General features: G+C 69.9%; 32 protein-coding genes and 1 pseudogene (2 of these 33 only partly in view). 20 read left to right on the top strand and 13 right to left on the bottom strand.

Annotated elements, in window-relative coordinates; all coding sequences use genetic code 11:
* The 3 genes from G4H71_RS07465 to G4H71_RS07455 form a co-directional block, all read left to right on the top strand.
* A protein-coding gene (locus tag G4H71_RS07465; RefSeq protein ID WP_072736291.1) for a non-ribosomal peptide synthetase crosses the window boundary here: on the top strand, nucleotides 1-19,379 show its 3' portion. Its footprint begins 7,282 nt before the window's first position; the window shows 19,379 of its 26,661 coding nt (coding positions 7,283-26,661); its start codon lies off the left edge, out of view; its stop codon occupies nucleotides 19,377-19,379.
* On the top strand, nucleotides 19,363-20,076 hold the full coding sequence (locus G4H71_RS07460) for a GNAT family N-acetyltransferase (protein ID WP_083342826.1): 714 nt from the start codon (nucleotides 19,363-19,365) through the stop codon (nucleotides 20,074-20,076). Before G4H71_RS07465 ends, G4H71_RS07460 begins: the two co-directional genes overlap by 17 nt.
* A gap of 110 nt (nucleotides 20,077-20,186) precedes the next feature.
* A complete protein-coding gene (locus G4H71_RS07455) occupies nucleotides 20,187-21,311 on the top strand; it encodes an alpha/beta fold hydrolase (RefSeq protein WP_072736290.1) in 1,125 nt (374 codons plus the stop codon).
* Here G4H71_RS07455 and G4H71_RS07450 read toward each other — a convergent pair.
* The 4 genes from G4H71_RS07450 to kstD all read right to left on the bottom strand — a co-directional run bounded on the left by G4H71_RS07450 (nucleotide 21,290) and on the right by kstD (nucleotide 25,579).
* Nucleotides 21,290-21,742, bottom strand: a complete 453-nt coding sequence (locus G4H71_RS07450) for an NlpC/P60 family protein (protein WP_246442768.1) — start codon at nucleotides 21,740-21,742, stop codon at nucleotides 21,290-21,292. The genes G4H71_RS07455 and G4H71_RS07450 overlap by 22 nt on opposite strands.
* A gap of 192 nt (nucleotides 21,743-21,934) precedes the next feature.
* Nucleotides 21,935-22,906, bottom strand: coding sequence for a DNA-3-methyladenine glycosylase 2 (locus G4H71_RS07445; protein WP_072736289.1), 972 nt, complete (start codon nucleotides 22,904-22,906; stop codon nucleotides 21,935-21,937).
* 67 nt (nucleotides 22,907-22,973) lie between these two features.
* Nucleotides 22,974-23,840 carry an enoyl-CoA hydratase ChsH3 gene (gene chsH3 / locus G4H71_RS07440; RefSeq protein WP_072736288.1) on the bottom strand — a complete coding sequence of 289 codons (867 nt, stop codon included), beginning with the start codon at nucleotides 23,838-23,840 and terminating at the stop codon, nucleotides 22,974-22,976.
* Entirely contained in the window at nucleotides 23,840-25,579 is a 1,740-nt protein-coding gene (kstD, locus tag G4H71_RS07435) for a 3-oxosteroid 1-dehydrogenase (protein ID WP_083342855.1), read from the bottom strand. The genes chsH3 and kstD overlap by 1 nt, the downstream gene beginning before the upstream one ends.
* Nucleotides 25,580-25,694: 115 nt before the next feature.
* Here kstD and G4H71_RS07430 point away from each other — a divergent pair, with 115 nt between their 5' ends.
* From G4H71_RS07430 to dmpG, 4 genes are read left to right on the top strand one after another with little or no spacing between them, the layout of a single operon-like run.
* On the top strand, nucleotides 25,695-27,311 hold the full coding sequence (locus G4H71_RS07430; RefSeq protein ID WP_072736286.1) for an FAD-binding protein: 1,617 nt from the start codon (nucleotides 25,695-25,697) through the stop codon (nucleotides 27,309-27,311).
* 2 nt (nucleotides 27,312-27,313) lie between these two features.
* On the top strand, nucleotides 27,314-28,099 hold the full coding sequence (locus G4H71_RS07425; RefSeq protein WP_072736285.1) for a 2-keto-4-pentenoate hydratase: 786 nt from the start codon (nucleotides 27,314-27,316) through the stop codon (nucleotides 28,097-28,099).
* A 60-nt stretch (nucleotides 28,100-28,159) separates the two neighbouring features.
* Nucleotides 28,160-29,062 (top strand): acetaldehyde dehydrogenase (acetylating), encoded by a 903-nt coding sequence (locus G4H71_RS07420; RefSeq protein WP_072736284.1) that lies wholly within the window; start codon nucleotides 28,160-28,162, stop codon nucleotides 29,060-29,062.
* Between the two features lie 5 nt (nucleotides 29,063-29,067).
* The gene (dmpG, locus tag G4H71_RS07415; protein WP_072736379.1) at nucleotides 29,068-30,126 is read left to right on the top strand and encodes a 4-hydroxy-2-oxovalerate aldolase; all 1,059 of its coding nucleotides are present in this window, start codon (nucleotides 29,068-29,070) and stop codon (nucleotides 30,124-30,126) included.
* Nucleotides 30,127-30,247: 121 nt separating this feature from the next.
* Here the strand turns inward: dmpG and G4H71_RS07410 are convergent, their stop codons facing one another.
* The 3 genes from G4H71_RS07410 to G4H71_RS07400 all read right to left on the bottom strand — a co-directional run bounded on the left by G4H71_RS07410 (nucleotide 30,248) and on the right by G4H71_RS07400 (nucleotide 32,224).
* The gene (locus G4H71_RS07410; protein WP_072736283.1) at nucleotides 30,248-30,634 is read right to left on the bottom strand and encodes a VOC family protein; all 387 of its coding nucleotides are present in this window, start codon (nucleotides 30,632-30,634) and stop codon (nucleotides 30,248-30,250) included.
* An 85-nt stretch (nucleotides 30,635-30,719) separates the two neighbouring features.
* Entirely contained in the window at nucleotides 30,720-31,052 is a 333-nt protein-coding gene (locus tag G4H71_RS07405; protein WP_371842127.1) for a hypothetical protein, read from the bottom strand.
* Nucleotides 31,053-31,054: 2 nt separating this feature from the next.
* Nucleotides 31,055-32,224, bottom strand: a complete 1,170-nt coding sequence (locus G4H71_RS07400) for a 3-ketosteroid-9-alpha-monooxygenase, oxygenase component (protein WP_072736281.1) — start codon at nucleotides 32,222-32,224, stop codon at nucleotides 31,055-31,057.
* A gap of 189 nt (nucleotides 32,225-32,413) precedes the next feature.
* Between G4H71_RS07400 and hsaA the strand changes: the two genes are divergently transcribed.
* Genes hsaA through hsaB form a run of 4 tightly spaced genes read left to right on the top strand, consistent with a single transcriptional unit; the run spans nucleotide 32,414 to nucleotide 35,956 of the window.
* The gene (gene hsaA / locus G4H71_RS07395) at nucleotides 32,414-33,589 is read left to right on the top strand and encodes a 3-hydroxy-9,10-secoandrosta-1,3,5(10)-triene-9,17-dione monooxygenase oxygenase subunit (protein ID WP_072736280.1); all 1,176 of its coding nucleotides are present in this window, start codon (nucleotides 32,414-32,416) and stop codon (nucleotides 33,587-33,589) included.
* A gap of 11 nt (nucleotides 33,590-33,600) precedes the next feature.
* Entirely contained in the window at nucleotides 33,601-34,497 is an 897-nt protein-coding gene (gene hsaD / locus G4H71_RS07390) for a 4,5:9,10-diseco-3-hydroxy-5,9,17-trioxoandrosta-1(10),2-diene-4-oate hydrolase (protein WP_072736279.1), read from the top strand.
* A complete protein-coding gene (gene hsaC / locus G4H71_RS07385) occupies nucleotides 34,497-35,399 on the top strand; it encodes an iron-dependent extradiol dioxygenase HsaC (protein ID WP_072736278.1) in 903 nt (300 codons plus the stop codon). Before hsaD ends, hsaC begins: the two co-directional genes overlap by 1 nt.
* Nucleotides 35,396-35,956, top strand: a complete 561-nt coding sequence (gene hsaB, locus G4H71_RS07380; RefSeq protein ID WP_072736277.1) for a 3-hydroxy-9,10-secoandrosta-1,3,5(10)-triene-9,17-dione monooxygenase reductase subunit — start codon at nucleotides 35,396-35,398, stop codon at nucleotides 35,954-35,956. The genes hsaC and hsaB overlap by 4 nt, the downstream gene beginning before the upstream one ends.
* Nucleotides 35,957-36,060: 104 nt before the next feature.
* On the opposite strand, the gene G4H71_RS07375 is transcribed toward hsaB, so the two are convergent.
* Together G4H71_RS07375 and G4H71_RS07370 are read right to left on the bottom strand one after the other, a co-directional pair.
* Nucleotides 36,061-38,118 carry a neutral/alkaline ceramidase gene (locus tag G4H71_RS07375; RefSeq protein ID WP_072736276.1) on the bottom strand — a complete coding sequence of 686 codons (2,058 nt, stop codon included), beginning with the start codon at nucleotides 38,116-38,118 and terminating at the stop codon, nucleotides 36,061-36,063.
* Between the two features lie 131 nt (nucleotides 38,119-38,249).
* Complete coding sequence (locus tag G4H71_RS07370; protein ID WP_072736378.1) at nucleotides 38,250-38,969, bottom strand: acetoacetate decarboxylase family protein; 720 nt, start codon at nucleotides 38,967-38,969, stop codon at nucleotides 38,250-38,252.
* A gap of 289 nt (nucleotides 38,970-39,258) precedes the next feature.
* On the opposite strand from G4H71_RS07370, the gene recC reads away from it, so the two are divergent.
* The 3 genes from recC to recD are packed head-to-tail and all read left to right on the top strand — an operon-like array spanning nucleotide 39,259 to nucleotide 47,728.
* Nucleotides 39,259-42,555 carry an exodeoxyribonuclease V subunit gamma gene (recC, locus tag G4H71_RS07365; protein ID WP_072736275.1) on the top strand — a complete coding sequence of 1,099 codons (3,297 nt, stop codon included), beginning with the start codon at nucleotides 39,259-39,261 and terminating at the stop codon, nucleotides 42,553-42,555.
* A complete protein-coding gene (locus G4H71_RS07360) occupies nucleotides 42,552-45,857 on the top strand; it encodes a UvrD-helicase domain-containing protein (protein WP_246442485.1) in 3,306 nt (1,101 codons plus the stop codon). The genes recC and G4H71_RS07360 overlap by 4 nt, the downstream gene beginning before the upstream one ends.
* Nucleotides 45,854-47,728 carry an exodeoxyribonuclease V subunit alpha gene (gene recD / locus G4H71_RS07355; protein WP_072736273.1) on the top strand — a complete coding sequence of 625 codons (1,875 nt, stop codon included), beginning with the start codon at nucleotides 45,854-45,856 and terminating at the stop codon, nucleotides 47,726-47,728. The genes G4H71_RS07360 and recD overlap by 4 nt, the downstream gene beginning before the upstream one ends.
* A gap of 7 nt (nucleotides 47,729-47,735) precedes the next feature.
* Here recD and G4H71_RS07350 read toward each other — a convergent pair whose 3' ends face one another.
* Nucleotides 47,736-48,611, bottom strand: coding sequence for an aldo/keto reductase (locus tag G4H71_RS07350; protein WP_072736272.1), 876 nt, complete (start codon nucleotides 48,609-48,611; stop codon nucleotides 47,736-47,738).
* Nucleotides 48,612-48,794: 183 nt separating this feature from the next.
* On the opposite strand from G4H71_RS07350, the gene G4H71_RS07345 reads away from it, so the two are divergent.
* On the top strand, nucleotides 48,795-49,613 hold the full coding sequence (locus G4H71_RS07345) for an HAD family hydrolase (RefSeq protein WP_072736377.1): 819 nt from the start codon (nucleotides 48,795-48,797) through the stop codon (nucleotides 49,611-49,613).
* Between the two features lie 98 nt (nucleotides 49,614-49,711).
* Nucleotides 49,712-50,008 carry a PH domain-containing protein gene (locus G4H71_RS07340; protein WP_083342824.1) on the top strand — a complete coding sequence of 99 codons (297 nt, stop codon included), beginning with the start codon at nucleotides 49,712-49,714 and terminating at the stop codon, nucleotides 50,006-50,008.
* Nucleotides 50,009-50,028: 20 nt separating this feature from the next.
* Here G4H71_RS07340 and G4H71_RS07335 read toward each other — a convergent pair whose 3' ends face one another.
* A complete protein-coding gene (locus G4H71_RS07335; RefSeq protein WP_072736271.1) occupies nucleotides 50,029-53,151 on the bottom strand; it encodes an AfsR/SARP family transcriptional regulator in 3,123 nt (1,040 codons plus the stop codon).
* 98 nt (nucleotides 53,152-53,249) lie between these two features.
* Between G4H71_RS07335 and G4H71_RS22860 the strand changes: the two are divergent.
* The 4 genes and pseudogenes from G4H71_RS22860 to G4H71_RS07320 all read left to right on the top strand — a co-directional run.
* Nucleotides 53,250-53,717: pseudogene (locus G4H71_RS22860) on the top strand (NAD(P)-binding domain-containing protein); the annotation flags it as partial.
* Nucleotides 53,694-54,143: an imine reductase family protein gene (locus G4H71_RS22855; protein WP_367890088.1), complete on the top strand. Its 450-nt coding sequence runs from the start codon at nucleotides 53,694-53,696 to the stop codon at nucleotides 54,141-54,143. The pseudogene G4H71_RS22860 and the gene G4H71_RS22855, both read left to right, overlap by 24 nt.
* A 306-nt stretch (nucleotides 54,144-54,449) precedes the next feature.
* The gene (locus G4H71_RS07325) at nucleotides 54,450-54,860 is read left to right on the top strand and encodes a YciI family protein (RefSeq protein WP_217631297.1); all 411 of its coding nucleotides are present in this window, start codon (nucleotides 54,450-54,452) and stop codon (nucleotides 54,858-54,860) included.
* Entirely contained in the window at nucleotides 54,857-55,996 is a 1,140-nt protein-coding gene (locus G4H71_RS07320) for an RNA polymerase sigma factor (RefSeq protein WP_072736269.1), read from the top strand. Before G4H71_RS07325 ends, G4H71_RS07320 begins: the two co-directional genes overlap by 4 nt.
* 110 nt (nucleotides 55,997-56,106) lie before the next feature.
* Here G4H71_RS07320 and G4H71_RS07315 read toward each other — a convergent pair whose 3' ends face one another.
* On the bottom strand, nucleotides 56,107-57,171 hold the full coding sequence (locus tag G4H71_RS07315; protein WP_072736375.1) for an acyl-CoA dehydrogenase family protein: 1,065 nt from the start codon (nucleotides 57,169-57,171) through the stop codon (nucleotides 56,107-56,109).
* A protein-coding gene (locus G4H71_RS07310; protein ID WP_072736268.1) for an acyl-CoA dehydrogenase family protein crosses the window boundary here: on the bottom strand, nucleotides 57,168-57,671 show its 3' portion. It continues 462 nt past the right edge of the window; only the last 504 of its 966 coding nucleotides appear in the window; its start codon lies beyond the right edge, outside the window; its stop codon occupies nucleotides 57,168-57,170. Before G4H71_RS07310 ends, G4H71_RS07315 begins: the two co-directional genes overlap by 4 nt.

Below are 57,671 nucleotides of genomic sequence, written 5' to 3'. Positions count from 1 at the left end.
CGGTGCATGCGGCCCTCGCGGTGCTCCTCGGCCGGCTCGGCGCGACCGACGACGTGGTGATCGGCACTCCGACGGCCGGTCGCGGCGCCGCCGCGCTCGACGACCTGGTCGGCATGTTCGTCGGCACCCTCGCGCTGCGGACCCGCGTCGAGCCGGACACGACGTTCCGGGATCTGCTGACTCGCGTCCGTGAGGGTGACCTCGACGCGTTCGCCCACGCCGACGTTCCTTTCGAGCACCTGGTCGAGGCGCTCGACGTGCCGCGGTCGACGTCGCACAGCCCGGTGTTCCAGGTGATGCTCTCCTTCCAGAACCTCGCACCGGTGCGGCTCGAGCTCCCCTCACTGGTGGTCGAACAGGTCGATGTCGAGCTGGACACGGCGCAGTTCGACCTGACGCTCACCCTGGCCGAACGACACGACGCCGACGGTCACCCCGCGGGGCTCGAAGGCACGCTCAACTACGCGAGTGACCTGTTCACCAGGGACGGGGCGCAGGCCCTCGCGGACCGGTTCATCCGGCTCGTGCACGGGGTGGTCGCGAACCCGAACGTCCTCGTCGGTGAGGTCGATCTCCTCACCGCGGACGAACGCCGCACCCCTCCTGCGGTGCCGGAGCGCGTCGATCTCCCGCCGACCACGGTCCCCGAGCTGTTGCGTCAGCAGGTGGATCGGACCCCGGACGCGGTCGCCCTCGTCTTCGGTGACCAGGCCTTCGGTGACCACGCGTCCGGCGAGCGGCTGACCTATCGGGAGTTCGACCGGCGAGTCAACCGGCTGGCCCGACACCTCGTCGCACACGGCGTGGGCCCGGAGACCGTGGTCGCGATCGCGATGGAGCGCTCGCTCGACATGGTCGTGTCGATGTACGCGACCCTCGCGGCCGGCGGCGGCTACGTGCCGGTCGAGCCGTCCGACCCGCAGGAGCGTCGCGCGTACGTGCTCGACACCGCGGCACCGGTATGTGTGCTCACCACCCGCGAGCACGCGGACCTCTTCGGCGGTGACGGGAACGGTGCCACCGTGAGCAGCAGCGGCGCTGCGGTGATCGCCGTCGACGAACTCGACACCTCCGCACGATCCGACGAGCCCCTCACCGACGACGACCGGCACGCCCCGCTGCGGCCCTCGAACACCGCCTACATCATCTTCACCTCCGGTTCCACCGGCCGTCCCAAGGGCGTGCAGATCCCGCATCGGGGACTCGTCAACCAGATGCGGTGGATGAGCCGGGCCTACGAGATGGGGCCGGACGACGTCGTCCTGCACAAGACACCCTTCACGTTCGACGTGTCGGTGTGGGAGCTCTTCGTGCCGGTGTACGTCGGAGCGCGCATCGTCGTCGCCCGGCCGGGCGGACACCGGGATCCCGCCTACCTCACCGAGGTGATGCACCGCGAGTCCGTCACGCTGACCGGGTTCGTGCCGTCGATGCTCGCCGCGATGCTCGGCGACCCCGACCTGGCGCTGCCCGACACGGTGCGCCACGTGTTCTCCGGTGGAGAGGCCCTCGGGCCGGACGTCGCCGCCCGGTTCCGCGGCGCGAACTCCGCGGTGCTGCACAACATGTACGGCCCCACCGAGGTCACGATCACGTCCACCGGACACCGCTGCGGTGACGACGATCCCGCCGCGAACATCCCGATCGGCGAGCCGGTGTGGAACACCCCGGCGTACGTCCTGGATTCGCGTCTGCAGCCGGTGCCCCCCGGAGTCGCGGGCGAGTTGTACCTGGCCGGTGTCCAACTCGCGCGGGGCTACGTCGCGAAGCCGGATCTCACCGCCGGACGATTCGTCCCCGATCCGTTCGGGGAGGCCGGCGATCGGATGTACCGCACGGGTGACGTCGTCCGCTGGCGGCGCACGCGGACCGGGCGCCATGAGCTCGAGTACCTGGGCCGCAGCGACTTCCAGGTCAAGATCCGCGGCCTGCGAATCGAGATCGGGGAGATCGAGGCCGTGTTGTCCGCGGTGGCGGGCGTGGACCGCGTGGCGGTCCTGGCGCGCTCCGACGGGCCGGCGGCGCCGGGTGGTGGCAAGTATCTCGCCGCCTACGTGGTGCCTCGGCCGGACGCGGCAATCGACGGTGTCGTGCCGGGCGCGGCAATCGACGTTGCCGAACTGCGGGCAGCGGCCGAGCGCGCACTCCCCGAGTACATGGTGCCCGCGGCATTCGTCGTGCTCGACAAGCTCCCACTGACGTCGATCGGCAAGCTCGACCGGGCGGCGCTGCCCGTGCCCGAGCACGCCGAACCGGCTGTGCGGGCGCCGTCTCGTGCCCCGTCCACCGACACCGAGCGTCTCGTCGCCGAACTCTTCGCCGAGGTGCTGGGACTGGAGGAGGCCGACCTCGGGGCCGACGATTCCTTCTTCGCGCTCGGCGGCGACAGCATCGTCTCGATCCAGTTGGTCTCGCGGGCGCGAGCGCGCGGACTGAGCTTCAGTCCGCGGGACGTGTTCGAGGCCAAGACGGTCGCGGGCATCGCCCGGGTGGCCACGGCACACGGCGCGGGCGATGCGCCCGTCGTCGTGCCGGAACTGCCCGGAGGCCCGGTCGGCGACGTCGATCTCACCCCCATCGTCCACGAGATGCTGGACCGCGGGCGCTACCGCAGGTTCACCCAGGCACTGGTGCTGCACCTGCCGGACGGCGTGGAGACCGAGCATCTCGTCGCGGCGGCCGGGGCGCTCGTGGACACCCACGACGTGCTGCGGTCCCGCCTCGTCGCCGCGGACGGACCGGAAGGTGCGACGTGGGAGGTTCTCCCGGGCGGGGTGGGTGGTGACGGCGGGGCCGTTGATGCCGCCGCGATGGTGCGAGTGGTGGACTGGGATGCCGCGACCGCGCCGGACACCGAGCGCCGCGAGTCCGTCCAGCGGGAACTCGATGCCGCGGCAGACCGAATCGATCCGGCGGCGGGTGTGCTCCTGCACATGGTGTATCTGCGTGCAACCGCTGGTTCCGGCACAACAGGTTCCGACACGACAGGCACGACAGGTTCCGGTACGGCGGGTGCCGACCGGCTCCTCGTCGTCATCCACCACCTGGCCGTCGACGGTGTCTCGTGGCGAATCCTCGTTCCGGACCTGGGAGCGGCCTGGGCCGCGGCTGCCGCCGGGGCCGCACCGACTCTCGAACCCGAGGGAACCTCGTTCCGCCGTTGGGCACGGGGGCTCTCCGAGGGCGCCCGCACCCCGCAGCGACGCGGCGAAGTCGAGCTGTGGCAGGGCATGCTCGACGGGCCCGACCCGGTGCTCGGCGAACGTCGGCTCGATCCGGCCGTCGACACCGCGTCCTCGACGGCGCACCTGCGTGTCGAGGTGCCCGCGGACGTGAGTGCGGCCGTGCTCACCACCCTTCCCGGCGCCTATCGGGGCGGGGCCAACGACGGGCTGCTCACCGCGCTCGCGTTGGCTGTAGCCCGGTGGCGCCGCGCCCGCGGCAACGACCACGACAGCACGCTCGTCACCCTCGAGGGCCACGGACGCGAGGAAGACGCTCTGCCGGGTGCCGACCTGTCCCGCACCGTCGGATGGTTCACGACCGTGTTCCCGATGCGGCTGGACCTCACCGGAATCGACATCGACGATGCGTTCGCGGGCGGGCCGAGTGCGGGCGCCGCGGTCAAGAGGGTCAAGGAGCAGCTCGCCGCGGTGCCCGATCACGGAATCGGCTACGGACTGCTGCGGCATCTGGACTCCGGGTCCGGTGCGGTGCTCACGGACTACGCTCGGCCGCAGATCGGCTTCAACTATCTCGGGCGCGTGCTGGTGCCGGGTGGAAGCTCGGCCGGTGGACCCGGCTCTGTCGGAAATACTGCTGCTGCGGGGCCTTTCACTCCCGACGGGACCCTGGACGTCGGCGGAACCAGCGACGACTCCCTGGCCGCCGCCTCCGTCCTCGACATCAATGCGGTCGCCACCGAGCGTGGCGGTGACGGACCGGTGGTGTCGGCCACCTTCTCCTACGTCCGCGACGTCCTCGGCGCCGACGATGCCCGGCAACTGGCCGATCTGTGGACCGAGGCTCTGGCCGCACTCGCCGAGCACGCCTCGCGACCCGATGCCGGTGGGCTGACTCCCTCGGACCTGGATCTGGTACACCTCGCGCAGGCGGACATCGACCGGCTCGAGGCTGCCTACCCGGCTCTCACCGACGTCTGGCCGCTCTCGCCTCTGCAGCAGGGGCTGCTGTTCCACGCCCAGATCGCCGATCCGCAGACCGACGTCTACACCGTGCAGCTGTCCGTGGATCTCGAAGGGCACGTCGACGCCGACCGACTCCGCAGGTGCGGTCAGGCATTGCTGGACCGGCACCCGCATCTGTCGGCCGCGTTCACTGTCACCGATTCCGGCGAGACCGTTCAGGTCGTCGGCGATTCCGTGGAACTGCCTTGGCGGGTCGTGGATTTCGTGGACGCCGACTACCCGGAACGCGTCCGTGGACCGCAGCGGGAGATCGACGCCGACCGCGCTGCCGGCTTCGACATGTCCACGCCGCCGTTGCTGCGATTCCTGTTGCTGCGGCTCGAACCCGACGTGTACCGCCTGGTGATCACGAACCACCACATCCTCCTCGACGGCTGGTCGACACCGCTGTTCGTCAAGGAACTCCTGGTGCTCTACGCGACCGGTGCCGACACCACGATGCTCCCGGCGACGCGGTCGTTCCGGGACTACCTGGCGTGGCTGCACGAACAGGACCCGCAGCAGTCGCTCGACGCCTGGAGACAACTGCTCGACGGGGTCGACGAGCCGACCACCGTCGCCTCTCCAGGGGCGGACGCACACGCGGACGTCGCCGATCCGACCGCACCGATCGACGTACGGTTCGATGCGGACGTCACGGCCCGCCTCGAGAGCATCGCCCGCGAATACGGCGTCACGATCAACACGATGGTGCAGACGTCGTGGGCGGTGGCGCTGGCGACGGTCACCGGCCGCGACGACGTCGTCTTCGGAGCCACCGTGTCGGGTCGGCCACCCCAGATCGACGGTGTCGAGTCGATGCTCGGCCTGTTCATCAACACCCTGCCCGTCCGGGTACGACTGCGCGCGTCGGAGACGCTGGTGGAGTTGCTCGAGCGAGTGCAGGCCGAGCAGAGCGCGATGCTCGATCACCACCACGTCGGATTGGCCGAGATCCAGGACACCGCGGGTGTCGGCGCGCTCTTCGACACGCTGACGGTCTTCGAGTCGTATCCGGTCGATCGCGGCGGGTTCAGTGAGGCCACCGACATCGCCGGGATGCGGGTGACCGGTATCCACGGCGAGGACGCCACCCACTACCCGCTGACACTCACCGCCTCGATGGAACCGAACCTCGCGTTCACGGTGCGGGCGCGTGCAGGTGCGGTGGAGCCGATGGCGGCCATCGGCGCGGCCTCGATCGCGTCCCGGATGCTGCGGACGATCGCTGCCGACCCGCGGCTCCCACTTGCCCGGGTCGACCTCCTGGACGAGTCCGAGCACGAGACCCATCGTGCGTGGAACGCGACCGCCCACGATCTCGTCCTCCCGATCGGCCCCGTCGAGGACGCAACCGATCTCGTGACGTTGTTGCGCGCACAAGCCGATCGCACTCCGGACGCCCCGGCCGTCGGTGACGAGAACGCCGAACTCACCTATCGGGAGTTCGACGCCCGGGTGGAGCGCCTGGCGGCGGAACTGGCCGCGTCCGGTGTGGTGCCCGGCAGCGTGGTCGGCGTCGCGATGGAACGCTCGAACGATCTGGTGTCGGCGATCCATGCCGTCCTGCGTGCCGGGGCCGCGTACCTGCCGATCGATCCCGACCATCCTGCCGATCGCATCGCCTACGTTCTCGAGACCGCTCGCCCGGTGCTCGTTCTCACCGGTGGATCGCCGATCGAGCTACCGGACACGGTGCGGCGGATCGACGCCGCGACCGTGCTTCGGACCGATCCGGCGAACCGTACCGATGCCCGCCTCGGACGGGAGACCGCGGTGTCCGTCCGTCCGGACGACAGGGCATACGTGATCTTCACGTCGGGGTCGACGGGTCGGCCGAAGGGTGTGGCGGTCTCGCATCGGGCGATCGTGAACCGGCTGGCGTGGATGCAGTCGGAGTACCCGCTGGACGGGTCGGACGTGGTGTTGCAGAAGACACCGGTGACTTTCGACGTGTCGGTGTGGGAGTTGTTCTGGCCCTTGATCGTCGGCGCCCGGCTGGCAGTCGCCGCACCGGGAGGACACCGGGACCCGGCCTATCTCGCCGAGGAGATCCGGCGTCGCGGTGTCACCACGGCACACTTCGTGCCGTCGATGCTCGAGGCGTTCGTCGCCGAACCTTCGGTGTCCGAGTGCTCGTCGCTGCGGCAGGTGTTCGCCTCCGGTGAAGCGCTGCCCGCCCGGGTCGCGCAGCGCCTGCGCGCCTCGACCGGTGCACGGATGCACAACCTGTACGGTCCGACCGAGGCCGCGGTGGACGTGACGTACCACGAGGTCGGCGACGACGACGCGACCGTGGTACCGATCGGCGTACCGGTCTGGAACACCCGGGTGCACGTGCTCGACCGGCGGCTCCGCGCCGTGCCGGTGGGCATCGTGGGAGAGCTGTACCTGTCCGGCGTGCAGTTGGCACGCGGGTACGTCGCACGGCCGGAACTGACGGCCGATCGGTTCGTGGCGAATCCGTTCGCCGAGGGTGAGCGGATGTATCGGACGGGTGATCTGGTGCGTCGGCGTGGGGACGGTGCGCTCGAGTATCTGGGGCGCAGTGACTTCCAGGTGAAGTTGCGTGGTCAGCGGATCGAGTTGGGTGAGATCGAGGCGGCGTTGGCGGCGCATCCCGAGGTCGAGCAGTCGGTGGTGACGGTTCACACCGACGCGCTCGGTGAGCAGTCCCTCGTGGCGTATCTGCGCCGTGCGGCCGGGGCCACCGAGCCGGTGGACTTCCCCGAGCACCTGCGGAGCAGGATTCCTGCCTACATGGTGCCCGGCTACTTCATCGAGCTCGACGAGTTCCCGGTGACCGCGAACGGCAAGCTCGACCGGAAGGCGCTTCCCGCACCCGAGGTGGTCGGCCGGGAGTACCGTGCTCCCCGGACGGCGGCCGAACGACTCGTGGCCGACACCGTCGCCGACATCCTGGGTCTCGCCCGAGTCGGCCTCGACGACGACTTCTTCGCGCTCGGTGGCAACTCGCTGACCGCGACCCGACTCGCCGCCCGGCTCGCCGCAGCGCAGGGCCGCCGGGTGAGTGTCCGCGAGGTGTTCGACGCGGGCGTCGTCGCCTCCCTGGCGGCCGTCATGGGGTCGGCCGAGGATCAGGACGTGTCCGCGGCGGACGCGGCCACGACCGGAGCCCCCGGTTCCGAGGCGACCGCCGTGCTCGGGGCTCTGCCACGACCGGAGCGGATCCCGCTGTCCCCGGCGCAGTCCCGTATGTGGTTCGTGAACCAGTACGACACGGCCTCGGCGGCCTACAACCTGCCGGTGGCGTTCCGGCTGACCGGGAATCTCGATGTCGCCGCGCTGCGTGCCGCGATCGTCGATGTCGTCGACCGTCACGAGAGCCTGCGGACCGTGTACCCCAACTCGGTGGACGGACCCTGGCAGCGCATTCTCGGCGTGGGCTCCGAGGAGGTCGTCGCGGCCCTGGATCTGTCGCCGCGGGTGGTGTCGGCGGGGTCTGTGGTGGGTGAGATCGCTGGTGTGGCGTCGTCGGGTTTCGATGTGACGGTGGATGTTCCGGTTCGGGTGCGGTTGTTCGAGTCGGGTGTGGGGGAGTACGTGCTGGTGTTGGTGGCGCACCATATTTCGGCGGATGGTGCGTCGATGGCGCCGTTGGCTCGGGATGTGATGGTGGCGTACGAGGCGCGGGCTCGTGGTGGTGTTCCCGGGTGGGTGCCGTTGCCGGTGCAGTATGCGGATTATGCGTTGTGGCAGCGGGAGTTGTTGGGGGAGGAGTCTGATCCGGGTTCGCTTGCTGCGGAGCAGGTGGCGTTCTGGGAGCGGGCGTTGGCGGGTGTGCCGGATCGGTTGGATCTGCCGTTCGACCGGCCGCGTCCGACCGTCCGCTCGCTGCGCGGTGCCCGGACCTCGTTCGTGGTGGATTCCGAGTTGCGCACGCGCATCGCGGATATCGCTCGCGAACACGGCGGCACCGAGTTCATGGTCCTGCACGCGGCCGTCGCCGTCCTGCTGTCCCGGCTCGGCGGCTCGGGGGACGTCACGGTCGGTACTCCGGTGGCCGGTCGCGGTGGGCCGGAGCTCGACGAGTTGGTCGGCATGTTCGTCAACACCCTCGTGCTGCGGACCGAGGTCGACGGTGGTGCGAGCTTCGCCGCCCTGCTCGATCAGGTACGTCGCCGGGACCTCGACGCGTTCTCGCACGCCGACGTGCCGTTCGAGCGGCTCGTCGAGGTTCTCGATCCGGTGCGGTCGACGGCGCACTCACCGCTGTTCCAGGTGATGCTCGCCTTCCAGAACTTCACGCCCGCCACGGAGGTGGCGCTCCCGGGCCTCACGCTCACCGAATGGGAGACCGACACTGCCGCAGCGCAGTACGACCTGCACCTGACCGTCAGCCCACAGGGCCCGGCAGCGAAGGATGCGGGGGGATACCTGGCGACGTTCACCTACGCGACCGACCTGTTCGACGAGTCGACCGTGCAGGGCTTCGGCCGGCGTCTGCTGCGATTGCTGGACGCGGCCACCGAGCGACCGAACCGCCCCGTCGGCGATCTGCCGCTGCTGGGGCCGGGCGAGGACGCTGCGGAGCGGTCCGCCGTTCTCGGCGCGCGGGTGGCGGTCCCGGCCGCGACGCTCGTGGACACACTCGAGGCCCAGCTGGCTCGAACCCCGAACGCGACGGCGCTGGTCTTCGAGGATCAGCAGCTGACGTACGCGGAGTTCGCCAGGCGAGTCGACGAACTGGCCCGTGTCCTGGTCTCGCTCGGGGTCGGGCCGGAAATCCGGGTGGCGATCGCCCTGCCACGGTCGGTGGACCTCCTCGTCGCCGTCCACGCGGTGGTGGCTGCGGGCGGTGCCTACGTGCCGCTGGACGTGGAGCACCCGGCGGACCGGCTCGCGTACATCGTCGAGACGGCTCGGCCGCTCTGCGTGCTGACCGAGTCGACGGTCGACGCCGCGCTGCCCGACGCCGTACGGCGGATCGACCTCGACCGGCTCGACGTTCCTCCCGCGGACCGGCTGCCCAGGCCCCGGATCCGCCCGGACGACACGGCGTACGTGATCTTCACGTCGGGGTCGACGGGCCGGCCGAAGGGTGTGGCGGTCTCGCATCGGGCGATCGTGAACCGGTTGGCGTGGATGCAGGCCGAATACCCGCTGGACGGGTCGGACGTGGTGTTGCAGAAGACGCCGGTGACTTTCGACGTGTCGGTGTGGGAGTTGTTCTGGCCCCTGCAGGTCGGTGCGCAGCTCGTGATCGCCGCCCCGGACGGTCACCGGGACCCGGCCTATCTCGCCGGGGAGATCCGGCGTCGCGGTGTGACCACCGTGCACTTCGTGCCGTCGATGCTGTCCGTGTTCACCGCCGAACCCACGTCGGGTGAGTGTGTGTCGCTGGCGCACGTGTTCTGCTCCGGTGAGGCCCTCACCGTGGATCAGACCCGCCGATTCGCCGCCCGCTCGCAGGCCCGGGTCCACAACCTCTACGGTCCGACCGAGGCCGCGGTGGACGTGACCTACTGGGACGTCACGGGAGACGAGCAGACGTCCGTTCCGATCGGACGACCCGTCTGGAACACCGGCGTGCACGTGCTCGACAACAGATTGCACCCCGTCCCGACGGGCGTCGTGGGTGAGCTCTACCTCGCGGGCACTCAGCTCGCCGAATGCTATGTGGGTCGCCCCGATCTGACGGCCGATCGGTTCGTGGCGAATCCGTTCGCCGACGGTGAGCGGATGTATCGGACGGGTGATCTGGTGCGTCGGCGTGGGGACGGTGCGCTCGAGTATCTGGGGCGCAGTGACTTCCAGGTGAAGTTGCGTGGTCAGCGGATCGAGTTGGGTGAGATCGAGGCGGCGTTGGCGGCGCATCCCGAGGTCGAGCAGTCGGTGGTGACGGTTCACACCGACGCCCGCGGTGAGCAGGCGCTCGTCGGGTACGTGAGCATCGGCTCCGCCGAGACGGCGCCGGATCCGCGAGAACTCGCCGAACACCTCTCCTCTCGCGTCCCCGCGTACATGGTGCCGCCGCACCTCGTGGTGGTCGACCGGTTCCCCGTCACCGCGAACGGCAAGCTCGACCGCAAGGCTCTTCCCGAGCCGCAGACGGAATCCGAAGCGGCCCGGTACGTGGCGCCGGCCACCGTGACCGAGGAACTGATCGCCGCGGTCTTCGCGGACGTCACCGGCACGGCACGGGTGGGCGCCGAGGACGACTTCTTCGCGCTCGGCGGCAACTCGCTCTCGGCGACCCGGGTGGTCGCCCGGATCGGTGAGGCACAGGGAGTCACCATCGGGGTGCGGGAGTTGTTCGACGCGCCGACCGTTCACGGTCTCGCCCACGTCGTCGAGCAGGCGGCGCACACGTCCCCGGACCGGCCCGTCCTGGCTCCCCGGCCCCGTCCGGCGCGGGTGCCGCTGTCCCCGGCGCAGCAGCGTATGTGGTTCGTGAACCAGTACGACACGGCCTCGGCCGCGTACAACATCCCGCTCGCCTTCCGGTTGACCGGAACCCTGGACGTGCCCGCCCTGCAGGCGGCGGTGGTCGACGTCGTGGAACGCCACGAGAGTCTGCGCACGATCTACCCGTCCTCGCCCGACGGTCCGTATCAGCATGTGGTCGCGACCGCCGAGGTCGCCCTGGATCTGTCGCCGCGGGTGGTGTCGGCGGGGTCTGTGGTGGGTGAGATCGCTGGTGTGGCGTCGTCGGGTTTCGATGTGACGGTGGATGTTCCGGTTCGGGTGCGGTTGTTCGAGTCGGGTGTGGGGGAGTACGTGCTGGTGTTGGTCGCGCACCATATTTCGGCGGATGGTGCGTCGATGGCGCCGTTGGCTCGGGATGTGATGGTGGCGTACGAGGCGCGGGCTCGTGGTGGTGTTCCCGGGTGGGTGCCGTTGCCGGTGCAGTATGCGGATTATGCGTTGTGGCAGCGGGAGTTGTTGGGGGAGGAGTCTGATCCGGGTTCGCTTGCTGCGGAGCAGGTGGCGTTCTGGGAGCGGGCGTTGGCGGGTGTGCCGGATCGGTTGGATCTGCCGTTCGACCGGCCGCGTCCGACCGTCCGCTCGCTGCGCGGAGCATCCCACGGCTTCACGGTCCCCGCGTCCGTGCACCGCGAGGTCGTCGCCCTCGCCCGTCGCCGCGGCGTCACGCCGTTCATGGTGCTGCACGCCGCTCTCGCCACGACCCTGGCGCGGCTGAGCGGTACCGACGACATTGCGATCGGCACCCCGGTCGCCGGCCGCGGCGCCAGCCACCTCGACGAGCTGGTCGGCATGTTCGTCAACACGCTGGTGCTGCGGACACAGTTCGACCCCGGCATGACCTTCGAGGAGCTGCTCGCCCAGGTCCGGGCCGGCGACCTCGCGGCGTTCGCACACGCCGACGTGCCGTTCGAGCGGCTCGTCGACGTCCTCGAACCGGTGCGCTCGACGGCGCACACCCCGCTCTTCCAGGTTCTGCTGGCGTTGCAGAACGTGGATCGCACCGACTTCGAGCTGCCCGGTCTGACGGTGTCCGGAGTCGAAGCGGATTCGGGCGCTTCGCAGTTCGACCTCCAGTTCATCCTGTCCGACGGATACGGTCCGGACGGGGACCCCGAGGAGATCGTCGGCACCCTCACCTATGCCACCGATCTCTTCGACGCCTCGACCGCCCACGTCGTCGCGGCCAGGTTCGTGCGTGTCCTCGACACGCTGGTGGCCCGCCCGGACGCCCCGGTGGAGGCCGCCGACCTCCTCACCTCCGACGAGCGCGCCGCCCTGGTCTCCATCCGCGGCGGCGAGGCCGCCCGGCCGCAGCTGCTGCACGAGATATTCGCCGCGGCGGTGGCCGCGTCCGGTGGTGACCGGACGGCCGTGGTCGCCGACGGAGTCGCGACCACCTACCGCGAGCTCGACGCCGCGTCGAACCGTCTGGCGCGGACTCTCGTCCGCGGTGGGGTCCGGCCGGGCACGTTCGTGCCGGTCGCGCTTCCTCGGTCCCTCGAATCGATCATCGCCATCTGGGCGGTGGCGAAGGCGGGTGGCGCCTTCCTCCCGGTCGACCCGGAATACCCGCAGAACCGGATCACCCACATGGTCCGGGACAGTGGCGCGGCACTCGGCCTCACGACGCCGGACCGGCGTTCGGCGCTTCCCGACGACGTCGACTGGTGGTACGTCGACAGCGCTCTCCTCCTCTCGGAGGGGAACAGCGCCGACGACCCCGAGGACCACACTGCCGCACCGCTGACGGATGCGGACCGGTGGGCGCCGGTCCGCGCCGACGACATCGCCTACGCGATCTACACTTCCGGATCCACCGGGGTCCCGAAGGGCGTTGCCGTCTCGCATCGGGGAATCGCGAGCCTCGTGCACGAGCAGCTGGAGACGCTACGTCTCGGGCCGCAGGCGCGGGTGCTGCACGTGGCGTCGCCGAGCTTCGACGCCTCGGTCTACGAATGGTTGATGGCGTTCGGGGCCGCCGCCACGCTCGTCGTGTCGCCGCCGTCGGTCTACGCCGGCGACGATCTCGCCGCGCTGCTGCGCCGCGAGGAGATCACGCACGCCGTGATCACACCCGCCGTCCTCCGGTCGGTCGACCCGAACGGCCTCGACGCGCTGAAGGTGCTCGTCACCGCGGGCGACGCCTGCCCGCCCGACCTCGTCCCGCGGTGGGTGCCGGACGACGGACACCGGGCCATGTTCAACGCCTACGGCCCCTCCGAGGCCACGGTCATGTCCACCATCAGCGCGCCGCTGGTGCCGGGCGAGCCGATCGACATCGGTGGGCCCACCCGGGGATTCCGGGTCCTCGTGCTCGACACCCGGCTGCGGCCGGTGCCGGTCGGGGTGCCCGGGGAGCTGTACCTGTCCGGTCCCGGGCTCGCCCGCGGCTACCACGGCCGTGCGCAGCTCACCTCCTCGTCGTTCGTCGCGGATCCCTTCGGCAGCGGTGAACGGATGTACCGGACAGGCGATCTCGTGCGGTGGCAGCGCGGACACACCCTCGAGTTCGTCGGCCGCGTCGACCACCAGGTGAAGATTCGCGGCCTGCGGATCGAGATCGGAGAGGTCGAGTCCGTCCTCGCGTCCCACCCCGACGTGGCGTCGGCGACTGTCCTGGCCCGGGACGACCGTCCCGCCGGGCGCTACCTCGCCGGCTACCTCGTGCCACGGCCGGGCGCCACGGTCGACGTGGACGACGTCCGGCAGCAGGCCGCGGAGACGCTGCCCGAGTACATGGTTCCCGCCGGGTTCGTGGTCCTGGAGACGCTACCGCTGACCCCCGCGGGCAAGCTCGACCGACGGGCTCTGCCCGCGCCGGACCAGGGCGCCGACGCCCCGGTCTCGCGTGCACCCGAAGGCGCGGTCGAGACGACACTCGCGCAGCTGTTCGCCGAGGTGCTCGGTCTCGACTCCGTCGGTGCCGAGGATTCGTTCTTCGGGCTGGGCGGCGACAGCATCGTCTCCATCCAGCTCGTCTCGCGCGCCAAGGCGCTCGGCCTCGCCTTCACGCCGCGTGACGTCTTCGAACGCAAGACAGTTGCCGCGCTGGCCCAGGTCGCGGTGCCCAGTGACGAGAGCGGCGAGCGGATCGTCCCCGAGCTTCCCGGCGGCGGCGTGGGCCGCTTCCCGGCGACACCGATCATGCGCTGGTTCCTCGGCAGGGGCGGCCCGACAGGGAGATTCGCCCAGGCCGCACTTCTGCACGCCCCGGCCGACGCGACGTGGGAGCGGCTGACCGCGACCATCGCCGGCCTGGTGAATCGGCACGACATGCTGCGTGCCCGGCTGATCGCGCCTCACTCGATCGACGCCGACGACGCGGCACCGAGTGTCGAGGTTCCTGCACCCGGGACCGTGGACCCGGCCACACTTCTGCACCGCGTCGAGACCGAACACCGGCCGGGCACCGCCGAGTTCGAGCTCTTCGTGCAGGAGCAGCTCGACGCGGGGGCGGGCCGGCTCGATCCCGAGTCCGCGGTGATGGCTCAGTTCGTGTGGGTCACTCCCGCGGGCGACGACCCCGACCGCAGTCGGGACGGCCGAATCCTGGTGATCATCCACCACCTCGCCGTCGACGGCGTGTCCTGGCGTGTCCTCGTGCCCGACCTCGCCACGGCGTGGCATCACCTCGACGACCCGGACGCTCAGCCCCTTGCTCCCGTCGGCACCTCGTTCCGGACCTGGGCGAGCACCCTCGCCGACGTCGCCACGGCGCCGGAACGCACGGCGGAGATCGGCTACTGGCGATCGGTGGTCGAGACCGAGGAGCCCGATCTGGGCACCCGACGGCTCGACCCCGAAGTGGACGTCGCGGGTACGGCGGACCGAATCCAGGTCGAACTCGACTCCGCTCTCACCGAATCCCTGCTCACCACGGTGCCCGCGGCGGCCCGTACGGGCGTGGACACCGGGTTGCTCGCCGCACTGGCGCTCGCCGTCGCCGGGTGGCGCCGGGAACAGGGCGCCGGGCACCGGGAGATCGCGAGCGGGGACATCGCGAGCGGGGCGGACGCCGTGAGTACCGTCGTCCACCTCGAGGCCCACGGCCGCGAGGAGGAGGCGATCGCGCACGACGAAGCCGATCGCGCCGATCTGGGCCGGACCGTCGGATGGTTCACCACCCTCTTCCCGGTTCGGCTGGAGGCCCGCGACGAGGTCGCCGACACCCTCAAGGCCGTGAAGGAACAGTTGCTCTCCGTCCCGGCCCGAGGCATCGGCTACGGCATGCTGCGGTACCTCGCCGAGGCGCCCGAGCTGCGGGAGGCACCCGAACCGCAGATCAGTTTCAACTATCTCGGCCGAGTGTCCAGCGGCGACACCGGCGACAGTGCCTGGCTTCCCGACCACGAGTCGGGCGACTTCGGCGGCGCGCACGACGAGGCCATGCCGATGGCCGCCCTCGTGGAGATCAACGCCGTCGTCGTCGACACCCCGCACGGACCGAAGCTGCACGCGACGTGGACGTTCGCGCCCGGGGCGATGGCGCGGGAGACGGTCTCTGCCCTGGCCGAGCGGTGGTCGGAGGCGCTGCGGCAGCTCGTCGAGCATGCGAGTGCCGCAGGGCGCGTCGGCTTCACTCCGTCCGACCTGCCGCTCGTGAGCCTGGACCAGCCCGCGATCGAACGGATCGAGGACCACTACGGGGACGTGGCCGACGTATGGCCGCTCTCCCCGCTCCAGGAGGGCCTCCTGTTCCATGCCCTCCTGGCTCGGGGGTCCTTCGACGGCTCGCGCCGGGCCCCGGACGCCGACGATCGGGACGCCGACGATCGGGCGGACGCCTACACGGTGCAGCTGACCCTCGACCTCGCGGGAACCGTGGACGCGGACCGCCTGCGCAGGGCCGGGCAGATCATGCTCGACCGGCACGCGAACCTGCGCACCGCGTTCACCCGGTCGTCCGGAGAACCGATCCAGGTCGTACTCGACCGGGTCGAGCTCCCGTGGCGTGAGGTCGATCTCGCTCCTCTCGACGAGTCCGCGCGGGAGGCCGAGCTGAACCGGATCGTGGCTGCCGACCGCGCCGCGGGCTTCGACATGGAGACCCCGCCGCTGATCCGTTTCCTACTGGTGCGCACCGCGCCGGACCGGGCCCGTCTGGTGATCACGAACCATCACATTCTGCTCGACGGGTGGTCGACGCCGTTGCTGGTCAAGGAACTGCTCATCGGCTACGTCACCGACAACGCGAGCGGGGTGCTGCCGCGGGTGCGTCCGTACCGGGATTTCCTGGACTGGCTGTCCCGGCAGGATCGGACCGCGTCCGGGGCGGCGTGGCGGGAGGCGCTCGCCGGGGTCGACGAGCCGACCTTGCTGGTCCCGGCCGGAGCCGATGCGGGAGCCACCCCCGCGGAGGTGCCACGGCGACAGACGATTTCGCTGGACGCCGAGGCGACGGAGGAGATCGACCGACTCACCCGACGGCTGGGAGTCACCGTGAACACGGTGATCCAGACCGCCTGGGCGGCGGTCCTGGCCGGGCAGACCGGCCGGGAGGACGTGGTCTTCGGCGCGACCGTCTCGGGCCGTCCCGCCGACATCGCCGACATCGAGACGATGGTCGGCCTGTTCGTGAACACCCTTCCGGTCCGGGTGCGCCTGGATCCCGCGGAGACCCTGGCCGAGCTGCTCACCCGCATCCAGCGGGAACAGAGTGCGCTGCTGGACCACCACTATCTGGGTCTCGCCGACATCCAGCAGGAAGCAGGTGCGGCGGCCGTCTTCGACACCATCACCGTCTACGAGTCCTACCCGGTCGACCAGGCAGGACTGTCCGAGGAGAGCGATCTCGGCGGCATGCGGGTGCTGCGTGCGGAAGGCGTCGACTCGACGCACTACCCGATGTCGGTGGTGGCCTCCCGCGACGACAGGTTGCACGTGCGGGTCGACCACCTGCCGTCCCTGATCGACGACGCCGTCGCGCAGTCGATGGTCGCGCGGCTCGAACGCGCCCTGCACGCCTTCACCGGATCGCTGGACGTGCGGCTGGACGCCGTCGACCTGCTCGGCGCAGGTGAGCGGGAACGATTCGTCCCGGCCCGTGGCGAGGCGGCCCTGCCGCCGCAGACCTTGGCGCAGGTACTCACGGCCGCTGTCGACGGCGGTGCCGCCGGTGGCGGTGGCGGCACCGATACGGCCAGGGACCGCCCGGCGATCGTCCTCGACGACGTCGAGGTGTCGTACCGGGATCTCGACGCGCGGTCCACCACACTCGCCCGGGCGCTGCGCCGGTACGGCGTCGGTCCGGACACCATGGTCGCGGTGGCGCTGCCCCGCTCCGTCGAATCGGTGCTGTGCCTGTGGGCGGTCGCCAAGGCCGGCGGCACCTTCGTCCCGGTCGATCCGCGCTATCCCAGGGAACGCATCGAGGCGATGGTGTCCGATTCGGCGATCGGGATCGGGATCACCTCGCCCGAACTGCAGGGAATCCTCCCCGCACAGGTGCGGTGGATCTTCCCGGACGCGCTTGCCGAGCCGGATGCGCCGGCCGAGCCGGAGTCCGCACCGGTGCACCCGGAGCACCTGGCGTACGTCATCTACACGTCCGGTTCCACCGGACGGCCGAAGGGCGTCGAGGTTCCCCACCGCGGGATCGTCAACCTCGCGGCGGACGTACGCGACCGGTTCTCGGTCGGCGCGGGCTCACGGGTCCTGCACTTCGCGTCGCCCAGCTTCGACGCGTCCCTCTTCGAGGTGCTCATCGCCGTCTCCGCGGGCGCCACGGTGGTGATCGCGCCACCGACGGTGCTCGGCGGGGCGGAGCTGGCCGAACTGATTCGCAGGCAACGGGTCACCCATGCGTTCATGACACCGTCCGCGCTCGCCTCCATGGACCCCGAGTCGCTCGGCGAGCTGCGCACGATCGTCGTCGGCGGCGAAGCCTGCCCGCCGGAACTGATCGGCCGGTTCACCGCTGCCGGGCGCACCCTCGTCAACGGCTACGGACCTTCCGAGGGCACCATCGCGGCGACCCTGTCCGATCCGATGACGCCGGGTTCCGTCGTGCCGATCGGCAGCGCGGTGCGTGGCTTCGAGCTCCTCGTCCTGGACAACCGGCTGCGCCCGGTCCCCGCAGGGGTCACCGGCGAGCTGTATCTGGCCGGCCCCGCCCTGGCGCGCGGCTACGCCGGGCGAGCCGATCTGACGTCCGACCGATTCGTCCCGAACCCCTTCGGGGCGAACGGATCACGGATGTACCGCACGGGCGATCTGGTGCGCTGGATCGATCGGGACGAACGGGCCGGAGCTCCCCGGACCGGGCCGGTACTGGAGTACGTCGGACGCAGCGACTTCCAGATCAAGGTGCGTGGCTTCCGTATCGAACTCGGTGAGATCGACGCCGCACTCGCCTCGCATCCGGCGGTGGAGTTCGCGGCCACGATCGGGCACCGGCCCGCACACGGCGACACCGTCCTGGTGTCCTACGTCCTGCCGGCGGCGGGACGGGACGTGGACGCGGAGACCCTCACGGCCCACGTGGCAGCCGCCGTCCCGGCATACATGGTCCCGGCGCGCGTGGTCGTCCTGGACGAGATTCCGCTGACCCCGGCCGGAAAGCTCGACCGGAGGGCGCTGCCCGAGCCGGACCTGTCCGAGTACCGACGGGAGTACACCGAGCCGCGTACCGCAACCGAGCGGGCGGTGGCCGAGGTGTTCGCCGAGGTACTCGGGATGGAACGGGTCGGCGCCGAGGACGACTTCTTCGCGCTGGGCGGCAACTCGCTGAGCGCGACCCGGGTCGCGGGTCTGCTGGGCGAGCGGTCGGGACACAGTGTCCCGGTTCAGGCGGTCCTGACGACCCCCGCGGTGTCCGGGCTCGCAGCCCTGCTGGACACTCCCGACGCGGCCGAATCGGTGCCGCGAGGTCTCGATGTCCTTCTGCCCCTGCGGGTCCCGCAATCGGAGGAGCCGGTCCACGGTGCGCGGGACGACGAGGGCACCGTCGCTCCGCTGTTCTGCGTGCACTCCGTCGTCGGGCTCGCCTGGTCGTATGCCGGGCTGGCCCGGCATCTGGGCGAGGACCGCCCGGTGTACGGCCTGCAGTCGCCCTACGTGTGCGAGGGCGAGCCGATCGAATCGATCGGCGACCTCGCCGAGCGGTACGTGCGCGAGATCCGCGCCGTCTCGCCGCACGGTCCGTACCACCTGCTGGGTTGGTCCCTCGGCGGCGTCGTCGCGCACGAGGTGGCGGTCCGGTTGCAGGAGCAGGGCGAGGAGGTCGCGCTGCTGGCGATGCTCGACAGCTACGCCGCGGGCCGTGAGGACACGGAGACGTTCGAGCCGGCCACACTCACGGAGGTCCTCGGCGGGTTCGCCGACGTGCCGGGCCTGGGTTCGACTCAGCAGGGGACGGGGGCCGACCCGACCTTCGAGACGGTCGCGGCACAGGTGGAATCGATGGGGCTGTTCTCCCGGGACGTGCTCGGGCGTATCCGGCATTCCTTCGAGGCCGCGCCGGCCCTGCTGGACGCGCATCCTGCCCGGGTCTTCCGCGGGGACATCGTGTTCTTCACCGCCACCGGCCACGGGGCAGGCCGGCGGGATCCCGCGCTGACCTGGAAACCGTGGGTGGCCGGTGACGTGCACCGGTACGCCGTGGAGGCAACGCACTGGGACATGACGACCCCGCAGGCTCTCGACCGGATCGGACCCACGGTGCGCGCCCATCTGTCTCAGGGGCAGGGGCGGCACCGACGTAGGTTGCACGGAGGAGGAGCACGACATGCACGTGGATCGTGACGACACGAGGCTTCACCTGGCGGACTCCGGCGGTGCGGGCCGCACGGCGATCGACGGCGCGTTGCGTGGCAGCCCGCGCGAACTGACGTTGACGGAGTGGACCCTGTCCATGTCGGACCGCGGCAGCCACGTCCCCGCGCCGCCCCACCCGGGCCTGCGGGTCGAACATGCGGCAGTGGCGTCCTACGAACTCAGCCATGCCTTGTACAACGCCGTCGGAGTGACCGTGTGCTGGACGGACCGCCGCACGTGGCAGTACACCGACTGGACGAAGTGGGTGGAGAACCCGCGGGTCGAGCTGTGGATCGGCAGTGTCGAGGGGACCCCGGCAGGATTCTTCGAGTTACTCGGGCACGACGACGGCTCGGTGGAGATCGTGCTGTTCGGATTGATGCCACAGTTCCGGGGGCAGGGTGTGGGCGGGTCGTTCCTCTCGGCGTGCGTGGAGGCGGCGTGGCGCTACCGTTTCGACGTCACCGGCCGGCCCGGAGCCGGTGACGGGGAACTCGTCGGCGAGGCGCAGCGGGTGTTCCTGGTGACGTCGACACTGGACCACCCACATGCGATGAAGAACTACCTCGCTCGGGGATTCGAGGTGGAACGGAGCGAGGAATTCGAGAAACTCGTCCCGGATCCGCGGGCGTCCTACCTGGACTTGCCCTTCGACCCACGCGACAGCGACGTCGGCGGACGCTGAGCCATCCGGGCGCGCCCGGCGGCCCCCGGATCGCCACGCGCCGCCGATACGGGCTATCTTTCGATCGGAGTTGTCCTTCGATCAATGGTCCGTCGGGCAGAAGGGGCGCAGTGGACAGGTTCGCCGGTGAGACGTTCGACCTGCTCGGTAGCGACCGCAGCCGGGTCGTGACGACCGAGGACGGCGTGTCCCTCGCGATCCGCGAGGTCGGCCCCGCCGATGCCCCGCTCACCGCCGTGTTCGTGCACGGCTTCTGCAACCGGATGGAGGGCTGGCACTTCCAGCGAGTGCACCTCGAGCGTGTCTGGGGCCCGACCGTCCGGCTGGTGTTCTACGACCACCGTGGCCACGGCCGGTCCGGAAGCGCCCGCCGCACGACCTGCACGATTTCTCAGCTCGCGCGCGACCTGGACACGGTGGTACGGGAGGTCGTTCCCGACGGCCCCCTCGTCCTGGTGGGCCATTCGATGGGCGGCATGACCCTGCTCTCGTACGCCGGTCAGTTCCCGGACAGCTTCGGCGACCGTGTCGTCGGCGTGGGTCTGGTGTCGACGTCTGCCGGAGCACTGAGCGAGTCCGGGGTGGCCCGCACGCTGGGTAGTCCCGTGGTGACCGGATTCCGGGTCGCGGCGCAGCGCCTGCCGTGGGTGGTCCAGGGCGGTCGGGACGCGACCCGTCGGGTGATCGCCCCGATGATCCGCTCGGCGTCCTTCGGGGCCAGGCACGTGAGCCCGACGGTCACCCGGTTCTCCGACTCGATGATCAACGACACTCCGCTGCAGACCCTGGTCGATTTCCTGCCCACGTTCGAGCAGCACGACGAGACCGCGGCGTTGCCGGTTCTCACCCGGGTACCCACGCTCGTGCTGTGCGGGAGCAGAGACCTGATCACACCGCTGCGGAACTCGCGCGTCATCGCCGAGCAACTTCCCGAGGCGACCATGCTGCGGGTGCCGGGTGCGGGCCACATGGTGCAGCTCGAGTGTCCGGAGCTGGTGTCCGATGCCCTCGACGAGCTGCTGACCCAGGCCGTCGAATCGCTACCCGCGGAGCCGGACTGGACCGATTCGCTCGTGGGATTCGTGCGACGCCAGGTGAGCAGGTGGAACCGGCTCGGACGTGCGGCAGGCCGACAGGTGCGTCGCGCCGGAAGATTCGCCGGTCTCACGGGTGGAGCGCGCCGCGAGATCGGGCCGGCCGGTATCGAGGTGGGTCAGAACCGGCGGATGTCGTAGATGTGGAAGTGCGAGAGCGGCGTCAGCCCCACCGGGACGCCGCGACCGTAGGCGTTGAAGACCTGGCCGAACCCCGCGTAGATGCCGATGTGGGACGCGTCCCGGTGCAGGACCACGATGTCGCCCGGGGCCAGAGCCCACAACGGGATGCTGGTTCCCACCACGGCCTGCTCCCACGTGGTGCGGGGCAGGTCCACCCCGACCTGGCGGAAGGCCCACTGGAGAAGACCTGAGCAATCCCAGCCGTGCGGACCGACCCCGCCCCACACGTAGGGCTTCCCGGTCTGCGTACTCGCCGCGGCGAGCGCGCCCAGACCGGTGGGAGTCGGGATCGGCAGTGGCACGAACGCCGACCCGCTGGAACTTCCGGAGGTGCTGCCACTCCCGGCCACATCGGTGACGGGCTGAGCGGCTGCCGGTGACGCGAACATCAGGCAGGTGCAGGCTACGGCGGCGCCGGCGAGGGTCGTGCGGCGCAGGCTCGGACGGAATCGGGACACGGTGGTCCCCCCTTCGATGCTGGGTAGCGCCGGGCTCACCCGGTCGGGCTGGTCTCACCCGGTCGGGAAGGATCACTCGGTCGAGCAGAGTTCGGCGCGCGTCTCGATGAGGTCACGGAAAGCCTATAGAGCGCGCCGGGGCGGTCGCGGCGGATTTCCGGAAACTGCTCCGTGCCGTGATCGGGAAGTGACCGGTCGCGACGCCGTCCGGGCGGACGTGTCCGCGAAGCTGTCCCGGGTCCACAGATGGAAGACGGCCCAGGCGCGCAACGGCGCCCACGACCGGGTGGCCCTGCGGACCTCCGCCTCCGATGCGGCGCCGAGCGCTCGGCGCAGCACCAGATCGCCGGTCGGGCAGGCATCGCGGTCTCCGAGGCGTAACGCCAGGTATTCGGCCGTCCACGGCCCGATACCCCGCAGTGACGTCAGACGCTCGCGGAACTCGGGTCCGGACGGGTGCGCGAGGGTCACCGAACCGTCCAGGACGGCCTCGGCGAGAGTGCGGACGGCGGTGGCACGGGCGAGCGGTACTCCGACCGCGGCACGCAGGTCCTCGAGCGGCGCCTCCACCACGTCCTCGGGTCGCGGAAACGCCACGTCCGTGCCGGATCGCCGGCCGAAGGTGGCCGCGAGGCGGCCGGTGAGGGTGCGGGCACCGGCCAGGGACACCTGCTGGCCGAGGACGGTGCCCGCCGCGGTCTCCCACGGATCGGCGCTGCCGAGGATCCGCAGTCCGGGCCGTTCCTGCACGAGCGGACCGAGCACCGGGTCGTCCTGGAACATCCGGCGGCGCCGGTCGGGATCGGCGTCGAGATCGAGCCAGCACCGCACGGTGTGGACGATCCGGTCGGTGTACCTGCGTGGCGCTCCGTCGACGGTGAGCTCGATCCTCGCCGCGCCGGACGACGACTGCCGGGACGACTGCGCTGCCGACCAGTCGACGGTGACCCGCGCCAGGTGCCCGTCGACCGGGACGGTGCGGCGCACACCGTGGGCGGCGACCGACTCCACGCCGGGAACCGCATGGGCGGCGAGTACCGCCCGCAACGGAGCGAACTCCAGCGGCGAGGCGTACGGCAGGGCGTGCGTGGTCACACCCGCATCCTCGCACCGTGTGCCGACAGGACGCGGCCGGTCGGGAGCCGATCGGTGCGCTCGGGAGTCAGGACCGGGCGAGGGTGAGGACGACGTCGGACAGGGCCGGCGCGTCGTCACGCTCGACGACCGTCGCCGTCATCGCGAGGGAGTCGTCGTTCCGCCAGATCGACACCCGGAGGGTTTCGCCGGGGAACACCACGCCGGCGAATCGGGCGCGAAATCCGCCGACCCGTCCGGCATCCCCGTCGAGCACCGCGTCCACGGCGGCCTTGCACACCACCCCGTAGGTGCACAGCCCGTGCAGGATCGGGGCGGGGAACCCGGCGGCCTTCGCGAAGTCCGGGTCCGAGTGCAGCGGGTTGCGGTCGCCGCACATGCGATAGAGCAGGGCCTGCTGCGGCAGCGTCGGGATCTCGGTCACGCTGTCGGGTGCGCGTTCCGGTATCGGATGCGTCTCGCTCGGGCCCCGCTCGCCGCCGAATCCGCCCTCCCCGCGGGCGAAGATCGACGAGCGCGCCGTCCAGAGGGGGTCCCCGTCGAGTCCGCTGGTGGTCGATTCCTGCACGATCACCGCGGCCTTGCCCTTGTCCCAGATCTCGGCGATCCGCGTGGCGGTGCGCGCCTTGCCCTCCGGAGGAATGGGGCGGTGCACCGTCACCTCCTGGCTGCCGTGCACGACCTTCGCCAGGTCGATGTCGACACCGGGAAACGAGACCGAGGGTGCCTCGGTGGCGTGAAATCGCGAGGCGACGGTGGAGAACGTCGGCAGTACCTGGGGGTTGCCGTCGGTGAGATAGCGCAGTTCCCGGTGGCTCGACGGGTCTGCCCCCGCACCGAGGGCGAGGTGGTACAGCTGGACGTCCGAGGCGGTCCAGGAGAACTCCTCGGCCGGCAGATCGGCGCCGAGCGCGACGGTGGGATCGATGGGCATCAGTTTCCTCCCGTGACGGACTGGGCCGCCGGATCGGACTGGGTGGGGGTCTCGGCCGGAGTGGGAGCCTGCTCCGAGCGCTCGAGGATGTCGAGCACGGCGAGGTACCCGAACGTCATGGCGGGCCCGATCGTGGCGCCGGGGCCCGCGTAGGTGTGACCCATGACCGGCCCGCTCGCGTTTCCGACCGCGTAGAGGTGTTCGATGACGGAGCCGTCCTCGCGGAGTACCCGAGCGTGGGGGTCGGTGCGCAGCCCGCCCTTGGTGCCCAGATCGCCCGGCACCATCTTGATCGCGTAGAACGGGGCCTTCCCGATGACGGCGAGACTCGGATTCGGCTTGTTGCGCGGATCTCCATAGTAGTGGTCGTAGCCGCTCTCACCCCGGGCGAAGTCCTCGTCGCGGCCTTCACGGGCGAAGCCGTTGAACCGCTCCACCGTCGCGGACAACTCCGTGGCGGGCACCTCGATCTTCTCGGCGAGTTCTTCGATGGTCGACGCCTTGACCACCACGCCGGCCTTCAGCCAGCGGCCGGGGAACGGGGAGCGCGGGGTGATGCCGGCGAACGTGTAGCGGTCGCGATAGCGCTGGTCGAGCACCATCCAGCACGGCAGGTTCTCGGCCGGGCCGTCGCCGTGGCCGTAGCGTCCGCCGTACATCGCGTGGGTGGCCTCGACGTACGGGGCCGACTCGTTGACGAATCTCCTGCCCTCGCCGTTGACCATGATGCAGCCGGGAAGGCTGCGCTCGGACAGTGCGAACCAGGGGCCGCCGGTCAGCGGTATCGACGGGCCCCACCAGGCGTCCTCCATGAGATCGAGTGCGCCGCCCAGCTTCTCGCCGGCCCAGATGCCGTCGCCGGTGTTCGCCTTCGCGCCGACCGTCCATTCCGTGCCGATCGGTGCGCGCTGGTACCGCCGGCGGGCGGTCTCGTTGTGCTCGAAACCTCCGGAGGCGATCACCACGCCCAGGCGGGCGTGGATCTCCGCCGGGCCGTCCGGCGAGTCCACGCGCACCCCGGTGACGGTGCCGTCCTCGTCGACCAGTTCGGTCAGCGGGGTGTTCAGGAGGATCGGGACTCCCGCGTCCCTCAGGCCCAGGCACAGCCCGGCCATGAGCGCCTGGCCGCGGACCAGGAGGTTCTTGCGGGTCAGCTTCGCCCACAGGAATCGGGTGCCGACGCGCATCGCTCGCAGCGGCCCGCGGGGGTTGCGCATGATCAGGTTCAGCCAGCGGTAGTCGGCCTGGGTGATGACGAAGTTGCGGGGAGCCTTGACGTAGTCCGGTTCGAGCAGTGCCAGGTCGTCACCGAGTTCGTTGCCGTCCATCGGGGTCGGTTCCACGGAGCGTCCGCCGATCCGTCCGCCCGGGGCCTCCGGGTAGTAGTCGGAGTAGCCGGGCACCCACTGCAGCTTCAGCGGGCTGTGGGCGAGGACGAACGAGAGCATCTCGGGGCCGCGATCGACGTAGGCGTCGATGCGTTCCGGTGGAACGACGTCGCCGATGATGGCGTGCAGGTACCGGCGGGCGGCTTCCGGGGTGTCGTCGACCCCTGCGGACCGAAGGACCTCGTTGTTCGGGATCCAGACCCCGCCTCCCGACCGGGCGCTCGAGCCCCCGTAGTGCGGTGCCTTCTCGATGACCACGACGCTCAGGCCGTGCCGGGCGGCGGTCAGGGCGGCGGTCATACCTCCGGCGCCGCTGCCGACCACGACGATGTCGTACTCACTCTTGCTCATGTAGAACACGTTATAGAATGATGAGCCGGTCAGTCCATCCCTCATGTGCTGGAAGTACGTGAAGACGGTTGGGGAGAAATCGAAAACGCGTTACAGTTCTGAGGAGGTGGTGTGTGTGACCTGGGATACAACCGTGGACGTCGTGGTCGTCGGATTCGGCGGCGCGGGCGCGGTCGCGGCGCTCGAAGCGCGTGAGAGCGGGGTGGACGTGCTCGTCGCCGATGCCCGTCTCGGTGGCGGTGCCACCACGATCTCCGGTGGCGTCGTCTACGCGGGCGGCGGGACGTCGATACAGCGGGAGGCGGGTGTCGAGGACAGTCCCGACGCGATGTACGACTACCTGCGATTCGAGGTGGGGGATTCGGTCCGGCCGGAGACGCTGCGCCGCTTCGTCGACGAGAGCATCGACAATCTCGACTGGCTGATCCGTCACGGGGTTCCGTTCGAGGGGTCGGTGTGTCCGCACAAGACCTCGTTCCCCACCGACGACTACTACCTGTACTACTCCGGCAGTGAGGCGTCGGGCGCGGCCAGGAAGGTGGCCGCACCCGCCCAGCGTGGACATCGCGCGAAGGGCAAGGGCACGTCCGGGAAGATGATCTTCGGCCCGTTGGCCCGCGCGGTCCGGCGCGCCGGGGTGCGCGTGCTGACGCAGACCTCGGTCACCGCTCTCGTCACCGACGACGAGGGCCGCGTGGTGGGCGTGGAGGCACGCAGCCTCGCCGATGCGCCCGCCCGGGTGCGCTCGCGGCACGCCCGGCTCTGCCGGATCTCGGCGAAGCCGGGAATCTACGCCCCGGCGCTGCGTGCGGTGCTGGAGAAGCGGATTCGCCGGATCGAGCGCAGGTACGCGACGCCGATCCGGATCCGGGCCCGCCGGGCAGTGGTGCTCACGACCGGAGGGTTCATCGCCAATCGCGCGCTGGTGCATCGCCATGCCCCGGACTTCACCGGTGGCATCTCCCTCGGTACGGCCACCGACGACGGTGCGGGAATCGCGATGGCCGCCGCACTCGGCGCGACCACGACCGGGATGGGAAACGTCTCGGCGTGGCGATTCATCTCGCCCCCCAGTGCCCTCCTCGGATCGCTGCTCGTCGACCGGCACGGCAGGCGCATCGTCGACGAGTCCCGATACGGCGCGGCGCTCGGCGAGGCGCTGGTCCGCGACGCCGACCGGCAGGGGTGGCTCGTCGCGGACGCCGAACTGGTGCGTGAGGCCAAGGCGCAGTTGAAGTCCCAGTCACTGTGGTTCCAGCGAATCCAGGCTACGGGGCTACTGCGCACTGCGATCCGGGCCGACACCCTCGACGTGCTCGCCGGGAAGGCGGGTATCGATCCGGCCGGACTGCGCGCCACCGTCGATGCGGCGAACGCTGCCGTGGACGGCGCGGGCCCCGATCCGATGGGAAAGCATCCCGACTTCGCTCGTGCCCTGCGCACGCCCCCGTACTCTCTGTTCGACGTGGGGATCAAGCCGAACGCGATGAACCCGTGCCCGATGCTCACGCTCGGCGGCCTCCGCGTCGACGAGAACACGGGAGCGGTCCTCGACGAGTCCGACGCGGCGATCGCCGGGCTGTATGCGGCGGGCCGGGTGGCTGCGGGCGTGTGCACGAACTCGTATGTGTCCGGGCTGTCCATCGCGGACTGCGTCTTCGCCGGTCGTCGTGCCGGAAAGCAGGCGGCGCAGGACGTTCCCGCCCCCGGACTTCGATCGGTGAGGAGCTGACCATGTTGAACGACGCGCAGAGAGCCGAACTCGCCGACCGGTTGGAGGAGGCCGAGCGCACCCGTACGCCGATCGACCCGTTGGCGCAGTCGTATCCCGACATGGACGTCGTGGATTCGTACGAGATCCAACTCCTCGGGATCCGGCGCCGACTCGACGCGGGTGCCACCGTCTCGGGGCACAAGGTGGGTCTGTCGTCGAAGGCGATGCAGCAGATGATGGGTGTCGACGAACCCGACTACGGTCACCTGCTCGGCGACATGGAGGTGTTCGAGGACCGTACGGTCGACACCGCCCGCTACTGCTTCCCGCGCGTCGAGGTCGAGGTGGCCTTCCTGCTCGGCGCGGACCTGCCCGGCGCCGACTGCACCGAGGAGGACGTCCTCGCCGCCACCGAGGCGTACGCCCCCTCGATCGAACTGATCGACAGCCGGATCAAGGACTGGAAGATCGGCCTGGTGGACACCATCGCCGACAACGCGTCGTCGGCGGGATTCGTCCTCGGACGGCAACGAGTTCGTCCCGCGGACATCGACATCCGGGCGATCGACGCGGTGCTGACCCGCAACGGCGAACGCATCGCGGAGGGGCGCAGCGATGCCGTGCTCGGCAACCCGGTGACCGCGGTCGCGTGGCTCGCCCGCAAGGTCGAGAGCTTCGGGGTCCGGTTGAAGGCCGGGGACATCGTGTTGCCGGGATCGTGTACCCGCGCCATCGACGTCCGTCCGGGAGATTCCTTCCATGCCGATTTCGCCGGACTCGGCACCGTATCCCTGAATTTCGGCTAGCCGTGAACCTCGACCAGCCCCGACAGTCGCGTGTCCCATGCGAGTAGGAGAGAAGCGTCCATGACCAAGGCAAGTGTCGCCATCGTAGGATCGGGGAACATCAGTACCGATCTGCTGTACAAGCTGCAACGCTCCGAATGGCTCGAGCCGCGTTGGATGATCGGGATCGACCCGGCCAGCGAGGGATTGGCCCGCGCCCGCGGTCTGGGGCTCGAGACCAGCGCCGAGGGAGTGGACTGGCTGCTCGCTCGGCCGGACAAGCCGGATCTGGTGTTCGAGGCGACGTCCGCGTATGTGCACCGCGAGGCGGCACCCCGGTACGCGGAGGCGGGAATCCGGGCGGTCGACCTGACCCCGGCGGCCGTCGGTCCCGCCGTCGTGCCCCCGGCCAACCTGCGCGAGCACCTCGATGCGCCCAACGTCAACATGATCACCTGCGGGGGACAGGCGACGATCCCCATCGTCTACGCGGTCTCCCGGGTGGTGGACGTGCCGTACGCGGAGATCGTGGCCTCGGTGGCGTCGGTGTCCGCCGGACCGGGCACTCGCGCGAACATCGACGAGTTCACCAAGACCACCAGTCGCGGTGTCGAGACCATCGGCGGCGCGCAGCGGGGCAAGGCCATCATCGTCCTGAATCCCGCCGATCCGCCGATGATAATGCGGGACACCATCTTCTGTGCGATTCCCGAGGACGCGGACCGAGACGCGATCACCGACTCGATCCACCGCGTCGTCGCCGACATCCAGCAGTACGTGCCCGGCTACCGGCTGCTCAACGAGCCGCAGTTCGACGATCCGTCCGTCGTGTCCGGTGGGCACGCGCGAGTGACGGTGTTCGTCGAGGTCGAGGGCGCGGGCGATTTCCTGCCACCGTATGCGGGCAACCTCGACATCATGACGGCTGCGGCCACCAAGGTGGGCGAGGAGATCGCCCAGAAGCTCCTGACAGTGAAGGCGTGAGCGACATGGTTCATTCGGACACGATCCATTCGGGCGGTATCCATTTCGACAGTGCGTGGGACGTGCGGGTCACCGACACCTCGCTGCGGGACGGGTCGCATCACAAACGGCACCAGTTCAGCGGTGAGGAGGTCCGAGCGATCGTCGCCGCGCTGGACGCGTCCGGCGTCCCGGTCATCGAGGTCACGCACGGCGACGGGCTGGGCGGTTCGTCGTTCAACTACGGGTTCTCCAAGACGCCGGAGCAGGAACTGATCACGATCGCGGTCGACACCGCGAAGAACGCGAAGATCGCCTTCCTCATGTTGCCTGGTGTCGGGATCAAGGAGGACATCGTCGAGGCGCAGGACAACGGCGCGTCCATCTGTCGGATCGCGACGCACTGCACCGAGGCCGACGTCTCGATCCAGCATTTCGGCCTCGCCAGGGAACGGGGTCTGGAAACCGTCGGGTTCCTGATGATGGCCCACACCATTCCGCCGGAACAACTCGCGAAGCAGGCGCGCATCATGGCGGACGCCGGGTGCCAGTGCGTGTATGTGGTGGACTCCGCGGGTGCGCTGGTGCTCGAGCAGGTCTCCGACCGGGTGGAGGCGCTCGTCGCCGAACTGGGAGACGACGCGCAGGTGGGGTTCCACGGCCACGAGAACCTGGGGCTCGGTGTCGCCAATTCGGTGGCCGCGGTACGCGCCGGCGCCCGCCAGATCGACGGCAGCACCAGGCGTTTCGGCGCGGGTGCGGGTAACGCCCCGGTCGAGGCATTCGTCGGCGTGTGCGACAAGATCGGTGTCAAGACCGGCATCGACTTCTTCGAGATCGCCGACGCCGCCGAGGACGTCGTGCGTCCGGCGATGCCTGCCGAGTGCCTGCTGGACCGCCAAGCCCTGATGATGGGGTACGCCGGTGTGTACTCGAGCTTCCTCAAGCACGCGGAGCGCCAAGCCGAGCGCTACGGAGTCTCGGCAGCCGAGATGCTGGTCCGCGCCGGAAAGCGGAAGCTCGTCGGCGGCCAGGAAGACCAACTCATCGACATCGCCCTGGAACTCCAGCGCGAGCGCGCCTGATCCTCCCCTCGGCCGCGTGATCCCTCTCCTCCCCCCCGAGCCCGGCACAATGTCACATCGGTTCGTTCAGATCGAACCGATGTGACATTGTGCCGCAACAGATGTCGCAACAGATGTCGCGTCAGGCCGGAGCCGCGTTCTCCCACAGGCCGACGATATTGCCCTCGGTGTCGGTGAAGTACGCGGCGAACCCCATGTCGGCGACCGGGGTGCGCCCGGTGACGGTCTTCCCGCCGAGTGATTCGACGGTCTTCAAGGCGTCGTCGATGGAGGGGACGTCGATGGTGACCACCGGGTGCGGTGCCTCGGTGGAGCGTTGGTACATGCCACCGTTGATGTAGCCGGCGTCCGCAGGCATTCCGCTGTCGGCGACGGGGCCCGTCGTGACGATGGTGTAGTCCAACTCCGGCATTTCGTCGATGGACCAGCCGAACGCGTCCGCATAGAACGTGCGGGCGCGCTCGCCGTCGTCGAAGGGGATCTCGAAGTGCATGATCTTGCCACTCATGGCGAGGCCTCCAGGTGCGGGAGTGCGCGGTCGGCGGACAGATCCAGCCTAGGCCGCGGCACTACCTGCAGGGAACAGATCGCGCTCACTCGTCGCGGTCACGCACCTCGATGATTCCTTCCATGACGGCATGGTTGATGCTGTTCAACAGGCGCGGGCAGGTTTGCCGGGACCCGGCTCGGCCACCGGCATCGGTGAACTCCGGGCACATCTGCTGGGGGTCGCCCTGCCACTGGATGCTGGTGTGCCGGAAGCTGTTCTTGCGCACCAGTACGCACGTTCCGCACGCCCGGCACTGGACGTCCTGAAGGCCTTCCTCGAGATACGTGTGCTTGTCGGCAACCGTCTGGGCGCGGACGGCCTCGACCCGGTCCGGGCTGTCGGCGAAGTCCGGCGCCTTGGACCAGGTCGAGGTCATCGTCACACGCCCGTCTTGTGCTCGGCGTCCTCGGACGCCTGCGCGGCGGCGGCCTTCTCCTCCGCCTGCCGGGCGAGGTTCTCGTCGACCTCGCGCTGCCAGGCCTCGATCGCCTTGCTCGTGTCGATCTCGAACTCGAAGCGCTGCGTCATCTTCTCGTCCACGTCGTCGATGTCGACGTAGAACTGCTCGTACCAGCGACGCAACTGGTAGACGGGGCCGTCTTCCTCACACAGGAGCGGATTCTCGATCTTGGTCTTCCGCTTCCAGATCGCCACGTCCTGCTCGAAGCCCATGGCGACACCCTCGGTGAACTTCCGCGACAGCTTGTCCGTCGTGGCGTCGTCGAGACCCTTCGGCTTCTCCACGCTCACGCCGTACATGAGCATGAACGAGTCGTGGGTGACGGGGTAGTGGCAGTTGACGAGGATGCTCTCCGCCTTGAACCCGCTGTAGTCGTTGTGCAGCCAGTTGATCATGTACGACGGGCCGAAGTACGAGGCCTCGGAGTCGAGTACGGACTCGCCGTACTGGGTGCCCATGTTCTGGACGTCCGGTCGGCCGTGGTTCTGCAGGTACTGCGTGGCGACATGTCCCTCGAAGACGTTCTTGAAGTACTTCGGGAACCCGAAGTGGACGTAGAAGAAGTGCGCCATGTCCACGACGTTGTCGATGATCTCCCGGCAGTTCGAACCCTCGACGAGGATCCGGTTCCAGCGCCAGTCCGTCCAGTTGTCGGTGAAGACCTCGGGCAGATGGGGGATCGTGACGTCCTCCGGGGGTGGGTTGCCCTCCGGGTCGTTCCAGACGAACAGTTGCCTGTTCTCCTGGAGCGTGATCCATGACCGGGTGCGCGCGAGCGGTGGGACGCGCCGCGCATACGGGATGGACGTGCACTTGCCGTTGGGGCCCCAGCGCCAGTCGTGGAACGGGCAGGCGACGGAGTCGCCCTTGACCGATCCGTCGCTGAGGTCACCACCCATGTGCCGGCAGTAGGCGTCGAGCACGTGCAGCTTGTTCTGGCTGTCGGCCCACACCACGAGCTTGGTGCCGAAGGCCTCCACCGCGTGTGGCTTGCCGTCGAGGAACTCGCTCTCGAGCCCGAGGCAGTGCCAGCCGCGTGCGAACCGCGTCCGCGTGGTGCCGACGTCGATCTCGCGAATTGCCGCCATGTCCCCTCACTTCCCTGTGATCTGTTAGTAGAACACGTTATAGAATTTTGGCAGCCATGGCTAGATTTCGCGCAGAATCGCCGCACAGAAAATCCGATGATCAGGCATTTTGCCGGACTCTCGACATGAATGGGAACGTGTTCTAGTCTCAGAAGACAGGTGAACGAACGAATCAGACAGGAGCGTCCAGTGGCCGACCACGACAGTCACGAGGTGCTGCACCGACTCGACGCAGTGCTGCCGATGCTGCGCGAGCGGGCGCAGGAGACCGAGGACCTGCGCCGCATTCCGGACGAATCGATCAAGGCGCTCCAGGAGACCGGGTTCTTCCGGTTGCTGCAGCCCTCCCAATGGGGTGGCCAGGAGGCCGACCCCGTGCTGTTCTACTCCGCGGTCCGCAAGATCGCGAGTGCGTGCGGCTCCACCGGGTGGGTCGCCGGCATCATCGGAGTCCACAATTGGCACCTCGCCCTGTTCGACCAGCAGGCACAGGAGGACGTCTGGGGCTCCGACACCGACGTGCGGATCTCCTCGTCCTACGCGCCGATGGGTGCGGGTGAGGTCGTCGACGGCGGCTACACCGTCAACGGATCCTGGGCATGGTCGTCGGGATGCGACCACGCCGACTGGGTGGTGGTCGGCGGGCCCGTGATCAAGGACGGACGCCCGGTCGACTTCGGCAGCTTCCTCATCCCGCGCTCGGACTACCGCATCGACGATGTCTGGAACGTCGTCGGCCTCCGGGGCACCGGCAGCAACACCATCGTCGTGAAGGACACCTTCGTTCCCCGGCACCACTTCCTCAGCTTCCGGGCGATGAGCGAACTGACGGCACCCGGGCTCGAACGCAACACCGCACCGGTGTACAAGATGCCCTGGGGAACAATTCATCCCACCACGATCTCGACGCCGATCGTCGGTATGGCCTACGGTGCGTACGAGGCGCATGTCGAGCACCAGGGCAAACGTCTGCGGGCGGCCTACGCCGGGGAGAAGGCCAAGGACGATCCGTTCGCCAAGGTCCGTATCGCCGAGGCGGCCAGCGACATCGACGCGGCGTGGCGGCAGCTCTCCGGCAATGTCGCCGACGAGTACGCACACCTCGTCGCCGGCGAGGAGGTGCCGTTCGACCTGCGGTTGCGCGCACGCCGCGACCAGGTGCGGGCCACGGGCCGGGCGATCGCCTCCATCGACAAACTCTTCGAGAGCTCGGGTGCCACGGCACTGGCGAACGGCACTCCCCTCCAGCGATTCTGGCGCGACGCCCACGCCGGTCGGGTCCACGCGGCCAACGATCCCGAGCGGGCGTACGTCATGTACGGCACGGGCGAGTTCGGGCTGCCGGTCACGGACACGATGGTCTAGGGGGGGAAGACGTGACGACGACCGAAGAAGCGATCACCTTCGAATCGACCTCCCGGTTCGCCCAGGTCACTCCGGACCTGAAGCTGCACTATCACGAGGCCGGTGTCGGACACGACACCACGATCGTGTTGCTGCACGGGGGCGGTCCGGGAGCGTCCTCGTGGTCCAACTTCGCCCGGAACATTCCCGTTCTCGCCGAGCGATTCCACGTGCTGGCCGTCGATCAACCCGGATTCGGGTTGTCCGACAAGCCGACCGACCACCCGCAGTACTTCGTACACAGTTCCTCGGCGCTTCTCGCGCTGCTGGACACGTTGGGGATCTCCGGCCGGGTGCACCTGCTGGGGAACTCGCTCGGCGGCGGGGCGGCGGTGCGGTTCGCGCTCGACTTCCCGGACCGGGCGGGCCGGCTCGTACTGATGGGCCCCGGTGGGCTCAGCGTCAATCTGTTCGCCCCGGACCCGACGGAGGGAGTCAAGAACCTCGGACGGTTCGGTGCTCCGCCGGAGGGGCCGACCAGGGAGAAGCTCGAGGCGTTCCTCCGGGTGATGGTCTTCGACCAGTCCCTGATCACCCCGGAACTGGTCGAGGAGCGCTTCGCCGCAGCGAGTACACCCGAATCGCTGGCGGCTGCACGGGCGATGGGAAAGTCCTTCTCCGGGGCCGACTTCGAGAAGGGGATGCTCTGGCGCGAGGCGTACAAGCTCCGTCAGCGAGTGTTGCTCGTGTGGGGCCGTGAGGACCGGGTCAACCCGCTCGACGGCGCGCTGGTGGCGCTCAAGACCATTCCCCGCGCTCAGTTGCACGTGTTCGGTGGTTGCGGTCACTGGGCACAGGTCGAGAAGTTCGACGAGTTCAATCGCCTGGCGACACAGTTCCTTCTGGACGAGAACCAGGGAGGCAAGTGATGGGTATCCGCTCGTTGGCCTACATGCGGATCGAGGCCACCGACATGGCCGCCTGGCGAGAGTACGGCCTGAAGGTGCTCGGCATGGTCGAGGGCAAGGGAACCGACCCGGAGGCTCTCTATCTCCGGATGGACGACTTTCCCGCTCGCCTCGTCATCGTGCCCGGCGAGAAGGACCGCCTGCTCGTGTCCGGGTGGGAGACCGCGAACGCCGAGGAACTCCAGGAGGTCCGGGACAACCTCGCCGCCGCGGGTGTCCCGTTCAAGGAGGGCACGACCGAACAGAAGGCGGACAGGAGAGTCGACGAACTCATCGTCTTCGAGGACACGTCCGGAAACACCCTCGAGGCGTTCCACGGGGCCGCTCTCGAACACCGCCGGGTCGTCAGTCCGTACGGGCACCGGTTCGTCACGGGGGAGCAGGGGCTCGGTCACGTCGTGCTCTCCACGAACGACGACGAGGCGTCGTTGCGCTTCTACCGGGACGTCCTCGGGTTCCGTCTGCGCGACTCCATGCGGTTGCCTCCGCAGATGGTCGGACGCCCGGCCGACGGGCCACCGGCCTGGCTGCGCTTCTTCGGCTGCAACCCGCGGCACCACAGCCTCGCGTTCCTGCCGATGCCTACGCCCAGTGGCATCGTGCACCTCATGGTCGAGGTGGAGAACTCCGACGACGTCGGGCTGTGCCTCGATCGTGCGTTGCGGCGCAAGGTGAAGATGTCCGCGACCCTCGGCCGTCACGTCAACGACCTGATGCTCTCGTTCTACATGAAGACTCCGGGTGGATTCGACATCGAGTTCGGTTGCGAGGGAAGGCAGGTCGAAGACGACGAGTGGATCGCCCGGGAGAGCACGGCGGTGAGCCTGTGGGGCCACGACTTCACGGTGGGTATGCAGCAGTGACCGTCGCCGGGATCGATCCGAAGCAGTTCCGCACCGTGCTGGGGCAGTTCTGTTCCGGCGTCACGATCATCACCACCGTCGTGGACGAGCAGCCGGTGGGATTCGCGTGCCAGTCGTTCGCGGCACTCTCCCTCGACCCACCACTGGTGCTGTTCTGTCCGACGAAGGTGTCGCGATCGTGGGCGGCGATCGAGAAGACCGGGACGTTCTGCGTCAACGTGCTCGCGGAGGAACAGCAGGAGGTCTGCGCCCGGTTCGGATCGCGGGAGCCGGACAAGTTCGCCGGGGTGGACTGGACGGTCTCGCCGCTGGGGTCCGCGATCATCGACAACTCGCTCGCGCACGTCGACTGCACGGTGGAGAACGTGCACGACGGGGGTGACCACCACGTCGTGTTCGGCCGGGTGCATTCGATGAGTGAGGTGCGTTCCGAGCGCCCGCTGCTGTTCTACCGCGGCCAGTACACCGGTATCGAACCCGACAAGACCGTCCCCGCTCCGTGGCGGCACGATCTCGAGGAGTTCCTCTTCACCGCGTCCGAGGACACCTGGCTCTGACCCGCGCTGCGTCGTGTCCCATCCGCCTGTCCGGCACTCCGGCACAATGTCACATCGGTTCGATCCAACGAAACCGGTGTGACATTGTGCCGGAAGGGGAGTGGTCAGGAGACGTGGAACTCGCCGGACGTCCCGGTGAACTGGGTGATCGCGCCCGCGCCGTCACGGGCCGCGCCGAAGTAGACGACGCGATAGTCGCCCGCAGGGGTCCCGTCCGGCACGTCCCAGGTGATCCGGACGGTCGACTGCCCGGGTGCGGTGCGGGTCCAGCGGAACTTCGTCTCCCAGTCGCTGTCGTCCGCGTGCCGGATCCACCGACCCCCGTCTCGTCGCTGGACTTCGAAGAAGGTGCTCCGCCTCCGCAGGTCGTTCTTCGGATGGCCGGCGACGAACTCGACCGCCACCTGCTGCCCCGGCGACGCCGACTCGGGCGCGACCAGTACCTCGCCGAACGACCGTCCCGGCGCGGGTACGTCGGCCTCCACGGCCGGGTTGAAGCCGGGCTGGAACGCCGACAGGTCCTCCGGTGCCGGCCCGCGGGGGACGTCGCTGCCCTCTCGCAACGCCGCCGCCAGCCGCGCGAATCCCTGTTGGTAGGCGGGCAGGGTGTAGCGGCCGAACAGTGTCGATCCGCCTTCGTAGTGCTGTGCCTCGTATTCTTCCGGCGTGGTGCAGTAGCTCGCGTACGAGTTCGCGTAGCCCTGGAAGAGGACGTTCTCCAGCGGGACGCCGAGCTCCGCCGCGACGGTGCGACGAACCCGCAGGCCCGCGACGACGGTGAACTCGGCCGGTGCGGCCGCGAGGTAGTACTGCCCGATGCGCATCAACTGGATCTTGAGGATTCGCGGTACCCATCCGCCCGGTGGGAGCAGTCCGACCGGGACGAGCACCAGCTTCGGGGCCTGGGCGTCCTGTAGCCATCCCGGGACAGGCGCGTCCATTCCGCCGAGAGCGTCGACGAGCGGGTTCCTGGTGCCTTCCGGGAAGACCGGGAGGGCCGGTCCGTCCTCGGTGCTCCCCGCGCTCATCGCCGCACCGATGCAGGCGGGTGTGGTGTGGCCGGACTCGCCGTGGGGCGTGAACCGCCCGTCGACGGCCTGATCGGACATGTCCAGGTACAGGATTCGGCTGTCGATGCCGCCGGAGAGCGACTCGCTCGCGGCGGCCCAGGCGGTGCGGGCGGCGGCGACCTGCCGTTCCCCGATGATGCGTGTGTTCTCGAACTCGTCCTCGGTGGGCCCGCTTCCGGGTGACAGATTCAGGTTCGGAGACATGTCCCCACTGTTGGTCTGCGGGAAGCAGGCGACGAAACCCGGTGTGCCGTCGAGGTATCGGACTCCTTCGTGGTCGTGCTCCCAGAAGTAGGCGGCGGCGCCCTTGTTGTCGCCGGAGATCAGGAGGTTCTCGTTGGTCAGCGACGCGCAGTGCGTCGCGAACCAGTTGATCGCTCCGACATCCTTGCCGCCCTGGCGGATACGAAACACACGCATCCACGGGTCGATCCCCCGAGGGTAGTAGTCGCGATCGGACGCCGGGTTGCGCTCGAACGCCTCGCGGGACCGGTTGACGCTCGCGTCGACGAGTTCGGTGCGTCCGAACGAGACGGTGCCCGGTGCCAGGTCGTCGTGGGCGGCGACGATCGCCTCGACGATCCCGGCGACCTCGGAATCGAACACCAGCGGCTCGAAGCCGAGGAGGGCGAGGTTGTAGGCGTAGTTGTGCGAGGCGCCCCCGCAGGCCGCGTGGGAGTGGACGGCCGTGAGCATGACGTTGCGCTCGGTGTAGAGGTCGCCGAAGCGCTCGCCCAGCCGATCGAGCACGGCGTCGTGCACGGATTGGAAGATCATGCACGTGTCGACGCACACGTAGACGGCACGTTCCCCGTTCTCGGCGAACACGTAGGCCCGGGCCCGGGTGCGCTGGTGCAGACCCTCGGCCCGCTGGTCGAAACTCGAATACCCCATCATGCCGATCTCCGCGACCGGCCCCGTCACGTCGGACACGCCGACACCGACGTGCATCCCGCCGGACGGTGCGCTGCGCTGCGAGCCGGCAGGCGCGGCCGCTGCGGCTGCGCCCGCCGGGAGGGCGGCAGCAGCCACGGCGAGCAGGGGAGCGGAGGCTGCTCCGGCGAGCACGGTGCGTCGGTGGATCGATGCCACGGCGTTCCTTTCGGTGCGCGCGCCGAGGCGCGGACAGTGGACGGGCTGGGGCCTGGGAAACCGAGCGAGGGAACTGGTCGAGTGTCCAAGAGTGTAGCCCGCGTCACCGCCCGGGGCGAGGGGGAAATCGATCAGCGCACCGTGTCGGCGTCGCCGAAAGTCATCTCCATCTCGGGGATCACCGAGGTGAACAGCGCGCGGCGCGGCAGCCCCCAGCTGTGCAATTCGTCCGCGACGGGGTGCTCGCCCAGGTCGAGAGCGGCTCCGCCCGGACGGCTCCGCAGGCCCCGGGTTCGCATCTGCCACGTCGTGCGTCGGGTCAGCCCGTCGAGGTGCGCGTAGGCGGCGAGCGAGGTACTCGTGCCTCCCGGGACGGGAAGGCCGGGCGCCACCGACAGCCGCGCGATCAGTTGCCCGTCCGCGCCGAGCGCCGCGGTGCGCGTCCGGTGGTCGGCCTCGAACTCGGCCATGGTCTTGGGGAAGCCCCAGATCCCCCGTCCGGCGGCGAGGGTGAACTCCCCGTCCACCGGGAGATGGTGGATGAGGGCACCGGCCCGGCCGGTGGCCGCGGCCCGGATGCCCGCGGCCACGCTCGCGGGTGCGCCCGGTTCGCCGACCAGGACCGCGACGGCGAACTCGTTGTACGGACCGAGGTCGCCGTCGATGTAGTCGACGAACACCAGCATGCAGATGCCGCGCCCGGACCGATACCGCAGTGCGCGCAGCCCGGTGTGGGCGATGGACTCCTGCACCGCATCGGCCCGTACCGAGTACGCGGCTGTGAATGCCGTGGCGGCACGCACCCGTACCGGCATCTCGACCGTCCGGCCGAGTACCTCGTGAGCGCTCATGTCCATCCTCCCCGCAGAGTGGAGCCTGTCATCGTCCGGCCCGGCGCGAGCGCGCAAGAGAAGGGCCGCGGTCAGGGCATCACTACGATGACATGAAATCGAAACAAGTTCTAGTAGTGCCGGGTATCGAGAGCACGCCGACGGGAACCCGCGATCCGTAGGAGCGCCGCGTGGGTCGGACGACGGAGTCCGTCGGGGGTCGCCACTAGGATCGGCCGAGAGTTCGGACGCCCCGTCGACGACGGCGCGGGCAGTGGCCGGGCGACCTACATTCCGGGAGGGGGCGCACGTGCTCAGAGTGCACCGGGCCGAGCGAACCGACACGCTCGCCGCCGAACTCGGTCGCCTGCTGAGCGCTCCCCTCGACGATCCGTTCGCCGCCGAGGTGATCGCCGTCCCGGCCAAGGGTGTCGAGCGTTGGTTGACTCAGCGGCTGTCCGCCGAACTCGGCGCCGACGCCGGATCCGACGGCGTGGCCGCCAACATCGCGTTCCCGTCGCCGGCCCGTCTCGTCGACGAAGCTGCCGCCGCGGTGGCGCGCGTGGCGCCGGAGGACGACCCGTGGTCGCCGGAGCGACTGGTGTGGACGGTGCTCGAGGTGATCGACGACAGCATGGCCGAGGAGTGGGCGGCACCGCTGGCCCGGCATCTCGGCGGTGGCGACGACGAGTACCGCTCGCGCAGGCGTTACGCCACCGCGCTGCACGTGGTGTCGTTGTTGCGCGCGTACGCGTCCCAGCGTCCCGCGATGCTCGCCGCCTGGGTTTCCGATACCGGGCAGGTCTCCGATACCGGGTGGGCCCCCGATGGTGTAGGTGACGGCGCGGGAAACGCCCTCGCAGCGGACCAGCTCTGGCAGGCCGAGCTCTTCCGGCGGGTGCGGCGCAAGGTGGACGCGCCGAGCCCCGCCGAACGGCTGCCCGACATCTGTGCGCAACTGCGGGACCGGCCGGACCTGTCGGAGCTGCCGTCCAGGTTCTCGCTGTTCGGTCCCACCCGTCTGGCCACCGACCAGCTCGCCGTGCTCGACGCGCTGGCCGCCCATCGCGACGTCCATCTGTGGCTCCCGCATCCGAGCCCGCGCATGTGGGACGAGCTCGTGACCGCCGCACCACCGGTGCGCCGCGCCGAGGACGACGGCGCGCTGGAGGTACGGAATCCGTTGCTGGCGGCGTTGTCCCGCGACGTGCGTGAGATGCAGTACCGCATCGGCCGGTTGTCGGCGGAACACGTCCACCACCAGGGTGCCCCGGCGGCGGCCTCGCTGCTCGGCGCTCTGCAGGACGACGTCGTCCACGATCGGCCGCCGAGTCCGGCCGCTGCGGACGGATCGGTCACGGTGCACGCGTGTCACGGTCCGGCCCGGCAGGTCGAGGTGCTGCGGGAGGCGCTGCTACACGCGTTCGCCGACGACCCCACCCTCGAACCGCGAGACGTCATCGTGATGTGTCCCGATGTCGAGACCTACGCGCCACTGGTGCGTGCGGTGTTCGGCGCGGCAGGAGAACCCGAACACGAGCACCCGGGCCATCGGCTCCGGGTGCGGCTGGCGGACCGTGGTCTGCGCCGTACCAATCCGGTGCTCGACGTGGTCGCCACGTTGCTCGTTCTCGCGGAGGGCAGGGTCAACGCGAGCGCGCTCCTCGATCTCGCGGATTCCACTCCGGTCCGGACGCGCTTCGATTTCACCGACGACGACCTCGAGCGGTTGCGGGAGTGGACGGCCGAGTCCGGGGCGCGGTGGGGGATCGGCCCGCGACAGCGCGCCGGATTCGGTCTGGCCGAGTTTCCGCAGAACACGTTCGGCACGGCACTCGATCGGATCCTCCTCGGCGCCTGCTCCGACGAGGACGGATGGCTCGGGCTCGCGCTCCCGCTCGGTGACGTCGATTCCAGCGACATCGACCTCGCCGGACGATTCTCGGAGTTCGTCGATCGGCTCGACGTCGTCCTGCGCGATCTCGCGGGCCCGCATTCGGTCGAGCACTGGGGGCGAGTACTCGGACGTGCGCTGGATCTGGTCACCGCGACGAGCCCGCGGGACGACTGGCAGCAGGGGCAGGCCCGTCGGGAACTGGCCGAGGCCACGGAGTTCGGTGGCGACCGGCGGCTACAGCTCGCCGACGTGCGCGCGATGCTCGCCGCGCGGCTCGCCGGGCGGCCCACCCGGGCGAACTTCCGGACCGGCGAACTCACCGTGTGCACGATGGTGCCGATGCGGTCGGTGCCGCATCGGGTGGTGGCGTTGCTCGGCCTGGACGACGACGTGTTTCCCCGGTCGGCCGGCATCGACGGCGACGACGTCTGCGCGGGTGAGCCGCTGATCGGCGAACGAGACCACCGGAGCGAGGACCGCCAGCTGCTGCTGGACGCGATCATGTCGGCGGGGCAGCGGCTGCTGTTGTTCTACACCGGCGCGGACCCGGTGACCGGTGGCCGCCGTCCACCGGCGATTCCGCTCGGGGGGCTGATGGACGTGCTCGCCGGAATGACCGGTGGCGCGGTCGAGGAGACCGGTGTGCTCACCCGGCATCCGTTGCAGCCGTTCGATCCGTCGAATTTCGTGCCGGAACGGCCGTTCGGGTTCGACCGCGCTGCGCTGGCGGGGGCGCGTGCGGCCGCACGTCCGGCACAGCCGGCACCCTCCGCCGCCGGAGTCACGCTGGCTCCCGTGCCGGAGTCGGACGTCGACCTGACGGATCTGGTGGCGTTCCTGGTCAATCCCGCTCAGGCGTTCCTGCGGCAACGACTCGGCGTCCGGGTTCCCGAGCTCGACGAGGCACTGTCGGATTCGCTGGCGGTGGAGCTGGACCCGTTGCAGCGCTGGGACATCGGCGAGCGGATGCTGGCATCCCGACTCGCCGGGGAGGATCCGGCCCGGTTCCGGGCTGCGGAATGGCGGCGCGGGACGCTGCCGCCGTTCGCGCTGGGTAACCTGGCGCTCGCGGACATCGAGAGGGCGGTCGACGCGCTCGCGGACGCGTGCCTGCCGCTGTACGGGCCGGACCCGGACACCGCCTACGTCTCGGTCGACCTCGGTGCCGGGCGGCGGTTGAGCGGCACGGTGTCCGGTATCCGCGACGGCGTGCTGGTGCGGTCGTCCTTCTCACGGTTGGCGCCGAAGCATCGGATGGCGGCCTGGGTGCAATTGCTCGCCGTCGCGGTGCACTCCGAGGGTGCGGTGCGGACGGCGGTGACGACGGGTCGCGGCAGCGGACATCGGCCGGCGTGGCGCTCGACCCTGACGGCTCCGGAGGACGCGGCGAGTGTGCTGCGCCGCCTGGTCGCCCTGCGGGATCGCGGACTGTGTGCGCCGCTGCCGGTGTCGCCGACCGCCTCGGAGGCCTACGCGGAGAGACGAGTTCGCGGTGACGACCCGGCCGAGGCTCTGGCGGCCGCCGATCGGTGCTGGTCCGGCAAGTTCGGCGATCGGGAGGATCGGGTGATGGTCTATCTGCACGGACGCGTGGCGGAACTGGATGCGCTCGCCGCCGCGGCGGGAACGGTGGAGCCGTCCGGCTTCGGGGATGTCGCGCTCGAGCTGTGGTCGCCGCTGCTCGCGGCGGAGCAGGTGGGGCAGCCGTGAGCTTCGATCTGCTCGGTCCGCTGCCCACCGGGACGACCGTGCTCGAGGCGAGTGCCGGTACCGGGAAGACGTACACGATCGTGGGCCTGGCCACCCGCTACGTCGCCGAGGGGCACGCGGACGTCGCGGATCTGTTGCTGGTCACGTTCAGTCGTGCCGCCACTCAGGAATTGCGGGAGCGGACGCGGGAGCGGTTCACCGTCACCGCGGCCGCCCTCGCGGATCCGGATGCCGCGCGGTCGGGATCGGACCCGTTGGCGAGGCTGCTCGCGGACGCCGATGCCGAGACGGTCGAGCAGCGTCGGCGACGGCTGGTGCAGGCGCTGGCGGACTTCGATGCCGGCACGATCGTCACCACGCACAGCTTCTGCCAGCGGATGCTCGACGGTCTCGGTATCGCCGGGGAGTCCGATGCGGACGTGACCCTCGTGGAGTCGGTCGACGACCTGGCCGTCGAGGCCGCCGACGACGTCTACCTGCAGGCGTACGCGCGGCGGGACGGACCGCCGCCGTTCGCTCCCCGCGACGCCCGGGAGCTGGCCCGTGCCGTTGTCCGAGATCGTCAGGCGGTGCTGGCGCCCGATGCGGACACCGAGACGGCCGCCGGGCACCGTGTCGCGTTCTCGCGCGCCGTGCGTGAGGAGGTCGCCCGGCGCAAGCGGCTCGCCGGTGTCCGGGATTTCGACGACCTGCTCGTGTTGCTGCACGGTGTGCTCACGGACCCGGACCACGGCGAATCCGCCTGTCGCCGGGTGCGCGATCACTACCGGATCGTGCTCGTCGACGAGTTCCAGGACACCGACCCACTGCAGTGGGACATCATCCGGCGTGCCTTCCACGGTGCCCGCACCCTCGTACTCGTCGGTGATCCGAAGCAGGCCATCTATGCCTTCCGCGGCGCCGAGGTACTCAGCTATCTCGATGCGGTCCGGCACGCCGACAGGCACGAGGACCTCGCGATGAACTGGCGCAGCGACGCCCCTCTGATCGAGGCACTCGAGCACCTGTACGGAGGCGCAGCGCTCGGGCATCCGGACATCACGGTGCGGCCGGTGGAAGCCAACCACTCCGAGCGGAGGCTGAATCCGGCAGCCGGCGAGCCGGACGCGCCACTGCGGCTGCGCTACCTCACCCGCACCGGCCTCGGCCCCCTGGGGAAGACGGGTTTCCCCGCGGTCGGCGCGGTGCGCCGCCGGGTCGCGGAAGATCTGGCGGCCGACGTCGTCGGACTTCTCGACGGGCGGGCGTCGCTCACCGGTGGTCCGGCGGGCCCGCGGCCGGTGGCGCCGGGCGACGTTGCGATCCTGGTACGCACGCGGGCCCAGATCGACCTGGTCCGTGAGGCATTGGACGAGGTCGGCGTCCCCTCGGTCCTGGCCGGAGGCGCCAGCGTGTTCGCCACCGAGAGCGCGACGCACTGGCTGTGGGTGCTGCAGGCGCTGGAACAACCGCACCGTGGGGACCGGGTGCGGCTGGCCGCACTCACCCCGGTCCTGGGCTGGTCGCCGGAACGGCTCGATTCCGAGGCAGAGGATGCCGTCGGCCGGATGGCAGGCTGGCTCCGCGAGCTGTCCGCGATCTTCCACCGCACCGGCTTCGCCGCGGTGTACGAGAGGATCTCCGCCGAAACAGGATTGGAGCAGCGGCTGCTGTCGGTGACGTCCGGCGAGCGGGCACTCACCGACATCCGGCATCTCGCGCAGCTCTTCGGCCGGGCGGCGGCGGAGGAGTCGATGGGCCTGGCGGAGCTGACCCGCTGGCTCACCGAGCGTATCGAGGACCCCATCGCGGGCGGCGGCGCCGACCGCAGCCGGCGTCTGGACAGCGACGCGGACGCGGTGCAGATCGCCACCGTGCACGCGAGCAAGGGGCTCGAATTCCCCATCGTCTACCTGCCGTTCGCCTGGGATGCCGCGAAGAATCCCTACCCGGCCACTCGGCTGCTGCACGACGACGAGGGCCGCCGCATCCTCGACGTCGGCGGCCGGGACGGTCCCGGATACCGCGACCGTGGCCGCCGGGCGGATGCCGAGGAATCAGGGGAGGAGCTGCGACTGTTGTACGTCGCGGCCACTCGTGCCCGGAGCCGGCTCGTGGCGTGGTGGGCGCCCGCGGCATCGACCTCCCGGGCACCGTTGCACCGGTTGATCTTCGGCCGGGAGCCGGGGGTCGCGGAACCCGTCGAGGTGGCCAAGGTCCCGGAGGACGCGCACGCGGTGCACCGGCTCGAAGCGTGGCCCGCACAGGCGGCGGCGGTCATCTCGGTCGAGCCGGCGTCGGCGGCGCGGGTGCAGCGGTACACCCGTGGCGGGACACCGGTCACGGATCTGGCCGTCGCCACGTTCGCCCGCACTCTCGATCTCGTGTGGCGACGGACGTCGTATTCGGCGCTCACGAGTTCGGCGCACGAGCAGGCGGTGGCGACCACGGGGAGCGAGAGCGAGGATCCGGGGATCACCGACGAGCCGGAGGACTCGGTGTCGGCGGCGCTCGTCCCCGAGCCCGAGGCGGGGCTGCTCTCGCCGATGAACGACTTTCCCGGCGGTACCGAGTTCGGCACCCTCGTGCACGAGGTGCTCGAACACGTCGACACCGGCACCGGGGATCTGCGGGGTGAACTCGTGCGGGCGTGCCGGGATGCGGTGGCCGCGCAGCTGGCGGACCTCGATCCGGACGCACTCGCCGGTGCGCTGCACACCGTCATGCACACGCCGATGGGTGAGACGACCCTGGCCGACGTCGCGCCCCGGGACCTGCTGCCCGAGCTCGAGTTCGAGATCCCGCTGTCCGGTGGCGACACTCCGGTCCCTGACGCGGTCACCCTCGCGGACATCGCGGCGTCGATGCGCAGGCATCTGAGCGTGGACGACCCGCTGCGGGACTATCCGGCGCTGCTCGAGACGGTCGAGGCACCGCCGCTGCGCGGCTTCCTCACCGGCAGCATCGACGCCGTGATCCGTGCGGACGGACCGCGCTACGTCGTCGTCGACTACAAGACGAACCGGCTCGGCACCGGCGATCTGACCACGGCGCACTACACCCGGGAACGCATGGCGCAGGCGATGATGCAGTCCCACTATCCACTGCAGGCCCTGCTGTACGCGGCGGCGTTGCATCGCTACCTGAGGTGGCGTCAACCCGAGTACGACCCGGACCGGCACCTCGGAGGAGTGTGCTACCTCTTCGTCCGAGGCATGGTCGGCCCGGACACCCCCGCCGGGTGCGGGGTGTTCGACTGGTGCCCGCCCGCGGCGCTGGTGACGGAGCTGTCCGAGTTGCTCGCCGGCAAGGGGGTGTCGTGACCGAACCACTGATCGCGCAGCGCGGCACCGGCCTGCTCCGAGTGTTCAACGACGCCGGGGTGCTGTCGGCCGCGGACGTGCACGTGGCCGAGCGGCTGCGCAAGCTCGGCGGCGAGACCGCCGAACACGTCACGTTCGCGGCCGCACTCGCGGTGCGGGCGGTGCGCTCCGGATCCGTCTGCCTGGATGTGCGGCGCATGCGCGAGGTCACCGTCGAGGAGGCCACCGAGGAGGAACTCGCGGCGCTGCCCTGGCCCGATGCCGACGAGGTCGTCGCGGCGCTGCGCGTCAGCCCGCTGGTGCTCGGCGGCGGGACCGGACCGCTACGGCCGTTGCGCATGGTGGACACCGACGAGGGTGAACTGCTCTACCTCGACCGGTATTTCGTCCAGGAACAGACCATCCGCCGAGTCCTCGACACGCGTGCGCAGGACGCCCCCTCGCTCGACGTCGACCTGCTGGCCCGCGGACTCGACGAGTACTTCCGTGCGCCGGGAGGCGGGCCGTCGCAGGCACCGGATCGTCAGCGGATCGCGGCCGCGCTCGCCGTCTCGCGGTGGACGACGGTGGTTGCCGGCGGGCCGGGAACCGGCAAGACCCACACCGTCGCGCGGGTCCTGGCGCTGGTATCCGCGCAGTTCGACAGGCCACCGCGGATCGGACTGGCCGCACCCACCGGCAAGGCCGCCGCGCGCCTGCAGGAAGCCGTCGACGACCAGGCCCCGGCGCTGGGACTCCCGGACGGCATGAAGGCGATGACCCTGCACCGTCTGCTCGGGTGGCAGCGTGGCGGCACCCGGTTCCGGTACAACCCGGCCAACAGGTTGCCCTTCGACGTCGTCGTGGTCGACGAGACGTCGATGGTGTCGTTGACGATGATGTGCAGGCTGCTCGAGGCGATGCGTCCGGACGCCCGGTTGATCCTCGTCGGCGACCCGGATCAATTGACCTCCGTGGACGCAGGCGCCGTGCTGGCGGATCTGGTGGCCAGGCCGGTCCGCGGTGGCGACGACGCGGTGCTGCGTCGAGTCGTCGGCGCCGATCTCGAGGCGACGTCCGACCCCGACGAGGCGGCACTGGGCCGCTCCGAGCTCCAGCGGCTGCGCGGTGGTGTCGTCCGGCTCAGCCGGGGCCGCAGGTTCGGGGGCGCCATCGCCCGCTTGGCCGTCGCGGTGCGGGACGGCCGCGACGACGACGTGATGGCATTGCTGCGCGCGGACGACCCGACCGTATCCCTGTGCGCGCCGGAAGATCTCGCGGAGTTGCACAGCGACGTGGTGGACGCGTCGGTGGCGGTGACCGCGGCTGCCGATGCAGGCGACGCGCTCGCGGCCCTCTCCGGTCTCGAGGCGCACCGGCTGTTGTGCGCGCACCGGGAGGGCCCGTTCGGTGTGCAGCGCTGGGCCCTGCAGGCGCAGGAATGGGTCGCGCAGGCGCAGGGACGCCGTCTCGATCCGGACAGTTGGTATCCGGGCCAACCCCTGCTGGTGACAGCCAACGACCACGAACTGCGGGTCTACAACGGCGATGCGGGTGTGATCGTGGCCCGCCCCGACGGGTCGCTCGCGGCCGCGTTCCCGCGGGGCGACGATGCGCTGCTGTTGCACCCGAGCCAGCTGTCCGAGGTGCAGACCGTCTACGCCATGACCATCCACCGAAGTCAGGGCAGCCAGTACGACACGGTGTCCGTGGTCCTGCCGGAGGAGGGTGCGTCGCTCCTCACCCGGGAACTGCTCTACACCGCGATCACCCGGGCGCGCAGGCACGTGCGCATCATCGGCACCGAGGAATCGGTGCGGGCCGGTGTCCGCCGTCAGGTGCTGCGGGCATCAGGCCTGCGCCGGGAGGTGCGTCCCTTCCCGGCGTCGTGACCGACGCTCACTCGGGTGCGCCGATGTTCAGCTCGTCCGGGTGGGCTCCGACGCGGGTGCCGTCGTCGAGGGTGTCGATCTCGCTGAGGTCGAGGTCGGTGAGCTCGAAGTCGTAGACGTCGATGTTCTGGGCGATCCGCTCCTCGTGCACGGACTTCGGGATGACGATCAACCCGTTCTGCAGGTGCCAGCGAATGAGGATCTGGGCGGGGGTCTTGCTGTGCCGGTCGGCGATGCGGGCGATGATCGGGTCGGCGAGCAGGGTGTTCGGCTTCGACGCCGAGCCCCAGCCGGAGTTGCTGGTCCCGCCGAGTGGGCTCCACGACTCGACGGTGACGCCGTGGTCGGCCGCGAACGCGCGAACCTCCTTCTGGGTGAGGTGTGGATGCAACTCCACCTGGTCGACGGCGGGAACGGTGCCGCCCAGGTCGAGGAGGACCTGCAGGTGGTGTGGCTCGAAGTTGCACACGCCGATGGCCTTCGCGCGGCCGGATTCGGCGATCTTCTCGAGCGCCTCCCAGGTTCGTTCGATGCGATCGGTGTCCTGTAGCGGCCAGTGGATCAGGTACAGGTCGACGTAGTCGGTGCCGAGTTTGGCGAGACTGGCGTCGAACGCCTGCAGGGCCGGTTCGTAGCCCTGGTCCGAATTCCACAGCTTGGTGGTCAGGAAGATCTCTTCCCGCGGCACCGCCGACGAGCGGATGCCGCGGCCGACTCCCTCCTCGTTGCCGTACGCGGCGGCGGTGTCGATGTGCCGGTAGCCGGCCTCGTCCAGGGCGAACCGGACGGCGGCCTCGGTCTCGTCGTTCGTGGCCTGCCAGACCCCCAGACCGAGCTGCGGGATGGAGGTACCGGAGTTCAGGGTGATCGTGGGAGTGGTCATGGATCCAGGCTAGCGAGAGAGCGCCGGTATGTGTCGGGTGTGCGTGGGGATCGACGTACTGCGTGAACGCTCCCCAGTTGGTGCCGGCGCGCCCGCGATCGGGGGAGCGCCGGCACCAACCGGGAAGCGGAACGGTTCCGGCTGCCGGGCGGGTGCGGACCTGGACGTGGAATCATGCACACCGTGAGCGGGATCAAGCTGGTCGCGACGGACCTCGACGGCACGCTGCTGCGCTCGGACCGCACGGTGTCGCCCCGGACGGCGCGGGCGCTCGCCGCGGCGCGGGAAGCCGGTATCGAGGTGGTGTGGGCGACCGCGCGGGCGCGGCACTCCGTCGGCGACCTCGCCGCCTCGTGCGGGTTCCGTGGCTCGGCGGTGTGTGCCAACGGTGCGGTCGTTCTCGATCTGGCAGGCGGCGCACCGGCGATCGTCGGCACCGTCTCCATCGACCTCGCAGCCGCAGCGGCAGCGATGGATCGGATCCGCACCCTGATCCCTGGTGCCGTGTTCGCCAACGTCGGCCCCACCACGTTCGTCGCGGAGCCCGCATACGCCGCGCTGTGCGAGTTCGCCGACCACCACCGGCACCCGCACGAGATGACGCTCGCCGACGTGCTGCCGTTCCTGCCCGAACCGATGGTCAAGATCGTCGCGCGGCACCCGGAGGTCACGAGCACCCAGCTGTACCGTTTCGTCGTCGATGCGGCGATTCCGGGTGTCGCGCCGACGCATTCGGGTGCGCCGTACATCGAACTCGCGGCAGCCGGGGTGTCCAAGGCCAGTGCACTCGCCCAACTGTGCGCGCAGCGTTCGCTCGATCCGGGGCAGGTCGCGGTGATCGGTGACGCGGTCAACGACGTGCCGATGCTGTCGTGGGCGGGGACGGCGCTGTGCCCGTCGAACGCGCTGCCCGAGGTGGCGGCGCTGGCCGACCGGATCCTGCCGAGCAACGACGAGGACGCCGTCGCCCACTACCTCGAGGAACTCGTCGGAGCCGTCTGAGGCTCCAACGGTGTCAACGCATAGTTGCGCCTGATTCTCCCGTGCTCGCCCGGCTCATCGACAGCGCCGCCAGCTCCTGTCCGAGTTTCGAAAAGTAGATGACATTCGCGCTGTACCGTGTCCGCTGTGGGAATCATGGACGGAATGATGGGCAATGCGACAGGCGATTGATATTGGTGGACAAACAGGGGATCACCGGCCGAAAAGTCGAGTACCACAGTGTGTTGTACAAGTCGATCACGCATTTCGCAGTCGAGACGGCAGGGACATTCGACCTCGATGCAGAATTGAAGATTTGGATCTCGGGTAATCCAGTACCGATCCAGAAACAGTTCAATCGCCAGGTGGACATTTACGAGGTTCAAGGACTACTCGCGCATTTCGTGGCCGGCTGACAAGCGGTTGACAGTGGACGTTACTCGACCTCTGCTGTAAATCTGGTCGTGAACTCTTCGTCGCCGAGCATCGCGCGGGCCCCGCTCTCGATACGGGCGACGTCCCCTCGCTCGCCGGGAGGCAGAGGCAAGCCGACGGACAGGCGCAGGGCATGGGCTTCACCGAGCAGCCGGGCGGCGGCGACGGCGTGGCCGTCGGCGAGTTCGACGCCGGCCAGACCCTCGTGTGCCAGCGCGATCGCCCGGACATCCCCGAGCCGACGGGCGGCTTCGAGGCCACGTCGGTGTAGATCGTGGGCAGCTCCGGTGTCGCCGCGCAGTTCCGCGGCGAACCCGAGTTCGGCGTACATCAGTGTGGTGACCGGCAGGAAGTCGCGGCTCAGCCCCCAATCGAGCATGACCCTCAGTGGCTCCTCCGCCTCGTCGAGTCGGTGCATCCGCCGGAGCGTGAGCCCCAGTCCGATCGTCGCCGACACCCGCCCGCCCTCGTATCCGTGCTCGTCGGCGACCGCCAACGCATCCCGGTGCAACGCCAGTGATCGTTCGACATCGTGCTCGAGCAGAGCGATCCGCGCCATCCCACACAGCCGGTCCGACGCCGGGTGCCAGAGTCCCAACTCCCGGGCCCCGCGATATCCCTGCTGGTGAAGACGCATCGCCTCCGGGTAGTCGCCGGCGGCCTCGGCGAGGATGGCGAGTGGGTAGGCGGCCTGCGCTCGGCCCCAGGCGTCGCCGAGATCGGTGAACACGGCCATGCTCGTCTCGGCGTCGGAACGTCCGCCGTCGGCTTCGTCGGAGCCGAGGCGAAGCTGCGCTCGTACGCACAGTGCCGCGGCGAGGCCCCACCGGTCCCCGGCCGATTCGAGGGCGGGGATCGCACGGTCGACGAAGGCCCGGGCAGTGTCCATCGCGACGACGGCGTACGCGGCGAATGCCAGGAACCACAGCGTGCGGCCGGAGACCGACCCCACGTCGTCGAGGTCGCCCGGGAGAGGCGGAGAAGACGTCCCGGCGAGGATCTCGAAACCGTTGTGCCACAGTTCCGTACCGGTCTGCCGAGCCGGATCGTCGGCCGTCGTCGCGACGACCGATCTCAGGAGCCGGCACGCCTCCGTATATCGGCCGCGCAGGACCCAGTACCAGCGCAGCGCTTCGACCATGCGCAGGGATTCGGGGTTACCGGGACGTTCGGCGACGGCGCGCAGGTTGGCGTACTCCTCGTCGAGGACGGCGAGCAGACGGGCCTGCTCCGGCCCTTCGAGCTCGGGCGCGGCACGCTCCGCCAGTGCGGTGAAGTACCTGCTGTGACGGCTCGTCACCCGGTCCAGTTCGTTCTCCGCTTCCAGATGAGCGGCGCAGAACTCGGCCACGGTGGCGAGGAGCCGGTAGCGCGCGGGCCCGTCCCGGTGCACGTCGGCGACCACCAGTGAGCGGTCCACCAGGCGGGCCAGAAGGTCCGTCACCGCGTCCTCCGGGACGTCGGGCGCGGAACACACCGATCGGGCCGCAGCCGCGGTGAACCCGCCGGCGAACACGGCGAGCCGCCGGAGCACCGCCCGTTCCGCGGCGGTGAGGAGCGAGAAACTCCAGTCGATCATCGAGTGGAGTGTGCGTTGCCGCGGTGGGAGGTCGGTGAGTGTGGCAGCCGGTTGCAGCCGGTCGTCGAGGCGGTCGAGCAGCCCGGGGACACCGAGGACCCGTACCCGCGGTGCGACGAGTTCCAGAGCCAGGGGAATGCCGTCCAGCCGTCGGCAGATCTGCGCGATCGAATCCGAATTCCGTGGGTGCAGGGAGAATTCGGGCAGCGTCGATGCGACGCGATCCACGAACAAACGGACGGCCGGAGAGCCGGCCGGATCGTCGCCCGGCTGCGGGAGTTCGAGTGGGTCGACCGGCAGTATGCGCTCGCCGGCGAGTGCGAGGGGTTGTCGGCTGGTTGCGAGGACCCGAAGCGCCGGGTGCGCGCGGAGTAGACGCGCAGTGAGGACCCCGGTCGGGTCGACGACGTGCTCACAGTTGTCGAGGACGAGAAGGATCTCCCGGTTCGTCAGTGCCGCGTCGAGTCGGTCGACCGCCGGAACGGGTGTGGCCGTCGGCAGCGGTGGCATCGACGGATGGTCCGTGACACCGAGCGCCGCCAGAACCGCCTCGGCGACCCGTTCGCTCGGGTGGCGATCGGACGGGGGCGCAAGTTGTTCGAGTTCGACGAAGCACACCGCGAGGGTGCGGTTCGTCGCCAGGGTGTGCGCGACTTCGACGGCGAGGCGGGTCTTTCCGACACCGCCGATCCCGGTGAGGGTGACGAGCCGTCCGTCCCGGAGTGCCGTGACCGCGGTCTGCACCGCGCGTTCGCGGCCCACGAGTGGCGTGACGGGGGCGGGGATGCGGCCCGGGTGAGGGGTGGCGACCTGGTCGCGCAGCAGCGACTCGTGGAGCGCGACGAGCGAGGGATCCGGATCGAGGCCGGTAGCGTCGGCCAGGGCGTCGCGGTGCGCACGAAAGCTCGCCAGCGCTTCCGCGCGGAGGCCGGATGCGGCCAGCGCCCGCATGTGCAGGACTCGGATCCGGGGCCGAAGTGGATGACGAGCAACGAGTTCGGAAAGCTCGGCGACGAGCGTTCGAGGGTCTTCGGCGGCGATCCTCGCCTCCAGCCAATCTTCCGTGGCGACGACTCGGAGCTCGTCGAGGCGTGTCCGTTCGCCGGCGAACCAGGGGTCGTCCCACTCCTCGAAGGCGTCGCCGCGCCACAGGCCGAGGGCGGCGTCGAGGCAGGCCAGCCGCCGGTCGGTGTCCCGCGTCCGGCTCGCGTGCCGTATCGCCTCGTCGAACTCGTCCGCGTCGCGGTGGCACCGTCCGGCGTCGAGCCGGTAGCCACCCGACCCGTGGAGCACGAGAGACCGGTCGCCGAGAGCCCGGCGCAGCTGGGAGACCTTGGACTGCAGCGCGTTGCCCGCGGTCCGTGGTGGACCAGCCGGCCACAGCAGGTCGACGAGCCGATCGACCGAGACCGGCCGGCCGGGGTACACGAGCAGGGCAGCCAGCAGGAGACGGACCTTCGGCTCCGTCACCTCGACGACGGCGCCGCCGTCCGTGTCCGCAGTCTCCGTGTCCGCAAGCAAGGGGCCGAGCACGCCGAACCGCATGCCGGACAGCCTAGTGCGGGCCTCCGTCAGGTCGCCGTCAGTGATCCGTCAGCGGCGTCGCGCAGTGTCGGTGCCGTACGGACACAGCGAACAGAGGAGAAGACATGTCGAACACGGAGAACTCCCGGCCGGCGGTCAGTGTGATCGGCCTCGGGCCGATGGGACAGGCGATGGTCAGTGCACTCCTCGCGGCAGGCCACCCGGTCACGGTGTGGAATCGGACCGCGAGCCGCGCCGACGCGCTGGTCGAGCAGGGGGCGGTCCGCGCCCCCACTGCCGCCGCGGCGGTGCGGGCGAGTGACCTCGTCCTCGTGAGCCTCACACACTATGCGGCGATGTACGAAATCCTCGACACCGTCGGCGACGACCTGGGCGGGAAGACGGTGGTCAACCTCAGCTCGGACACTCCCGGCGTCACCCGGGAGGCTGCCCGGTGGCTGGCGGACCGGGGAGCGAGCCTGCTCGTCGGCGGCATCATGGTGCCGGCGCCGCTGGTGGCCACGGACGCGTCGTACGTCTTCTACAGCGGCCCGCAGGCACTGATGGCGACTCATCACGACACACTCGCGGTGATCGGCCGCCCGGACTATCGCGGCGAGGACCCGGCGCTGGCGCAGCTCTGGTACCAGGCACAGCTGGACATCTTCCTCACCGCGCTGTCCACGTTCGCGCATGCCTCGGCCCTGCTCGCGTCGGCCGGGGTCACCGCGAAGGAGTTGGTGCCGTACGCGGCGGAGACGATGGCCCTGGCCACCTCCATGCTCGAGGACTCGGCGCGCCGGTTCGACGTGGGGGACCACAATGACGACGGCGCCGACGTGGTGATGATGGGGGCGACCGCCGACCACATCGTCGGCGCGAGCCGGGAGGCAGGCATCGACGCCGGGCTCCCGGAAGCGGTGAAGGCGCAGTACGACGCCGCGATCGCGTCCGGGATGGCCGGAAGCGGTTGGACGTCGTTGTTCGAGGTCATCCGCAGGCCGCGTCACTGACTCGTTTCCTCTCCTCTCCTCTCCTCTCCTCTCCTCTCCTCTCCTCTCCTCTCGTCTCCCTTCCTCTCCGCCTCCCTCGTCTCCGCCCCTCTTCCCCTGGGTGAAGGTGCCCCGTGCCTCGTTGAATCGGTCGAATGGTCCCTTCGCCCGCGGGGGGAGCGGGGGCGGCGGCGAGAATCGGGGTGGAACCCGGATGTCAGGTGTCGGTGATGTCAGGTATCGGGGATCCCGGTGTCGAGAACGCGACGGCGGTTCCGTCCCAGGGGTACGAGCGGTCGAACGGGCCGCGTGGCGAACGAGGAGATCATCATGAAGTACCTACTGCTGAAGCACTACCGGGGCGGCCCGACACCCGCCGTCGACTTCGCGCCGATGGACCGGTGGACGCCGGAGGAGGTCGACGCACACATACAGTTCATGCGAGACTTCGCGGCCGGCCTGGAGCAGACGGGTGAGTTCGTCGACGCCCAGGCACTGGCGGCCGAGGGTGCGTTCGTGCGGTACGACGGCGAGGGGCGCCCACCGGTGACCGACGGCCCGTTCGCCGAGACCAAGGACCTCATCGCAGGCTGGATGATCATCGACGTGGAGTCCTGGGATCGAGCGGTCCAGCTGGCAGGGGAACTCTCGGCAGCCCCCGGGCCCGGCGGCGACCCGATCCACGAATGGCTCGAGGTTCGCCCGTTCCTCACCGAACCGCCCACAGTGGACGAATGAACGAATCGTTGCTGCGGGAGCTCGTGCCGGAGGTGATCGGCGTCCTCCGCCGCCGGGGAGCCGACTTCCCTTCGGCGGAGGATGCGGCGCAGGAAGCTCTGATCCGAGCGCTGGAGACGTGGCCGGACGATCCACCGCGCGATCCGAAGGGGTGGCTCGTCACGGTCGCGTGGCGCAGGTTCGTCGACGGCGCCCGGGCCGAGACGTCTCGACGTCGACGCGAACATGTCGTGGAGGCGTCGCCGCCCGCCGGCCCGGCACCGGCGACGGACGACACGCTGTGGCTCTACTTCCTCTGTGCACACCCCTCCCTGCCGCGAAATGCGGCCGCCGCGTTGACATTGCGTGCGGTCGGCGGTCTGACGACGCGGCAGATCGCGGCGGCATACCTCGTCCCCGAGGCGACCATGGCACAACGGATCAGCAGGGCCAAACGGCGGCTCACGGGCGTGCCGCTCGACCGGCCCGGTGATCTCGGGACCGTGCTGCGGGTTCTCTACCTCGTCTTCAACGAGGGGTACGGCGGAAACGTGGATCTGACGGCCGAGGCCATTCGCCTCACCCGTCAGCTCGCCGCCTCGACCGACGAGCCCGAGGTCGCGGGTCTGCTCGCGCTCATGCTGCTGCACCAGGCGCGCCGTGCGTCCCGTACCGGTCCCGGGGGTCGCCTGATACCGCTCGGCGAGCAGGATCGATCACTCTGGGATTCCGGCTCGATCGCCGAGGGCGTGACGATCCTCCAGGCGGCGCTGGCTCGTGACCGCCTGGGCGAGTATCAGGCCCAGGCGGCGATCGCCGCCCTGCACGCGGATGCCCCGAGTGCCGACGAGACGGACTGGGTCCAGATCGTCGAGTGGTACGACGAGCTGGTGCGCCTCACCGACAGCCCGGTGGTTCGCCTCAATCGCGCGGTGGCGGTCGGCGAGGCCGACGGGGCACGGACCGGGCTGGCGGCGTTGGCGGACCTGGACCCCGCACTGCCCCGCTACACCGCAGTGTCCGCGTATCTGCACGAACGGCTGGGCGACGTCGACCGCGCTGCCGCTCTGTATGCCGAGGCCGCCCGGGCCGCCACCAGCGTGCCGGAACGTGATCACCTCACCCGGGAGGCAGCCAGGGTGCGGTCGATGCGATGACGCACCTTCTCCCGCCGCCTTCCCCGGGGTGAAAGTGCCCTGTGCCTCGTTGGACCGGTCGAATGGTCCCTTCACCCAAGGGGAAAGGGAGGCGGCGGGGTCGGGGCCTTCTACAGGCCGGCGGCGGTGGCGAGGTCCGGGAGGAAGGAGCGGGGCGGGCCGAACAACTGGGCACTGCCGTGCGCCCGCTTGAAGTACAGCTGCGCATCGTGCTCCCAGGTGATCGCAATACCTCCGTGCAACTGGACGGCGTCGGCGGCGACCTGCTCGAACGCCTCGGAGCAGTACACCTTCGCGATCCGGGCGTCCTCGGCCGTCTGGGAGTGCGCCGCGGCATACGACATCGACCGGGCCGTCTCCACGAGGGCGTACATGTCCGCCATCCGGTGTTTGAGCGCCTGGAACGAGCCGATCGCGCGGCCGAACTGCTTGCGGGACTTCGTGTACTCCACCGTCTGCTCGAGTATCGCGGCAGCGGCGCCGACCTGCTCGGCGGACAACGCGATCATCCCCACCGACCGCAGCCTGTCCACGAGATCGTCGGGAGCGGTGAGACGCCGTCCCTCGGCACCCGAGAACGTGACCGTGGACAGTGACCGGGTCGGGTCGACCGTCGGTACCCGGCCGACCTCCACGCCGGGAGAGTCCGGAGCCACCTCGAACAGCCCGACGGAAGTCGGGACCAGTAGCACGTCCGCCACGTCGGCGCCGAGAACATAGTGCGCGGTGCCGGTGAGCGAGTTGCCGTCGGCGCGTACCCCGGTGCCGCTCCATCCCGACTCGTCGGCCCAGCAGACGGCGAGGACGGATTCACCCGCCGCGGTGGCAGGAAGCAACCGGGTGCAGGCGTCCTCGTCGCCGGACAGCAACAGGGTCTGCACCCCGAGGACGGCCGAGCCGAGCATCGGTGTCGGGGCGAGCCTGCGACCGAGTTCCTCCTGGACGACGTGGACCTCGAGCAGTCCGGCACCGACGCCGTCGTAGCGCTCCGGCACGGCCAGCGCCGCGACACCGATCTGTTCGGCCAGCCGGGTCCACAGTGTGTGGTCGTACCCGTCCTCGGCGGTGATCGCTCGGCGCACCGCCGCGGAGTCGGAGTGCTTGGACAGCAGATCTCGTACGGAGGCGCGTAGCGCCGCTCGCTCGGCGGTCTCGAATCGAGTGTCGGTGTTCACGAGGCCACCACCGCGTCCAGCACACGGTCGCGGTGCCACGACGGCGTGCCCCACGAGGTGACGAGGGCGCGTACCTTCGTCAGCCACAGCGACAGGTCGTGTTCCTGGGTGTACCCGACGGCTCCGTGCACCTGCAGTGCGATCCGACCGGCGCGGTAGGCGGCGTCGCCGCAGGCCACCTTGGCCGCCGACACGTCGCGCCCGGCGTCGGACGAGCCGTCCCGGACGGCGAGTGCGGCACCGTGCAGCAGCGGTCGGGACATCTCCAGCGCGACAGCAACTTCGGCGAGATGATGCTTGATCGCCTGGAACTGGCCGATTGCCCGGCCGAACTGCTTGCGCTGTTGCACGTATTCGGTGGACGTCTCCAGCATCGCCTGGCCGAGGCCCTGCAGCTGGGCTGCGGTGGCGAGGGCGCCCAGATCGAAGGCCGCGGCGGCGTCGGCCCGGCCGAGCGTCTCGGCGGCCGTCACGGGATGGAGGCGACGCGCCTGGTCCAC

The organism is Rhodococcus triatomae (assembly GCF_014217785.1).
Lineage (GTDB): Bacteria > Actinomycetota > Actinomycetes > Mycobacteriales > Mycobacteriaceae > Rhodococcus_F > Rhodococcus_F triatomae.
The sequence above is the reverse complement of the archived record's forward strand: the minus strand, read 5'-3'. Positions and strand labels throughout refer to the sequence as shown.

Bases quoted from the DNA above. Each gene is read 5' to 3' on its own strand.
- G4H71_RS07460 (WP_083342826.1), top strand. From the start codon at position 19,363: ATGCACGTGGATCGTGACGACACGAGGCTTCACCTGGCGGACTCCGGC.
- G4H71_RS07450 (WP_246442768.1), bottom strand. From the start codon at position 21,742: ATGTTCGCGTCACCGGCAGCCGCTCAGCCCGTCACCGATGTGGCCGGG.
- chsH3 (WP_072736288.1), bottom strand. From the start codon at position 23,840: ATGCCCATCGATCCCACCGTCGCGCTCGGCGCCGATCTGCCGGCCGAG.
- kstD (WP_083342855.1), bottom strand. From the start codon at position 25,579: ATGAGCAAGAGTGAGTACGACATCGTCGTGGTCGGCAGCGGCGCCGGA.
- G4H71_RS07425 (WP_072736285.1), top strand. From the start codon at position 27,314: ATGTTGAACGACGCGCAGAGAGCCGAACTCGCCGACCGGTTGGAGGAG.
- G4H71_RS07420 (WP_072736284.1), top strand. From the start codon at position 28,160: ATGACCAAGGCAAGTGTCGCCATCGTAGGATCGGGGAACATCAGTACC.
- dmpG (WP_072736379.1), top strand. From the start codon at position 29,068: ATGGTTCATTCGGACACGATCCATTCGGGCGGTATCCATTTCGACAGT.
- G4H71_RS07410 (WP_072736283.1), bottom strand. From the start codon at position 30,634: ATGAGTGGCAAGATCATGCACTTCGAGATCCCCTTCGACGACGGCGAG.
- G4H71_RS07405 (WP_371842127.1), bottom strand. From the start codon at position 31,052: ATGACCTCGACCTGGTCCAAGGCGCCGGACTTCGCCGACAGCCCGGAC.
- G4H71_RS07400 (WP_072736281.1), bottom strand. From the start codon at position 32,224: ATGGCGGCAATTCGCGAGATCGACGTCGGCACCACGCGGACGCGGTTC.
- hsaC (WP_072736278.1), top strand. From the start codon at position 34,497: ATGGGTATCCGCTCGTTGGCCTACATGCGGATCGAGGCCACCGACATG.
- G4H71_RS07370 (WP_072736378.1), bottom strand. From the start codon at position 38,969: ATGAGCGCTCACGAGGTACTCGGCCGGACGGTCGAGATGCCGGTACGG.
- G4H71_RS07350 (WP_072736272.1), bottom strand. From the start codon at position 48,611: ATGACCACTCCCACGATCACCCTGAACTCCGGTACCTCCATCCCGCAG.
- G4H71_RS07340 (WP_083342824.1), top strand. From the start codon at position 49,712: ATGACATTCGCGCTGTACCGTGTCCGCTGTGGGAATCATGGACGGAAT.
- G4H71_RS07335 (WP_072736271.1), bottom strand. From the start codon at position 53,151: ATGCGGTTCGGCGTGCTCGGCCCCTTGCTTGCGGACACGGAGACTGCG.
- G4H71_RS22855 (WP_367890088.1), top strand. From the start codon at position 53,694: ATGGCGACTCATCACGACACACTCGCGGTGATCGGCCGCCCGGACTAT.
- G4H71_RS07320 (WP_072736269.1), top strand. From the start codon at position 54,857: ATGAACGAATCGTTGCTGCGGGAGCTCGTGCCGGAGGTGATCGGCGTC.